A 56,032-nucleotide genomic window follows, 5' to 3' on the forward strand; every position below is an offset into this window, starting at 1 on the left:
GCTGCCTGAGCCTTCGTAAGAGTTTGAGTGTTTTTCAGGCCGCCGGGCGGTCACGGGCGGGTTTGTCTCCCGCGCAGAGCATCTTTCACGGTAACCCGATGAGGCCGACATGATCCGATCCAATGCCCGGTCCGTCGCCTAGCGCGACTCCGGCTTGAGTTCCGCCGAGTTCAACCCTCGAGCACGACGTCTTCGTAAAGATCGGCCACTGAGAGGCGCACCTCGAGACCGCCGCAGGTGAAGGTCAAGTCACCGTCGTCGATGATCTCGTGGCGCCAATCCCCTTCCTCCGTGCGCCGAAACCGTTCTACACGGCGGCTGTCCTGCGCCACCAGCAGATAGTCGCGCAGCGACGGCAGTGTCCGGTAGGCGATGAGCTTTTCGCGACGGTCGATGATCTCGGTCGAAGGCGAGAGCACCTCGACGATCAGACAGGGGGAGGTCTTGTAGAGCGACTCCCGGTCGTGCGGATCGCAGGTCAAGAGCACGTCGGGGTAATAGAATGCCTCGTGTGCCGCCACCCGCACCTTCATGTCGCTGATGAAGACGCCGCTGGGCTTGCCGCGGGTGGCTGCACGCAGGTGAAAGAACAGGTTTCCGGCAATGCGGTTATGTGACTCGCCGGCTCCCGCCATGGCGAAGACCTGACCGGCGACATACTCGTGGCGGATGTCGCTGGCCAGCTCGCCTTGGAGATAGTCGTCGAGACCGAGGTGAAGAAGCGCCGCGGGCTGGGTCATGAGGATAGTCCTGTGCCTGGGATGTGCTCGCTCACCGTCAGCTTACGCCGTCGCGCCCGCGACGTCTCGCAGCAAGGCCCCCTGCGTGGCTTCCGGGATGACCTTGGAGTCACCGCGGGCGACCTCGCGGCCGTTGTCGAGGACGAGGACGCCATCGACCCAGTCCAGCCCGGCGGGACGGTGGGTGATGAGCAGCACGGTGCGCCCGACCATAAGCCGGTCGAGCGCCTGCATGAGGCTGCGCTCGGTCTCGGCATCGAGGCCCTCGGTGGGCTCGTCCAGCAGCAGGATGGGGGCATCCTTGAGCAGGGCGCGGGCAACGGCAATGCGCCGGGCCTGTCCGCCGGAGAGACGCACGCCGGTCTCCCCGACCCAGGTGCCGTAGCCGTCGGGCAGCTCGCTGATGAAGTCGTGGATCTGGGCAACGCGGCAGGCGGCCTCGATGGCCTCCTGCGTAGCCTCTGGCGCGGCGATCTGCAGGTTCTCGCGGATGGTGGTGTCGAAGAGATAGGTCTGCTGACTGACCACCGCGATATGGCTGCGCAGGTCGTCGCCGCGGAAGGCGGTGATGGAGTGACCGCCGATACTGATGTCCCCGGCGTCCGGCTCCCAGAAGCGCAGCAGCAGATTGAAGAGCGTGCTCTTGCCCGAGCCGGTGGCGCCGACGACCGCGGCACGGGTGCCCTGCGGGACATCGAGATCGATATCGGCTACGGCGGGCGTCGACGCACCGGGATAGCTGAATCCGACACCCCTGAAGCGAATGTCGAAACGCTCCGGTCGGGGCGAGGGTGCAGTCGGCTCGACCACGGGCGGATCGGTATCGACGATGGCGAAGATCCGCCGCGCCGCGGCCAGTGTCCGGCCGAGGAGCTGGAATGCCTGGGGCAAGGGTGCGACGGCCTCGAAGCTCGCAAGCGTGAAGAGTGCGAGCATGGCCAACTGCGGCGGCATCAGGGTGCCGTCGTGCACCATGGGTATGCCCAACCAGAGCAGCACCCAGAGGCTCAGGCTCGCGCTCAGACCCACGGCGGCCTGGGTAACGCCGTGATCGCTGCTCAAGCGGGCCTGATCGGCGATCAGCCGCCGCCCCAGGGCTTCGACGCGTTGGGCCTGGCGCTCGTTGGCCCCGTAGATCGTCAGCTCGGCCATTCCTTGCACACCGTCGATGACGGCCGCACGCAGCTCGGCCTCGTCCTCGGCGAGGCGACGCCCCGGGGCCTGACCGCGCCCTTGCGACCAGACGGGCAAGGCAACGCCTGCGATCAGCAGAAAGGCCAGTCCGGAGAGCGCCAACAGCGGGTCGTGCAGCAGCAGGAAGACGAAGAAGAGCACCGCGCTGATGGCGGCGACCGCCACGGGCACCAGGACGCGGACGTAGAGGTTGTCCAGGGCGTCGATGTCGGCACGGATACGGCTCAGCAGGTCGCCGCTGTGATATTGCTGCAGACGCGCGGGGGCCAGCGGCTCGAGATGGCGGTAAAACCAGACCCGCAGCTCGGCGATCAGCCGGAAGGTGGCCTCGTGATTGACCAGGCGCTCGGTGTAACGGCCGGCGGTGCGCACGACGGCGCTGAGCCGAATGAGGGCGGCGGGCGCGAAGTAGTTGATGGCGACCCCGGCGACACCGGCCACCGCCATCGCCGTGATGAACCAGCCCGCCAAGGCCATGAGCGCGACGTTGGCGATCAAGGTCAGGAGGGCGATCAGGGTGCCGGCGATCATCCAGCCACGATAGGGCCGAAACAGGCTCCAGAGACGCAACAGCTCCTTCATCGGTCGTTCTCCCGCTCCGGATTCCAAACGTCGGCCTGCCCGGGGGCGGTCTGGCCGTAGGCCGCGATCATACGGGCGTAGATCCCGTTCGACGCGGAGAGCATCTCGTGTGTCCCGGACTCGGCCACCCGGCCCGAGGCGAGCACCAGGATGCGATCCGCCCGGCGCACGGTCGCGAGCCGATGGGCGACGACCAAGAGGGTGCGACCCTTGGCCAGCTCCTCGATGCCCTCCTGCACCAGACGCTCGCTCTCCGGGTCGAGGTTGGCGGTCGCCTCGTCCAGGATGACCAGCGGGGCGTCGCGCAGAAAGGCGCGAGCGAGTGCGATGCGCTGGATCTGACCGCCCGAGAGACCGGCGCCGCGCTCGCCGACCAGATTGTCGTAGCCGGCGGGCAACGCCTCGATAAAGTCGGCGGCACGTGCGCGACGGGCCGCCGCGCGGACCGATTCGATATCCGCATCCGGGCGGCCGAGCCGAATGTTGTCGCCGATCGTCCCCTGAAAGAGACGCGGCTGCTGCGGGACCCAGGCGAGGTGGCTGCGCCACTCCTCGAGATCGAGGTCGGCGAGCGCCTGATCGCCGATCAGGATCCGCCCCGAGGTCGGCGAGAGAAAGCCCAGCAGGAGGTTGATCACCGTGGTCTTGCCGGCCCCGCTGGTCCCGACCAGCGCGACACGGGCGCCTGCGGGGACCTCGAAGTCCATGCCGCACAGCGCGTCGCGGCCCGCTTCGTAGCTGAAATGCACGTCCTGAAAACGCAGACCGAAGGGGCGCGGGGCCTGCAGCGAGGCGTGGCCGGACGCGGCCCGATCGGGTGGGTTCGCATCCGGTGCGGATCGCGCCTCCGGCTCGGCATCCAGGACCCGGATCATCTGCTCGGCGGCAGCCGCGGCGGCCATGCGTGCGTGGTACTGAATCCCCATGTTGCGCAAGGGGGCGTAGAACTCGGGCGCCAACATCAGGATGAAGAGGCCCTGCAGATAGGTGATCTCGGGGAGCGCCATCAGCCAATCCGGCATCGGCATCACCAGCCCGTAAAGCCGAAAGCCGACGAACACCGCGATGATGGCGATGCCGATGGCGGCGAAGAACTCCAAGACGGCCGAGGAGAGAAAGGCGACCCGCAAGACCTGCATGGTGCTGCTGCGGTAGGCGTTGGAGATGCGCGCGACCTCGTCCGCCTCGCGACGGCTCGCCCCGAAGAGCTTGAGGGTCGTCAGGCCCTGGATGACGTCGAGGAAATGCGAGCTCATGCGTGCGAGCTCCTTCCACTGACGCTGATTCTTGGACTGAGCGCTCGATCCGATGAGGATCATGAAGAGCGGGATCAGGGGCGCGGTGACCAGCATGACCGCACCCGCGACCCAGTCCGCCGGAAAGACCACGACCAGGATCACCACGGGCAGGATCATCGTCAGCGTCATGGCCGGGAGAAAGCGGGCGTAATAACCCTCGAGGTCATCGATTCCCTTGGTGAGCATTTCGACCAAGGCGCCGCTGCGCTCGTTGGCCAGATAGCGCGGGCCGAGTCGTTGCAGGTGGCGAAAGACCTGATCGCGCAATCCGCTGCGCACCAAGGCAGCGGCTTGGAAGGCCGAGCGCTCACCCAGCCAGACGGTGAACCCGCGCACCAGGAAGAGAACCAGCAAGACCGCCATCAGGTGCCCGATCTCGGTCAGACCCGCCCCCTCGAAGATCACGGCATTCAGGATCAAGGCAAGCAACCAGGCTTGTGCGATGGCGAGCAGACCCTGCCCCACCCCGAGCCCGATGGTGCGCTTGAGCGCAGCACCGGCAAGCGGGCGATGAGACTTGAGCCAAGCGTTGACGGACATGATGCGAGCTGCCTGGAGGCGGGTCGGTCGACCCGAATCGGGGGAGGATAAGGAAGGGGATGCCGACAGGGCAACGAAAAAACTCACACGAGGCAGTTGCTCTCGTGCCGAGAAGCGCCGAACACATGGCTATGAACACGAGAAACGACGCGGATGAGGATCGACGCGCATTGAACGAATCGAACGATTCGGCCGCATTGACGACCGGCACCCGCCCTCGCTTGTGACGAACTTCATACTTGAGCACGGACGCTTGTTGTTTTCCCGGGAAACGTTCGCCGAGCTGGAGACCCGCTTGTGGCGTCCCAAATTCGACCGATACCTCACGCTGGAGCACCGTCAAGCGCTCCTTCACGACTTCAGTGCGGCAGCGGAATGGGTTGAGTTGGATCAGCATGACCACGACCGAATGCGTTTCAGTCGCGACCCGGACGACGACAAGCTCGTGTGGACAGCGCTTGTCGGAGATGCCGACTGGCTGATCAGCGGCGATGCCGATCTACTTGATCTGGCCACGGCTCAAGAGAAGGTTCGGATTCTTTCGCCGGCACAAGCCCGGGCGCTCATCCGCGAGCCCGATTGAGTCTTCGAGCGCACTACCGAGAGGGGACGTGCGGGGGCAAACGCCCCCGCCCACGCCTCACCCGCCCGAACGCTGCGGCACCTTCTCGATCTTGCTCGTGTCGTAGCCGAGCCCGCCGAGGAAGGCGACGATCTCGTCGTACTTGGCCTGCGGGATCTCGGGCGCGCGGGCCATGATCCAGACATAGTCGCGTTTGGCCCGGCCGATAACGGTGATGCTGTAATCGGGCTCCAGCCAGACGATGCGGAAGTCCGCCTTGAAGGGCCAGATGAACTGCATCCACCAGAGCGCGTTGGTGTCGGTATCGCGCACGAAACCCTTCGGGTTGTGCGTCTTCAAAGGCCCGTCGAACCCGTCCTTGTTGAAAGTGAAGGTGGTCGCGATGGTGCCGTCCGGATTGAGCGCGTAGGACTCGACGGCGTTGTAGGCGCCCTTCTCCACGAAGGTCGGGATATTGGCGATCACGTACCACTTGCCCATGAAGCGTTCGAGATCGACCTGTTTGACGGTATCCATGGGCGCGCCTCCTTCTTCGGTGCAGCCGCTCGCAAGGGCGAGCACGAGTGTGATGAGCAAAAGGGCCGAGAGTCTCTTCATGTCGGCGCCATCCGTTGGTAACGCAGCGTCTTGCCTTTGCCGGTATCGCTTTCGAGACCGATCCAGCCGTGTTTGTCCGAGTACCAGAGGGTGAGTTCGAGCTCGTCGGTGCTGAGCTTATAACGTGCAGCGGCGACCTCTTGGCTGCCGAAGCGGATGGATTCGGTCCCCTGCGGTTGCACCCGGACCGGCACCAGCTCGCCGGTCTGAGGGTTCAGAAGTCTGTCCTGCTTCAGGAAATCACGGTCCCAATAGGCGAAGGTCATGACGCAGCCGGGCAGACGCCGCGACTCGCCGTTCACCGACAGTGCGAGCGACTCCCCGCTGTCTTCGCCGCGCACACGGTAGTCCTTGCCGTTGTCGTCCGTGCTGGCGTCGATCGTCTGCAGACAGCCGTCGCGCCAGGTCTCCCGACTCTCGTGACGGTAGCTGTAGGCCGTGAAGATCCAGAAGTTGATGTCGAAGCTGGCGCGACTCGACACCTGCGCCTCCTCGCCGAGCGCGTGGATATCGAAGCTGTGCTCGCCGATCGGATCCTGATCGAGGAAGACCTTGAACCTCAGATTCGCCGACTCGGTGTTGGCGGAGGCCAAGGGTCCGGCGCCGACCATCAGAGCCACCGCCGCGACCGTCCACCAACGGCTTGCGAGCACCCGCATCTGCTCCCCGATCGCGCGTCGCGACCAGCGTTGTTTGATTTCCATCTGCATCTCTCCCGGTACCTAATCTCTCTAAAGATTCGAATCACTCCGCGCCCGCCGCGGCGGCCCCGGAAAAAAGGCGTTGGTTCGCGCGATATAGGCGCGGTAAGCCGGTCGGCGCTCGCCGATATCCTTCTCCAACAAGGCCACCCCGGACACGCGCAGCAGCAGGAAGGTCATCAGCACCGGCGAGACGATCGTCCACCAACCGCCGGCCGCGAGCGCAAACAGGAAGTAGCCCCACCAGATGCAGGCCTCGCCGAAATAGTTGGGATGACGGGTGTAGCGCCAAAGCCCTTGGTCCATGACCTTACCCTTGTTCTCGGGACGCGCTTTGAAGTCGGCGAGCTGTTGGTCGCCGACCGCCTCGAAGAAGAGCCCGACCAGCCAAAGCGAGAGCGCCGCGTAGTCCAGCCACCCGAGCGGGTTGGTACCGAGTGTCGCCGCAAGCAGCGGAAGCGCGATGACCCAGGCCAGAATCGCCTGCAGACTGAAGACGATATAGAGGCTCTTCCAGCGAAAACCCGGCTCGTTCTCCGCCCGGATCGCCTGGTAGCGCCGGTCCTCGCCGTGGCCCCAGTTGCGTTTGGTGATGAAGACGCTCAGGCGCACTGCCCAGAGCGTGACCAGGAAGAAGATCAGGTAGGCGCGCTCGCCCACCTCGGGCGCGCCCGACAAGAAGACCGCCGCCATCAGCAGGAAGAAGAGCGACCAGAGCGAGTCGACGATACTGACGTCGTTCAGCTTCAAGCTGACCAGCCAGGCACCGAGACCCATCCCGAGCGCGGCCCCCAAGCCGGCGAGATAGAGATCGAGATCAAACATGTGCACTATCCTCCGTGAGTGGGGCCAAAGCGGGGGCCTTCGGAAAACCCGCGCCGTCGAACCGCTGCGCCAGCCAGGCGCTCAGCGGCATCAGGAAGGACCAGCCGCCCGCAAGGACGGCCATCGCCACGACCACGTCCGGAAAGACAACGGCGCCGAGCTTGTACCCGCCGTAGAAGGCGAGCGGCCCGCCGATCGCGCCGAGCACGACCGCCAGGGTCCAACGTCCTTTCAGCCAGCTCAGTGCGACGTTCAGGGTCGTCGCGAACGCCACCCACATGGCGATGATCCAGACCGGGGCGAGCCAGGACAGCAGCATGCCGGACGGATACTCAAGGAACCCGAAGCGCACCAGGAATCCGTCCCAAACGGCACCGATGGCGCCGACGATCACCAAAAGCATCACCTCGCGACGCGGCGCGTCGGACATCCAAAGGTGCAAGGCAACGACCAGCGCGGCCACGCCGACCCCGAGCCAAGGCCATCCGTGCGCACCGCCCAGCACGCAGGCGAACCAGGCGATCTGGAAAGCGACGAGATTGACGACAAGTCTGAGCATTGATTCGGATGTCCCGCGGGTGACGACGTTGCGTTCGGGAACATGTTGTGTCGCTCGGTCCCGAGACAAGCGCCCGCAACGATTAAGCCCTCGCGTGCATCTTGTGAGAGATCACATGAGCGGTTTGCGCCGACGCGCTGACAGCGCAGCAGGAAAGGAGGTAATTTCGGCAGTTCCCCCCCGACACGGGACGCGCGCGCCTCTGGTATGATCGGCGGTCACGAATTCGACCTCCGATCACGACTCGCCACGGGAGAACCCAGATGACATTACGTCCCTTGAAACGCCTCGCCGCCTCCGCGCTTGCCGCCGTCCTGGTCGTCGGCTGTGCCGCAGATGGCTCCGGCCTAACCGAGACCGGCGCGGGCGCGGCGCTCGGCTCCGCCGGAGGCGCCGCCGCGGGTGCGATCATCGGCTCGTTCGGCGCCAATGCGGGACGCGGTGCCTTGATCGGCGCGGTCGGCGGGGCCCTGATCGGGACCGCCGTTGGCGCCTACATGGAAAACCAACGCAAGGACTTCGAAAAGGCGCTTGCCGATGAGATCGCCAGCGGCATGATCAGCGTGCAGAAGCTGCCGAATGATCAACTGCTGGTCCGGATGACGGGTGCGACCACCTTCGAGATCGATTCGGACCGCATCCAGCCCGGCTTCTACAGCACCATGGACAAGATCTCGGCCATCGTCAGCAAGTACGGCAAAACCGAGCTCTTGATCTCCGGCCATACCGACAGCACCGGCTCGGCGGAGCACAACCAGCTCCTCTCCCAGCGACGCGCCGGTGCCGTTCAGTACTATATGGAGTCCGACGGCGTCCTACCGCAGCGCATCATCGCAACCGGCTACGGCAAGAATCAGCCGATCGCCTCGAACGAGACCGAAGCAGGCCGGCAGCTCAACCGCCGGGTCGATATCACCATCGTGCCCATTACCGCCTGATCGGACCACCGAATCCGGCAGATCGCTCGACTGGCCGATCCCGGCAGGCCGATCGAGCGGCGCAACCCCGACCCACCGAGCAGGCAGGGTCGGGCGGGTGCTAAGCTTCATAGTTAGCCCCCCTGCGACGGAAGCAAGTTCACGGGCGCCGAGATCCGGCCCTGCGTCTCGCCCCCTCGCGCAACGTCTGAGGTGAACCGATCCTTCCTCGCGGTGCGGAGCACACCGACATGGCCGACAAACCGACGATCCTGATCGTCGATGACGCCCCGGAGAATCTGAGCGTCCTGAGCGGGTTGCTGTTGCCGGACTATGTGGTGCGAGTCGCCAACTCCGGCGCGCGCGCACTACAGGTCGCCGCGAGTGCGCCGATCCCGGACCTCATCCTGCTCGATGTCATGATGCCAGGCCTCGACGGATACGAGGTCATCAAGCGGCTCAAAGCCGACCCGACGACCCGTGACATCCCGGTCATATTCGTCACGGCACTGAGCGCGAACGAGGACGAGTACCGCGGCCTTGCGCTCGGCGCCGTGGACTACATCGGCAAGCCGTTGAAGCCCGCCATCGTCCTCGCGCGGGTCCGCACCCACCTCGAGCTGAAGCAGGCACGCGACAGATTGCGCGACGAGAACGCCCGACTCGAAGCCGAAGTCGTCCGTCGCAGCCATCAGCGCGAGCAGATCCTCCTGTCCGTCGGCGAAGGCATCTGCGGGACCGACGCGCACGGCCACATTGTTTTCATCAATCCCGCAGCTGCCGCCATGCTCGGTGATACGCGCGAGGCACTGATCGGTCGGGGTGCCCACGCAACCTTTCATCTCCCCCGATGCGACGCAGGTCCGGAGACCTCCGACGCCTGTCCGCTCTGCGCCTGCCTGTGCGGCGGACATGCGATCCACCGCCGCGAGGACCGTTTTCGGCACAAGGACGGCTCCCTCCTGGAAGTCGAGCTGACCTGCCAACCCATCCTCGAGGACGGCGCGCTGATCGGTGCGGTCACCACCTTTCGCGATATCGGCGAGCGCAAGCGCTATATCGCCGAGATCGAGCACAAATCCAACTTCGACGCGCTCACGGGTCTTCCAAACCGCAACCTGCTGACCGACCGGATCGCCCAAGGTGTCGCGCGCTGCCGCGAGTCCGGTGCGCTCCTCGCCGTCGTTCTGATCAATCTCGACCGGTTCAAGGCCGTCAACGACAGCCTGGGACACGCGGCGGGCGACAACCTGTTGCAGGAGGTGGCGCGACGCTTTGCCGCGGTGACGCCGGGCGACGTCACGCTGGCGCGCAGCGAGGGTGACGAGTTCGTCGTGGTGGCGGACAGCGAGGACGCCGAGGCGGTCACGCGGCTCGGGCAGGAGCTGCTCGGCGCGCTTTCCGGGCCCTGCCGTCTGGACGAGCGGCAGTTCTTCCTGAGCGCAAGCCTCGGGATGGCGCTCTATCCGCGGGATGGCGCCGACAGCGAGACGCTGCTTCACAACGCCGGCGCGGCGATGACCCGGGCCAAGCATGCCGGCGGCAATCTCATGAAGTTCTACGCCGTCGAGATGAACGCCCGCGCACTCGAGCGCCTGGACCTGGAAAACGGCCTGCGGCACGCCATCGAGCATGACGAGCTGGTGCTGCACTATCAGCCGCAAGTCAGCCTGAGCACGGGTGCCATCATCGGCGCCGAGGCATTGGTGCGCTGGCAGCACCCGCAGCGCGGACTCCTGCCCCCCGTCGATTTCATCCCGATTGCCGAGCAGAGCGACCTCATCCTGGCGCTCGGCGAGTGGGTGCTGCGCACCGCCTGTGCTCAAAACCGCGTTTGGCGGGAGTCCGGTTTGCCGCCGATCACCGTCGGCGTCAATCTCTCGGCACGACAATTCACCTCGCAGGACATCGCCGCGATGACGGGCCGCGTGCTCCGAGAGACCGGCCTGCCCGGAGATGCGCTCGAGCTCGAGCTCACCGAAACCATCTTGATGGCGGACACCGAAGCCTTCACACGCGCGACCGAGGGGCTCAAGGCATTGAGCATCAGCCTCTCGATCGACGACTTCGGGACCGGGTTTTCCTCGCTGGCCTATCTGCGGCGCTTCTCCATCGATCGTCTCAAGATCGACCAATCGTTCGTGCGCGGTCTCGTGGAAGATGCGAGCAGTGCGGCCATCGCGCGGGCGATCATCTCGTTGTCGCACAGCCTGAGTCTCTCGGTGATCGCCGAAGGTGTCGAGACGCGCGAGCAGCTCGCATTCCTCTACGCCTACGATTGCGACGAGATGCAAGGCTACCTCTTCAGCCGGCCGATTCCCGCGGAAGCATTCGAGGGACTGCTGCGCGAGGGCCGAGAGCTCGCCCTACCCGAGCCCGAGGAGACCGAGCCCTTCCGCGGCGAGGCGACGTTTGGGCGTCTCGGTCTACCGGGTCGGCAGTGATCTACCGAGCGCACGTGGGGCTCAACACGCATACGCGGAGCGGATCGCGATGAGTACCCCGACGCTGATCGAGTTCAGCTTCTCGCTGCTGCTCAACTCGGCCCTGTTGCTCGGGCTCGCGCAGGTCATCGATCTCGCTTTATCCAAAGGGCACATGGCCTGGATCAATCGTTCATCCGTCGGCATCGGCCTGCTCATCGGACTTATTTGCGTGCTGCTGATGAAGATCGGCGCCACACTGATGCCCGGGATCGTCTTCGACACACGCTCGGTCTTGCTCGCGATCAGCGGCCTGTTCATCGGACCTGTACCGACACTGATCGCCATGCTGACGGCGGCCCTCTACCGCGGAATGCTCGGTGGCCCGGCGGCCCTGACCGGCATCTCGGTCATTCTGGCCTCGGGGCTGATCGGTCTGATGTGGCGCCGCGCCTTGCCCGGCCCAATCGAGGACATCGGTTGGCACCGGCTCTACGCACTGGGGCTGGTCGTGCATGCCGTCATGCTGGCCCTCATGCTGACGCTGCCCTGGGAGACGGCCCGCGCGGTTCTCGCGACCATCAGCCTGCCGGTGATGATCATCCACCCGTTAATCACCTTGGCACTGGGTCTGCTGCTGATCGAGCGTTTACGCCGCCGCCACGACCTGGACGCCCTGCGCGCGAGCGAAGAGCGCAATCGCCGGATCGTCGAAAACGCCCCTGATCTCATCTTCATCAATCGCAACGATCGCATCCATTACATCAACCCGGCCGGGATTCGCCTGTTGGGTGTGCGGGACGCGGGCGAGCTCGTCGGTCGCTCGATCTATGATCTTTTCCGCCCCGACGATCATGCGGCCGTGCGGGCCCGTATCGCGATCCTGCGCTCCGCTCCCGGCGTGAGCGTGCCTGTAATGCAGGAGGCGCTGCTCGCTTTGGACGACTCGATCCTCCCTGCCGAAGTGAGCGCCGTCTCCTACGCCGTCAATGGATACACCGATATCCAGGTCACCTGCCACGACATCCGCGATCGCCTCGAGGCCATGCAGGCACTGCGGTCGCGCAACGCTCAGCTCGAGCGTTTCAACCGCGCCATGGTCGACCGCGAGCTGGCGATGATCGCGCTCAAGCGGCAGGTCGATCGGCTGTCGCGCGAGCTTGGCCGGGAGCCTGCTCATTCCCTGCGCCTTGCGGCGAGTGAGGCCGCACTCGAGACGGATCGCTCCGAAACGGCGCACGAGGACGTCTCCGACCGAGCAGAACAGCCCGAGGGGACGTCCCCGGCGTCGACACCGACCGATCGAGAGCATGATCGCTTAGCCGCGCTCAACCTGATGGAAGACGCTCAGCTTGCACGTGCCCAAGCGGAGGACGCGTTGGCCCGCTCGCGCGCCTCCGAGGCGCGCTTCCACGGGACCTTCGAGCAAGCGGCGGTCGGCATCGCCATGGTCGCCCCGGATGGACGCTGGCTGAGGGTGAACGAGCGGCTCTGTCATATTCTCGGCTACGGTGTCGAGGAGCTGCTCGGCCGCGCCTTCCAGGACATCACACACCCGGATGACCTGGAGATGGATCTCGACGCCGTCCATCGCGTCTTGGCCGACGAGATCGACCACTACGCCATGGAGAAGCGCTATATCCGCAAGGACGGCGACATCGTCTGGGCCAATCTGACCGTCTCGCTCGCGCGCAAACCCGACGGCACGCCCGATTACTTCATCTCGGTGATCGAGGACATCACCGATCGCAAGCGGATGAGCGACGAGCTCGACCAGCATCGCCATCACCTCCAGGAGCTGGTGGCGCGACGCACGGCCGAGCTCGAGGTGGCACGCCGTCAGGCGGAAACGGCCAACCAGGCCAAGAGCGCCTTCCTGGCGAATATGAGTCACGAGATCCGCACGCCCTTGAACGCCATCGTCGGCCTCACCTATCTGCTGCGCGCGCGGATCGCGGATGCCGAGCAACGGGATCGGCTGGAGAAGATCGTGGGTGCGTCCGGCCACCTGCTGCGCCTCATCAACGAGGTGTTGGACCTCTCGAAGATCGAGTCGGGCAAGATGATCCTCGAATCCGCCCCGTTCGATCTCGGCGCGCTGCTTCGGGATTCAGCGGCGCTGATGGCCGAGCGCGCGCGCGTGCGCGGGCTCGCGCTGGCGGTCGAGCAGGATCCGCTGCTCGAGCGCGAGCCGATCCTGATCGGGGATGCCACACGGCTGCGCCAGATCCTGCTCAACTATGTCGGCAACGCCATCAAGTTCACCGAGCAAGGGTTGATCCGGATGCGTGCACGCATCATCGAAACCGGCGAGGAGGACATCTTGCTGCGCCTCGAGGTCGAGGACAGCGGTATCGGCATTCCCGCCGAAGACCAGGAGCGCTTGTTTCGCGCCTTCGAGCAGCTCGACGCCTCCACGACCCGCCGCTACGGCGGCACCGGGCTGGGGTTGGCGATCAACCGACGTCTGGCCGAGTTGATGGGCGGTGCGGTCGGCGTCGAGAGCAGGCCCGGCGCGGGCAGCCTCTTCTGGGCGACCGCGCGTCTGCGTCGAGGCAATCTCGCCGGGTACGCCGCCGCACGCCTCGCCGAGCCGCGTGACGGCACGCACGGCCGCGCAGGCTTGCCGAACGGCGCACATCTGCTGCTGGTGGAAGACAACCCGATTAATCAGGAGGTCGCTTACGACCTCCTGACCGAATCCGGCATGCGGATCGATGTGGTCGACAACGGCGCGCAGGCGGTGGCGATGGTCGAGCAGACGGCCTACGACGCCATCCTGATGGACATGCATATGCCCGTGATGGACGGCCTCGAGGCGACCCGACGGATCCGCGGGCTCCCGGACCACCACGACACCCCGATCATCGCCATGACCGCGAGCGCGTTCGACGATGATCGACGCCGCTGTCTGGACGCCGGCATGAACGACTATATCGCCAAGCCGTTCGACCCCGAGGCCCTCTATGCACTGCTGCGGCAATGGATTATCCGGCCTGCGGCCGGGGTGCCCGAAACCGACACCGAGACAGTTGCAGAGACGCTCGGGATATCCCCGGCAGCAAGCTCCGCGCAGGCACCGCTCACATCGGATCGATCCGAGATCGATCCGCTCTTGGCCACGCTGGATCGACTGCTGTCGAACGATGACGCCGAAGTCAATCGCACCTTCGCCGATGCAGCGCCAACGCTGCGCCGGTCGCTCGGCGAGGAGATCGTGACCCTGGGGCGGATGATCGACTCCTACGACTATCCCGCCGCACTCAAGCGGTTGCGCGCGTTGCGGGCGCGATAGTAACCCGTCTCATACGCCCAGCCGCAGGTGCCGGGCACCGTACCTGCGGCGCGCGGGTGTAGATACTCTGTTCTGACGCAAGTCCGATTTGCCTCCTATCCATCAATTTTTTCTATCGTCATCGTTGTCTCGGCGGGACGGTCGTTGAGCAGGTGCCAACCCCGTCGGAATCACCTTCGATGATGGATAGGACGTGCTGCGGGGTGGGGCGCAGGCGGACTCCGTGTGGACGGCCACGCACGTGCGCTCGGGCCAACCGAGGAGCGTGCCGTGGCGCTCATGGCGCGGCCTCGCGGAGCAGGCCAAAGCGGCTGCCGTCGAACGCCTGGCGGTGTTTGAGCATGGCATGGATGGCATGCAGCAATTTGCGCATGACCGCGCAGACGGCCTGAATCTTCTTCAGGCCGCGCGCTTCGATGAGATGTCGGTAGTAGCTGTTGACGTGCGGTTCATGGCGCGCGGCGCTCAGCGCGGGCATGAACAGCGCCTTGCGCAGGTGGGCGTTGCCGGCCTTGCTCAGGCGCGGTGGTTTGTTCACGCTGGTGCCCGAGGTGCTGCGGCGCGGATCCAGTCCGGCCAGGGCGACCCATTGCTTGGCGCGCATGTCCTCGGGCAGCACCAGCAGCTCGCCCATGAGCTGGATGGCGCTGGCGGCGGCGATGCCGGGGATGCCGGTGAGCAGCCGGTAGACCTGCGCGAGCTGCGCGTCGGCGCCGATGTGCGCTTCGGCCCAGTCACGCAGGGCTTCGATTTGGGCGGTGTACTGGCGAATGCTCAGGCGCACGTCCTCGAGCACCACGGCCGGCGTGGTGGTGCTTTGCAGCAGGGCATGGAGTTGGTTCTTCGCCCGCGTGCGATCGGCCACCAGCGCCTCCAGGCGCCGTGCGCAGGCGCGCAGCTCCAAGGCCTCGGGCGCCGGGCGCCGCCACGGCTCGAACGGCATGCGCCGGGCGAACTGCGCCAGCACGCCGGCATCCACCGCATCGCTCTTGTTGCGCGTCAGCAGGGCCTCGGCAAAGCGCTTGGCGGCCTTGGGATTGAGCACCATCAGCGCCACGCCGGCCGTGTCGATGGCCAGCGCCAGGTCCAGGTGATAGCTGCCGGTCGCCTCCAGGCACACCCGCTCCACCCGCGCACTGTGCAAGGCCTTGATCAACGCGGCATGACCGCTTGGCGTGTTGGCAAACTCGCGGACCTTGCCGAGCGTCTCCTCGGTGCCGACGGCCAGCGCCAGGGTCTTGTGGGCCACATCGATTCCGGCTGTATTCATCTGTCTGTCTCTTCGGGTTGCAACGCGATACCATGATCCCCGGTTCCCCGACCCTGTACCCTCGCCTACCGACCTTGTGTATGCAGGCTCGCGGACATGTCCACGGCCTCGGATACTCTTCGGTATGGGCGAAGAGGGCGGGGAGCCCATCTACATGCAAGCTCTGAACATCCGAACACGATATCCAGGCTTCAGGGGCGAACGGCTTCCCGGGAACTCCGCATCAAATCCCTTTATCGCTTTCCTTGTCTATCCCTTCAGAACAGAACATACAAGGGGCGACTTAAGTCGCCCCTACCTGCATCGATGCTTTCCCGGAAATCACCTAAGCAGCGGCTGCAAGCGGCTCGTGCGAGAGACACTTCTTGGGACAGACCCGCGAGCAGGCCTGACAGCCGATGCAGTCGAGCGCATCCTTCAAATTCATGACCATGCCCGGCGCCTCGTCGAAATCGTCGTCGCCCTCGTCTTCAAGCTCCTCCAGGTCGAGATCCTCGCGATCGACCAGCTCGAAGACGTCACGCGGACAGACCTTGTAACAGCGACCGCAGCCGATGCAGTTGTTTTGGTTGATGCTCTCGATGAACGCGGGCGTCCATTCGATACCGCCGCGGGTAATCCCGGTAATGACACTCATGGGTATTTCTCCATGTTGAAAAGGGGTTTCGCTCAAGCACTCTCGGCCTGGGCCGCCTTAAGCGCAGCATTGGCCTGCGCCCAAGCAAGGCAGGCATCGTAAGTGGCCTGAGCGATTCCGGGGATCTCCTCGTAACCCGCGGGCAACCGGTCCTCGACCAGGTCATGCAGCTCACCGGCCCGCTCGGTGGCGATCCGTTTCGCCTTGCTCACGGCCTTCTCCAAGGCGCGAATCTCATCAGCCGTCATCCAGGCAACCCCCAAGGTCGAATAACTATTTATCAGTCACTTAAATCGCGCCCCGCCATGGTCATGGATAGCCAATAGGCCCAAGTCCCCGTGCAAAGGGCGCAGTTCACAGAGCGCGCGATTTAAAGGCCCGCGACCTTGGAATGCTCCCCGATCAGCTCGAGCGCGACCGACAACACCTTGTCGGCCTCGTCCTTCATCTTCGAAATGGTTGGGAAGCCGAATCGGTGCACGTCGCGCAGAGAGCGATCCAGCACGACCAGCTTGCCGACCGTAATGACGACGCGTCCGAACCCTTCGTGGCTCAGGTGGACCAGCGGCACGGCCATGAGTCCGCACTCGGACTCGATCATGGCGGAGATGGCGTTGTAGAAGGCCTTGATCCGTGCCACGACGATCTCGTCGGGATCGCCGACCAAAGGAATCGCCTGACGTTTTTCCTTGGTCAGGATAAAGGGCTCCAGGATCTCGGCGGTGGAGAGCTTGTCGAATTCGCCGTAGGGGTCGATCGCACGCATCTGGCGGTCCATCTCCACCACGAATTGCGACTGCATCAGGCCCTCGTCAGCGGCTATTCCGGTAGGTGTCTCGGTCATGGTGATTTCCTCTTCTCAGTAGTCGTCCGTCTTGGACGTATGGTTCATGCAGGTTGCGTTTCAGAAAAGCATGGGGATCCCGACCTCGGCCGAGGCCGCGCGGCGTACCAAGACCGGGCGATAGCGCTCCCGGGCGGATGGCCCGCCGGTCAAACGGCCGCTCACCCAGAATCCGATGCCGAGACCCGCGAGTCCCGTGAGGGCCACGCCACCCTCGCCTGCACCGAGATGCGTCGCCACGCCCGAGCCGGCGATCAGGAACAGCAGCGGAATCAGGTAGGCGACGAACGAGGCCCGCACCAGGGTCCCGTCCGGGATGCCGATCACGACCTGCTCGCCGACCCGCAACCCCTGCGCGTCGTCGATCCGCAGCCGGCTCCGAGGTGCGCCGAAGAGCTTGGCGACGACGGAGGTGCCGCAGCTGCCGGCGCTCCCGCAGCTCCCGCAGGCACTCTGCCGAACGGTTTCGACCCAGGCGACGCCCGGCTTCACGGCGACGACGGTGGCGGGTGTTTCGATCATTCGCTCCAGCCCTCCGCCTCCATCGCATCGAAGCGACGGTTACGACCGGGGGCCCGGACGGCGAGCGTGCGCGCGAGCCAGGCGCTCGGGCCGTCCCGCAGCTCGCCTTGCAGATCGCGGATCAAGCGGCTGACCAAGGTTCCCGAGCTGACCTTCATGGGCTGGATGCCTTTCGCGCGAAGCTGGCTCACTGCGGAGGCCCCGACCGCCTCGCAATAGACGACGTCGCAGCCCTCGAGCGCCGCGATCTTGGCGGCGAGCTTGTCCTCGTTCCCGTCCATCTCGAGCCGCGCGAACTGGATCGCCTCGAGCAGGTGATGCTCCCGCGAATCGATCGAATAGACGACGAACGACTCGGCCGCGCCGAAGTGCTGGTCGATCTGCTTCATGTCCGAGGAAGCGAAGGCCGCCTTGATGCGTGTCTCGGTCTCCATCGATGTCGCTTCGCCGCTCATGCTCAGGACCTTCAGTCGTCGTTCCATTCCCATCGGGGCTCCTTAAAGCGCTTCTCTGGTCGCGGCGCGTGTGTGGTTCATGGGCTGTTGTCCGGTTGCCAACGTCGCGGTCCATGAGGGCCGCGCTTTAAGGAAAATGAACAAAAACATATCCAATCCGTGCGGGTTCGGGCTTAGCTCGATGCGAAGCCTGTCAGTGTGGGCGCGGCATCTCACGCTCGCCCTCCGGGCGCTGTTTGAGCTTCGAGCGATAGGGATGGATCTCGCCGCGCTTCTCGCCGAGCAGCAGATTGGCCAGATCGAAGATGGCGTCGCGGGTGCCGCGATAACCGATCCAGGTCCGCTGAAAGCCGCCGACCCGGTCGTACTGCGGGAAGCCGGCGCGCAACATAGGGATGCCCAGTCGCTCCGCGGTGTGGACCGCATGCGAATTGCCGATCAGGATCTCGGCGTCGCGCTCGCGCGCGACGATCTCCAAGTCTTCCAGATCGCCGATCTTCACCTGCTCGGCGGCGACATCCTGCAAGGCAGGAGCATTGGCCGGGGCGACGGCGGCAACCACCTCGGCCCCGACGCTTGCGAGCATCCGGCTGAAGCCGACCAGCAGGTCTGCCTCCGCGGCGATCGCGAAGCGCGACATGCCCAACATGAAGTGGCAGTCGAGCAGAGCGTCCTGGAGCTGTGCCCGCTGGCGCTCGATCTTGGCCGGCACCTGGCGCTCGGCGATCCGCGAGAGCGTCATCACGAGGCCGTCGACGGCATCGATGTCCATCAGATGTGCGAAGCGATGATCCGGAACGCCGGTGCGCGCAGCCAAGGCGTCGGCCGCCGCGTCCATCGAGGCGCCGATTACCAGGGTCGCCGCGGCATCGCCGAGGGTCGCCAGATCGCTCACGCGGGTGCCGCCGATGGTCAAGGGGTTGTAGTCGGTCTCGGGCAGATGGCCGTCGAGCGAATCCGAGAGATCGGGGAGTACCAGCGGGGACAGGCCGAACGCCTCGATCAGATCCTTGAGGTGCTCGATGTCGCCGGGCGTCAAGTGCGAGCCGGGCAGGACATTGACCTGACGGTCGCGACGTCCCGGCCGGGTGCCGGCCTCGGCCCGGGTCGGAACGAGCGTCTCGATGATCGCCCGAGTCGCCTGCGCGTAGCCGGACTCCATACAACCGGTGAAGTCCGGTGTGGACACCGGCACGACCGCGGTGCCCGCGAACTGCGGCCAGGTCTCGCGAAAGACCCGCACCGCCATCTCGATATCCGCGCCCTGGGTCTCGACCAGACCTGTGGTCGGCAGCCCGATCAGATCCGGCGCACTCTTCTCGCAAAGGGTCTTCAGGCCCTCGACGACCTGCGCCTCGCTGCCCATGATGGCGCTGACCTGATCGATCGCCGTGGTCTGCAAGGGGATCGGCTCGCGAAAATGACGTACGAAGAAGATCTTGCCGAAGGCGGTGCAGCCTTGGGATCCGTGCATCATCGGGATGGCGCGGTTGAAACCGAGGAAGGCGAGTGCTGCGCCGACCGTGTTGCTGGCCTTCAGCGGGCTGACCGACAGGGCCTTGTTGCGTTTGATGATCTCAGGCATGGGACTGCACCTCGACAGGGGCGCTCTCGCTTGCGGCGAGCGATAGGGACTTCGCCGGTGCCGGATGGGTTTGCCCCTCGGTCACGGCCCAGGGCGCCGGACGCCGCACCGCATCCCAGATCGGACTCTCGACCGTCAGACAGAGCTGACGCGCCAGCTCGACCATGCCGACATAGCCGGCGTAGCCGAATTCGCGCTCCTGATTGATATCCAGGAAGGGGATACGGGCCTTGAGCGCCGTGTAGAGATTGCGTCCGCCCGCGATCAGGATGTCGACGCCGTTCTCTCGGACCCGATCGATCAGGCCGCGCGGGTTGCCGTCCTCGATCATGACCGCGTCCTCGCCCATCAGCGCACGGATGCGCGCCTTGTCCTCCTCCGTGGACTTGCGGGTGCCGGTCGCGACCACCGTCATCCCCAGATCCTGCAAGGCAGAGATGATCGACCAGGACTTGACCCCGCCGGTGTAGAGCAGGACCTTGCGACCCTGAAGACGCGTCCGATAGGGTTCGAGTGCGGCATGGATCTTGGCCTCCTCGCGGGCGATGAGCGCCTCGGTACGGCGGGTGAGATCCGGGTCGTCGATGATCCGCGCAAAATCACGCAGCGCCTGCGAGACATCCGCGACGCCGTAGAAACTGCCCTCGAACCAGGGGATTCCGTAGGTCTCTTTGAGCTTGCGCGCGACGTTGATCATGGCCTTGGAGCAGACCATCATGTTCACCTCCGCGCGGTGCATGGTCTGCACCTCGTGGAAGCGCGCATCCCCGGAGAGGCTGCAGAGCACGCGCATACCCAGCTCGTCGAGCAGCGGCAGGACGTTCCAGAGCTCGCCGGCGATGTTGTACTCGGCGACCAAGTTGACATCGTGGACCTTGAAGCCGTCGTGCTCGATCCCCGGCGGGACCGGGTCGGGCTCGCGGGTGCCGCAGACCTGCGTGACCATGGTCTCGCCGGCGATCCGGTTGCCGAGGTTCTTGGTGCCGTAGAAGCCGGCGGCATCGACCGACACCACGGGCGTGCCCCAGCGCTTCTGCGCCTCCCGACAGACCGCGCCGACATCGTCGCCGGTCAGGGCAGGCACGCAGGTGTTGTAGACGAAGACCGCCGCGGGCTTGTAGCTGTCGATGGCTTGCTTGATCCCGAGGAAGAGCCGCTTCTCGCTGCGACCCATGATGACGTCCTGCTCGGTCAGATCGGTCGTCATGCCGATCTTGTAGAGGCTCGGGCCGCTCGAGCGCGCCCCGCGGTTGTCCCAGGAGTTGCCCGCACAGGCGATAGAGCCATGCACGATGTGCGCGACATCCGCGATCGGCAAAAGCGCGATCTGAGCCCCGTCGAAGGAGCAGCCGCCCGCGGTCGCGCCGGGCTTGAGCTTGGCGCAGCCCGACTTTTCCTTCGCGTTGTGCGCACACGCCGGCTCGTCGAGCAGCGCGGCGATCTCTTTTTGTTTCATGAAGGCTCCGAAGGCGTTCGCTTTGGAGCTTCTTAAGCAGACCCTATGCCAATCGCTATAATCTTGTTTTGACGAGAGAAGACCAGGTGTCTGTCGGATTCACGACAAAGCGGATGTCTGTAAAGCCCCGCACTCGTTTGTGGTGATGTCACGGGCAAGGAGCCGCCACCGCAGGGTTGATGAGACGATGCGCCCCGCCGGCTCGCTTGCCTTCGGTATCGTTTTTTGATATCAAACCAAGCATGAACAGCTCGCAGCGCAAGACGCTGGTCGCAATCTTCAGTCATCCCGTCAACGGCAACTTGGAATGGCGCAAGATCGAATCCCTTTTCCTGGCGCTGGGAGCAACAAAGGATGAAGGTGCAGGCTCTGCCGTGACGTTCCTTCTGAACGACCAGCGGGCCGACTTCCACCGACCGCATCCGCAAAAGGAGGCTCTGAAATACCGCGTCAAAGCCGCACGCGAGTTTCTGGAAAACGCCGGGATCACACCATGAACGCCATGACCTACCGCGGCTATGCCGCCCGCATCGAGTACGATCCGGAGGACCGTATCTTTGTCGGTCGACTGGCCGGCATCAAGGATATCGCCGTGTTTCACGGCACCACGGTCGATGAGTTGGAAACCGCTTTCCATGAGACGGTCGACCACTATCTCGAAGTGAGCGAACGCACCGGCCGGCCGGCACAGAAGCCCTACTCTGGTCGCCTCTTGCTGCGGGTCGAGCCGGAGACGCACGCGGCAATGGCCGTCGCAGCCGAGCTCTCCGGTGCCAGCCTCAACCAATGGGCGGCCAAGGTGCTGAAGGACGCGGCTCGCACCTAAACCGCGTCTCCACAAAGGTCGGAAAAATCCTTGAGCCCGACACAAAATGAGAATGACGCATTTCGCTCTGGACGCGGTTTAATTCCATCAGAGCCCCTATCAGCCGGCGACAGGTTGATCAAAAGCCCTCCTCGGGCGCATCGGTCGCCATGGTCTCGGTCACGACCTGCCACTGCGCATCGAGACGCAGCCGGACCGAATCGAGGCCGGCCCCATTGCCCTTGATCAACCGCGTCCGCCCGCGCTCGATCAGGGCACGGATGTCCGTCTCATCCAGATCCCGGCCGTCGAAGGTCTTCCAGACCACGAAGTCGCAGCCCTCGCGGAACCGGTTGCAGCCGAAGCCGCGGCGGCCTTCGATGATCTTGCCTTGGCCGCATTTCGGACAGACGGGGGGTTGGTCGCGAATCGAATGGGTTGGCGCACGGCTGTCCTTCGCTAGCTCCGGTGTGACCGGGGCCGTCGGAGCGCCTCGACGGGATCGAGTGGCCTTGCGAGCCCCCTGCCCGTCCTCGACGGCCGCCTCCGCCGACCCGGTGTCGGTCGCCTCGGCCTCGAAATCGAAGACAACCTTGCCGGCCGCATCCAGCCGCAGACCGGCGCCGAAGGGTTTGCCTGCCTTCGAGGTGAAGCCCTCCATGTGCGGCAGCCGACCCTGCGCGATGAGTCGGCGCACCTGATCCTGCGTCAGCGCCAAACCGGCGACCGTCTTCCAGACGGTAAAGCCGCAGCCCTCGCGATAGCGGCTGCACCCGTAGGCGCGTGCGTTCTCCGTGACCTCGCCCTCGTGACAGATCGGACAGGCGCCGAGTCCGCCCGCTGCCGGCTCGCCCGATCCGCGCGAGGTTCCACGCGCGGCTCCGCTCCGGCTCGGCCGCCCGGCTTTGCGCGTGCCTCCAGTCTTCCCGGTCTTTGCACCCGTGCTCGCCGGACGTTCGGCGCGCTCGGCCGTCACCTGCTCCGCGGACATCGCCGGACCTTGGGCGATCTGGGGCACCAGGTCACGCAGGAAGCCGACGATGTCGCGATCGAAGACCTCTACCGGCAGCTCGCCATGCTCCACGTCCTTGAGGCGTTGCTCCCACTCGGCCGTCAGCTCCGGGCTGCGCAGTGCCGGTGCGACCAGACCGATGAGTGCAATCCCCTTCGGCGTTGCATGCAACTGCTTGCGTCGGCGCTCGACATAGCGGGTGCGGATCAGCTTCTCGATGATCTCGGCGCGCGTCGCCGGGGTGCCCAGACCGGATTGCTTCATGGCCGCGGCCAAGGCATCGTCCTCGATCTCGCGACCGGCGTTCTTCATGGCGGCCAAGAGGGTCGAATCGTCGTAGTGACGCGGCGGCTGGGTCTCCTTCTCCTGCACCTCCAGGCTGTCCACGGCCAGCGCCTGTCCCTGGACCAGCGGCGGCAGGACGCCTGCCTCGCCGGTCTCCTCGGCGGCATCGCCCTCGACCGGCGCCGCACCCGGAGCCGGCTCGCCCCGGGGCGGCGCACGTCCCGCGGCTTCTGCCCGTTTCCAGCCGGGATCGAGCACCAGCGCACCGCGCGCCAGAAAGGTCGCATCGCCGATCGCGATCTCCACCCGCGTCTCCTCGATGCGCTGATCCGGCAGAAAGACCGCCACGAAGCGCGTCGCCACAAGATCGTAGATCTTGCGCAACGGCGCCGGCAGATCCGGCGACGGCGCCTTGCCGGTCGGCAGGATGGCGTGATGGTCGGTCAGCTTGGTGCGGTCGACGTAGGCTTTGCTCAGCCGGTGACCGGATTGCAGCCGATCCAACGCCTCCGCGGCGAGCGGGTGCTGCAGGCCCTTCAGGATGCCCGGCAGCTCGGGCAGCATGTCCTCCGAGATGTGGCGGCTCTCGGTGCGCGGATAGCTGATGAGCTTGTGGGTCTCGTAGAGCGACTGGGCGTGCTCGAGCACCTGCGCGGCGGTGAAGCCGAAGCGCCGGTTGGCATCGCGTTGCAGATTGGTCAGGTCGTAGAGCGGCGGCGGTCGGACGGTACGGACCTTTTTCTCGACCTTGGTCACCGTGCCGGTGCGGTGGGGGCTCAGCTCGCGGTGAAGCCGCTCGGCCTCTTCCTTCTTCTCGATGCGCGTCTCGCCGTCGCGGATGTAGAGGGCGTCGAAGCGCGCTTGATTGAGCCTGGGATCCGATGTGCTCAGATGCGCGACCAGCTCGTAGAAGAATGCCTTAGTGAAGCTCGCGATCGCCTGATCACGAGCGACGATCATCGCCAGGGTCGGGGTCTGCACACGCCCGATGGTGCAGAGCACCCGGTTGTGCACCGTATAGGCCCGCGTGAGGTTCATGCCGATCAGCCAATCCGCCTGCGCACGCGCACGTGCCGCATCGGCCAGATGATCGTAGGCTTGGCCGGGACGCAGCGCCCGAAAGCCCTCGCGGATCGCCTCGTCGGTCAGGCTGGAGATCCAGAGTCGGTCGAACGGCTTTTTGCAGCGGGCGTGCTGATAGATGAGGCGAAAGATATGCTCGCCTTCGCGTCCGGCATCCGTCGCGCATACTAGACGCTCGGTGTCGGGTGCCGTGATAAGCGCCTTGACGAGCTTGAACTGGGCCGCGGTCTGCTTCGATGTCTTGAGCTTCCATGCTTCCGGAATCATCGGGAGCTGGCCTGCAGACCAACGCCCCGCCCAGTCGACACCCTGGACCTCGCCGTACTCGTCCGGCTCGGCGAAATGGATCAGGTGTCCGATCGCCCAGGTCACCCGATAGCCGTTGCCTTCGAGAAACCCCTCGCCTTTGCGTCGCGCACCCAACACCCGCGCGATATCGCGGGCGACGCTCGGCTTTTCCGCAACCACCACGATCGTCATCCCGATCTCCCTTCCGCCCGCCGAGCCGCCGCGTAGGTCGGATCAGCGCAGCGTAATCCGACAGCCGGGCTCGCCGCAAACCGCCGAACGTCGGCTTAAACCGCGCAGACTCTGCCGAGGCTGATCCAATCCAGAAACATCGCATAACGCGTCAGACGCGGTTTAGCCTACTTCTGCGTCAGCGCCACCACCCCGAGCAGCATGACGGCGGACCCGATCAGCTTGATGACGACATGCTGCTCGTTGAAGAACCAACGCCCGAGGACGACGGAAAAGACCCCCGCCGTGCGCTTCACGGCCATGGCGTAGGAGGCCAACGTCAGGCTGAGCGCGATCTGGTCGGCGATGCGCATGAGCGCGAACAGCGCACCGAGGACCAGCAGAGGCCGGATGCGACGGCGCGCCTGCGGCGTGAAGATCTGCCGATAGAAGCCCCGGTCGCGAAGGCTGAAGAGCACGAAGATGACCAGCGGGTTGACGAGCGCGACGATCACCGCGAACGACAGCGGATCGCTCAGTTGGATGCCGATCCGCCCGACCACGCTTGCGGCGGCGAAGCAGGCGGCGGCAATGAGCCCGAGCACGCTGCCCGGGTCCGTTACCAGTCGCTTGAAGGGGAGATACCAGCGCACCTCGTGATCGCCGAGACTCAGAATGTAGCCCCCGCCCACCAACAAGAGAACGCCGATCAGCCCGACCGACGCCGGTAAGGCGCCGGTGACGAGCCATTCAATCAGGATCGCGAACCCCGGCGTGAGCGTCATCAGGGGTCCGACCAGCGAGACCTCGGTCTTGTGTAGCGCCGCATTCAACGCCCATCCGCCGAAGGCCGACAAGATGCCTCCGCTGAGGACGGCCATGAGATAGGCCGGCTCATGGAAGGGAAAATCGCGATACCAGAGGATCAGCGGCAGGGTGATGACTAGGCTGCTGAGGTTGACATAGAAGGTCAGGACCTCGGTCGAGAAGTCGAGGCTGAGATGTTTGGTGACCGCAAGGCGAGACGCATGAAAAAACGCCGACGCCAGCGAGAAAAGGATCCAGAGGTGGGCGAAATCGGAGAAATCCATACACGGTCACGCCCAGCCGGTGCTCGGATCGACGAACCGCTTGAGCGGCCCGAAACGGATATCCGGATTGTCGCCCTGGAGGCGCTGATTGGACTCGGCGAACGCGCGCTGGAACCGGCCTCGACGATGCCAGCTCTCGACGCTCGAGCGACCCTCGCCGCGCAGAATCCGCACGCTGGGAACAGCGCCGAGCCCGAGCAGACCGGCCCCGCCGATGCCCGAGAAGAGCTTCGGCTGGATGGTCAGGTGCACGAGCGCGGCGTCTTCGAGCGTTGCACCTGGGCGGTTGCGCTCGGGTGCATGGAGGTTCAGTGCGTAGCAGGGCTGATTCAGCGTCATGAGATCCATGCGGTGGCGCGCATCGGTCCGCGCAAGGCGGCGGGCGGTCGACAGTGGAAGGTCTCGGAGCGCCAGGGACAGCTCGCGCAGACCGGACCGAATCCGGGCGGATACCGGCAGCGCGGCGAGACCGCGCCTGATGTCGGCAGGCGGGCGCAGCGCATGGCGATGCCAGGGCGACGGCGCTCGGCGCTGCCCGGTGAAGACCTCGAGCAGATCGGCCGCCAGCGACTCGAGGCGCAGATGCAGACGCCGGATGAGATCCTCGAACGCGGGATCTCCGAGCACCTGCCAGCCGGGCAGCTCGATCAGGCAGCCGAGCGGCCGGTCGCCGCGGATCGTCAGCCGCTCGTCGGGCATCGCCAGCCGGGCACCCGGGACCCCGAGGTCGAATCCGGCCAGCGACGCGTGTATCAGTTGCGCACCGAGGAAGGCGAGCGGGTCGATGGCTTGACGGCGCAGCCGGACATCGGCAACGGCGCCGAATCGCCCGGCGCGCTCCAACGGCTTCAACGTCTCGCCACTCCAGTAAAGGAGATGGAGATGAAACTGTTTGGCCGCCTGCACGCTCTCGCGATCGTGCGTGTTGGGGTCGCAGTTGAGCGCAAGATGCAGCTCGCCGTCGTCCAGATCGAAGCGGCGTATCACATCAGGGTCGGAGACGAAGTGCACGAAGGCGAGCCCGGTCCGCCAGAGGACGCCGCCTGTGACGGACTCGACCGCACAGGGCGTGGCCTTCGGAGGATCCGAGGTCTCCGAGACCATGAGGTCGAAGAGACTGTGCGGCGATGCCTTGTCGATCAGGGACAGCCGGTCGGCGTCGCAGAGGATTTCCTGAATCGTGCGGCGGGCGAAGCGTCGCTGCGGGTCGGGGTGCTCGACCTCGGTGCGGGTCAGGGCATAGTCGGCCGGCGGCCCCGGGATGTGCAGATGATCCCAGGCGACGCGCATCCGATCCAGACCGCGGGGATAGAGTGCCGCGAACCGGTCAGGCGGCATCCGTGCCATCCGCCGGGAGACGCCGCACAGGCATGTCCTTCTCGTCGCTCATGATCCGCTCTGCGGGCGCGCAGCTCCGGGCAAGGTGCGCAGGTCGCGCACCACGTCAGACGCCAGCAAGGCGGCGAGGCGGTTGAAGGCCCGCGCCATGTCGTCCGGGGTCTCGCGCTCGCCCTCGCTCTCGACGGCGATCTCGCGGCTGTAGCTGCGGTCCCAGAGCGAGCGGCGGTTATCGGCGCGCACCAGCACCAGGTTGAGCGTTCCGGCGACACGCGACGGTGCGGTGCTCGGGTCCGGGCTCGGCAGATGCTCGAAGCGCTCCACCTCGCCCCCGAGAAGATAATCCGCGGTGCCCCGGTCGGCCGGGATGAGCGTGAAGGCGAAGACCCGAGCCGCGCGCGCGGCTCGGACCAGGTTGCGCGAGAGTGCGCGAGGGACCGGGTCGGCCCAGAGCAGGTCGTTGTAGCGTTGTACGCGCAGCGGCTCGGCTTGGGTGCGGAAGACGATCTGCCGCCCGCCGAGAAAACCGCGCGCGGCCAGATCGTTGACGAGCAAGGTCGCCGGCAGCGGTGACCCGACGGGCGGCTCAAGCGGCTCGGGATCCAGCGAATAGAAGAGGTCGGGGCGCGCGGGCGCGGACGACCCGCAGCCGCTCACCGCAAGAATCAGCAGCAAGGCCGAGATCGCACCGATTGCCCGGCTAGGTCGTGTCACCGAAACCACGGTGCCTGTTCCTCCTGCTCGCGGCCTTTGATGATGATTGCGGGATCGCCGCGCAGATCGCGCGCGAGTGCCGACAGATTGCGGCTCGCGTCCTCTACATTGGTCAAGATGGGGATCAAGGCCGAGGAGAGCGACTGCAGTAGGAACTGGGTGTCGTCGAGCGAGCGCTGGATGGCCGGGCGGTTCTCGTTGACCAGACCCCGGATGTCCACCGCCAGATCGCCGTAATCGGCGACCGCGCTCCGGATGTCCTTGGTACTGCCGGTCATGTCGCCGGTGATGAGCGCAAGGCTTGCCGACATCTCCTCCACCGAGCCTAGGATGGCGCCGATCGCATCCGGATCGACCGCCGTGACGAGGTTTTCGGACAGCAGCCGGAGGTTCTCGAAGGCGCCCGCGAGCCGATCGCGATTCTCGCCTTGGTCCTCCCCGGTGCCGATCAGCAGCTCGATGGTCTTGACCTGGTCACGGATGCTCGCGAGCGTCGGGGCGATGCTCTCCTCGACCACCCGGCGCACCGTCTCGGTCAGGACGATGAGCCGTTCGTTCAAATCGGCATCGGGTGCCTTGGCCTCGATCACGGCACCGTCGGCATAGAGATCCGCGGAGCTGCCGGGGCGGATACTGATGGCCTCTCCCTTCAAGAGACCCAGCGGCGCCAACTGCGCCTGACTGCCCTGCGGGATCGGCCAGTTGTCGCGGATCCGCAGGGTCGCCCGGAAACACGGCAGGGTCGGCGAGCGCGCCGGCATGTCGGCAGACGGCGCCGGGCAATGGAGCCGATGGACATCGGCGCTCGGGAAGACGGGCTCGACCCGCTCGACCAGACCGATGACATAGCCTTCCTGAACGACCTGAAGCCCGGCATCGAGTCCGTCGGCGTCGGGGAAATAGGCCTGCAAACGGTAGGTCTTCCCGAACAGACCGGGTAGAACCAGGGTAAATGCCGCCACGGCAAAGGCGGCCATCGCAATGACGAAGATACCGGAAAACAGCAGATCGCGACGTTCTGCCCGCGCCCGACGTTTGCCCGGCGCGCCGATCTCGGGCGGGGAATAAAGCCGATCCAGCCGGCGATCCGCAGGAGCCGGGCGCTCGGTCATGGATGTCCCCACAGGGCTGCGCGAAGATCCAGACGGGTTGCGCCGGCGGACTCGAGCTCCTGCGGCGTGCCTTCGAACAGCAGCCGGCCGCGCTCCATCACGGCAACCCGATCGGCGGCGCCGGCCAAGGCATCCGGGACGTTGTCGGTGGCGATCAGGGTCAGCTTGCGGTTCTCCCTCAAGGTGCGCAGGACCCCCAGGGTCTCGCGGGCGACGGTCGGGTCGAGCCCGTCCGAAAGGCCGTCCCAGACCAGCAGCTTGGGCTGGTGAATCAGCGCACGAGCCAGCTCTACCCGTCTCTGTTGGCCCAAGGAGAGTCCACGCGGCATGTGATTCTCCAGTCCGTCCAGCCCCAGCAAGGTCATCACCAAACGCGCCGCCCGAGCCATGTCGTAACGGCTCATGGGGGCGTTGCGCAGGGGCAGGAGGAGGTTGTCGAGCACGCTGTAATCGGAGAGCAGCGAGCCGCGCTGCAGCACCGCCCCGATGTCGCCGCGCAGACGCACCATCGCGGCCTCGCCGAGCCGACTCAGATCCTGCCCCAGAACTTCGATTGTACCCGCCGAGGGCCGGTCCAGTCCCAAGATCAATCGGGTCAAAAGGCTCTTGCCGGCACCGTTCGGCCCGCAGATCAGCAACCAAGCGCCCTCGGACAGCGAGAGCCGGATGTCGTCGAGCGCCATACGCCCGCCGACATGCTGGTAAACCCCGTCGAGCACCAGTGCCGGAGTCATGGCGCCCACCGAGACCGCCGTCGCCGCGCAAGGTCATGGCCGGCGCCGCCGGCACACCGCACGATCTCGCTGCAGGCCGGAGGCTGGAGGCCGGAGGCTGGAGGCTGCTGCATCAGACGCGTAAGAACAAAATATATAGGAGGTCCATCACCAAGATCGCCGAGACCGCCCCGATCATGGTCCGCGTCGCGGCGCGCGAAATACCCTCCGGATTGCGCCCCGCGCCGGTGCCGTTGACGGTGGCGATGAGGGTGATCAAGAGCGCGAACAGCAAGGGCTTCACCAACGCCTCGACCAGGGCACCGACGCTGAGCGCTCGGATCAACGACTCGAAGAGCAACGCCGGGGAGATCCCGGCCATCGTCCACAACCAGGCGCCGGCCGCGGCGAAGGTCACCAAGGTTCCCCAAACCACGAAGGCGAAGCTCATGAGCAACATCGCGAGCAGAACCGGACCGGCGGTGAACTGGACAGGGTGGATGCCGCTTGCGAGGAGTCCGTCCATCTCGCCGGTCACCGTCAGCGTCGCCTGCCGGACCGCGAGCGCGACACCGGCCCGACCGGCCACCAGGATCCCCACCAGGATCGGCACCAGCTCCATGACGGTCGCGTAGGTCAGCGTCAAGACCACGAGCCCGGGCAGGTCCAGCTCCGTCAGGATCGACTCGATCTGGTGACCGAGGATCAAACCGAGTGAGGCAGTGACCAAGGTGATTGCCGGCAGAATGGAGAGCCCGGCCTGGCGCAGGGATGCGGCGAAGGCCGGCATGTCCAAACGTGCTCGGCCGAGCAGGATCTTCAAATAAAGGCCGAGACAGCTTGCAAGGGCGATAGCGGCGAAGCCGATCTCCTCGATCCAACCGGTCGGCCCGCTGAAGGGCCCCCTGTGTCTGTCCTCGACTCCCATCACGCCTGACCGCGTCCCCCGTGCAAATTCCCGGTTGATCTTAAACCGCCGGCGCCGCAGCGCTCCATCCGAGTTGAGCGCCCCCTAAGCGCCGGGCGCCTTCGGTTATACTCGCGACTTCATTTCGAACGCGCTTCTCGGACGGCGACACCATCATGCTGGATAAGAACTACGACCCCCAAACCCTCGAGAAAAACTGGTATCGCCTCTGGGAAGAGAAGGGCTATTTCATCCCGGCCGACCAGACCGGGAGCGCCCGGGACGAAGGCACGGGGGGCGGAGCCTATTGCATCATGATCCCGCCGCCGAACGTGACCGGCAGCCTCCACATGGGTCACGGGTTCAACAACACCATTATGGATACGATGGTGCGCTATCACCGCATGAAAGGCGATCGCACCCTCTGGCAACCGGGCACCGATCACGCCGGGATCGCGACCCAGATGGTGGTCGAGCGCCAACTGGAGGCTGCGGGCCAAACCCGGCATGACTTGGGTCGCGATGCATTCATCGAGCGCGTCTGGGAGTGGAAGCAGGAGTCCGGCGGCAACATCACACGCCAGCTGCGCCGTCTGGGCTCCTCGCTCGACTGGCAGCACGAGCGCTTCACCATGGACGAGGGCCTCTCCAACGCCGTGCGCGAGGTCTTCGTGCGTCTGTTCGAAGAAGGGCTCATCTATCGCGGCAAGCGTCTGGTCAACTGGGACCCGGCGCTGCACACGGCGGTCTCCGATCTCGAGGTCATCTCCGAGGAAGAGTCCGGCCACATGTGGGACATCCGCTACCCCTTGGCGCTGCCGCCCGGCGCCGCGGGACCGGCGCATCTGGTCGTCTCCACCACCCGCCCGGAGACCCTGCTCGGCGACTGTGCCGTGGCCGTCAACCCGGAAGACCCGCGCTACAAACACCTGATCGGTGAATTCGTCGAGCTGCCCTTGACCGGCCGGCGCATCCCCGTCATCGCCGACGAGCACGCAGATCCGGAGTTCGGGACCGGCTGCGTGAAGATCACGCCCGCGCACGACTTCAACGACCACCAGGTCTGGCTGCGTCATCGCGACGAGACCGCGATCGCCGATCAACCGCACGGCGGTCTGATCAACATCCTCACCCCGGATGCCGCGATCCGCGACAACCAGCCCGAGGAGGGCGCGCTGCTGCCCGCCGCCTACATCGGGCTCGACCGCTACGAGGCCCGCAAGCTCATCGTCGCCGATCTCGACTCGCTCGGCTTGCTCGCCGCGGTGAAGGAGCACCGGCTCCAACAGCCGCGCGGCGACCGCTCGGGCGCCGTCATCGAGCCCTATCTGACCGATCAGTGGTACGTGCGGGTCGCCCCGCTGGCGGAGCCCGCAATCGCCGCGGTCGAGGACGGGCGCATCCGCTTCGTCCCGGACAACTGGAAGAACACCTATTACGATTGGATGCGCAACATCCAGGACTGGTGCATCAGCCGCCAGATCTGGTGGGGGCACCGGATTCCGGCCTGGTACGACGTCGAGGGCAACGTCTATGTCGGCCGTTCGGAGGACGAGGTGCGCGAGAGCCACGGCTTCGGCCCCGAGGTCGTCCTGCTCCAGGACCCGGACGTGCTCGACACCTGGTTCAGCTCCGCACTCTGGCCCTTCAGCACGCTCGGCTGGCCCGAGCAGACCGATCGCCTCAACGCCTTCTATCCGACCGCGGTGCTGGTCACCGGGTTCGACATCATCTTCTTCTGGGTCGCCCGGATGATCATGATGGGGCTCAAGTTCATGGGCGACGTCCCCTTCAAGGACGTCTACATCCATGGCCTGGTGCGCGATGCCCACGGCGACAAGATGTCCAAGTCCAAGGGCAACGTGCTCGACCCCATCGACCTGATCGACGGGATCGGACTCGAGGCACTCGTCGAGAAGCGCACCAAGGGCATGATGCAGCCGCATCTGGCCGAGAAGATCGCCAAACAGACCCGCAAGGACTATCCCGACGGCATCCCCGGCTTCGGCACCGACGCGCTGCGCTTCACCTTCGCCGCGCTCGCCACCACCGGGCGCGACGTCAAATTCGACCTGGGTCGGATCGAGGGCTACCGCAACTTCTGCAACAAGCTGTGGAACGCCTCGCGCTACGTGCTGATGAACACGGAGGATCAGGACTGCGGCCAGGCCCCCGATCAATCGGGCGGCGCGCTGGAGCTATCAGCCGCCGACCGCTGGATCCGCGCCCGTCTCAACGCCACCACGGCCACGGTCACGGAGGCCATCGAGGGCTACCGCTTCGACCTCGCCGCCCAGGCGATCTACGACTTCACCTGGAACGCCTTCTGCGACTGGTATCTGGAGCTGTCAAAGCCGGTGCTGACCGGATCGAGCGCCACCGATGCCGCCAAGCGCGGCACCCGCCGTACCCTGGTCGAGACGCTGGAGACCCTGCTGCGCCTCGCCCACCCCATCATGCCCTTCATCACGGAGGAGATCTGGCAGAAGGTCGCGCCGTTGGCCGGAGTTCAAGGCGAGACCATCATGCTCGCACCCTACCCCGTCGCCGATGCAGGAGCCGACGACCCCGAGGCCGTCGCCGAGATCGAGTGGGTCCAGCAGGTCATCCTCGGGGTGCGTCGCATCAAGGGCGAGATGAACATCGCCCCCGGCAAACCACTGCCGGTCCTTGTCGCCAACGCCTCCGAGCAGGACAGGACCTGGCTCGCCGTCGCCCGACTCTACCTGGATTTCCTCGCCCGCATCGAATCCGTCACCCTGCTCGAGGACGAATCGACCGCCCCCGAGTCGGCGATCGCACTCGTCGGCAACATGAAGCTCCTCATCCCGATGGCCGGCCTGATCGACAAGGACGCCGAGCTCAAACGCCTCGACAAGGAGATCGGCCGCCTGACCGACGAGATCGCCCGCATCGGCCAGAAGCTCGCCAACCCGAGCTTCGTCGACAAGGCCCCGGCCGCCGTCGTCGACAAGGAGCGCGCACGACTCTCCGAGCAGTCGCAGGCGATCGGCAACCTGCAGGCGCAGCGGGAGAAGATTGCGGCGCTGTGATCGGCGCGCACTCCGACACATGATTGGCTCCGACGAGATCGAAGCTGCCGCACGACTCGCTCATCAGACGAGCCACCGAAACCTTAGCCGTCAGAGGCTCGTGACATCCGCTCCGCGGTGTCACGCATGCCCCGCGGCGCTCCGCGCCACGTGCCACTGTTGCCGAAATGAGGAACGAGGCGACGGTGCTACCGCCGCCAATCCAGCGAGCGAGTCCGCGGTTGCCGTTTGCCTCGAGGCTTCCCTTGAGCCCCTCTTCGGCGATGAGCCGACGCACCTCAAGTCAAGTCGACCGATGGAAGCGGAAAATCGAGTCTGCCGAACCGGCGACAAATCGAAATCCAGACCTACCGCTCGGCGCCTCGGCGAGAGCGACCGGTCTGGACGCACTGCGGACGCTGGCGCTCACGCTGCGGATAGGCTGGTTACGATCCAAAACGGTCCGTTAATGCACGACTCCGAGTGGCTGAAGACCATTGTGAAGTCGACGTTAGGACGCAGTCGTGCATCAAGCACAGATCAGATCAGAGGCTGCCTTGGGCCAATGCGTAGCGAGATGAAACCGAAAGGCACCCCATCCGGCAGCCTGGGTCGCGCGGATCGCCGCAGCCCGGGCGCATGCCGGCCCCGTCTTGCGCTCCAAGGTCTTTTTGCACTGCGCAAAAGTAGCTTTTAAGTTACACTGGTACCCATGATAGAGCTCTTTCGGTATCAGCGCGAGGACGGCCGCGAACCATTCACGGAATGGTTGGACGGCGTGCGCGATAGGGTGGCACAAGCACGGATTCGCGTTCGTTTGCGGCAAGTGCAGTCGGGTAACTTCGGCGACAGCGAGCCGGTCGGTGAAGGTGTCATCGAGTTGCGTGTGCATGTAGGTGCCGGACACCGCGTGTACTGTGGCCGCTACGGAGCATCGGTTGTCCTGCTCTTGTGCGGCGGAGACAAGAGTTCCCAGGTATCGGACATCAAGCGCGCCAAGACGCCGTGGTCAGAGTGGAAACGGAGACAAACATGAGTCAATTGAAAGGCGTGGTCTCACACCATGAGCGCGAGATCGCCGAACTGCGCGCCGACCGGGAACTGGCGGTCGCGTACCTGAAAGCAGCGATGGAGTCACTCGACGATCCCGACGAGCGAGCCGCCGGTCTCTTGGCGCTCCGCACCGTGGCGGAAGCCCATGGCGGCTTGGGGGCGGTGGCGGCCGAGGCCGGCATCAGCCGGGAGTCGTTGTACCGCTCCCTGTCACCCAAGGGCAACCCGACACTGAAAACGTTGCTTGCCGTGCTGAAAACAATGGGCATGCGGCTGTCGGTCGAACCGGAACACCAAGCTCATGCTTGATGCTCCGTTACTCCGGCAGCCGGGAGTCCCCCTGATCTGCCAGATTTTGCCCGTAAGGCAAGACGAACCGAACATGTCCGTCTGCTCACGACGCTGCGGCGGTCGCTCGCGGGATGAGCGCAGCTGACCGGATCGGATCTCCGGCTTATCCGGAGCATGCGCGCCAGCGTCCGCAAAGCGCGTCGTGCAGTCGCTAACCGGACTCATGCCGAGCGTCCGCTCTTGGCGCAAAAGTCGCGGGGCTGGCTCGCCCCGATGATCGGTGTAGGTCGGGTCCGGACCTTTCCGCCGCCTCTCGGCCGGTGTCGTAATGCAGAATAGAAGCCAGGAGCGGGAGTCGTGGGGAATCTTGGAGACTCGTAACGAGAGATTGTTGGAAACAACAATTGTTGTCGAGCTCACCTCGGCGAGCCGGGTCCTGCCCGAACGACGCTTTCGACGCGGTCGTCACAACTCCCCCGCCCGACTCTTATGCACCTGACGAATCTCGTCGTTGCGCCGCTCGATCTCGCGCCGAAACTCCCGCCGCAGGGCCGCGCTTTCGTAGCGACGACGTTCGTTGGGTGTTTCGATCCGCAGCGCGGGCACCTTCACGGGACGTCCTTGGTCGTCGACCGCCACCATCGTGAAATAGGATGTCATGGCGTGCCGGGTGGTCTTGTGGATGATGTCCTCGGCGATGACCCGGATCCCGACCTCCATCGAGGTGTTGCCGGTGTAATTGACCGAGGCCAGGCAGGTCACCAGCTCGCCGACGCGCAGGGGCTGGCGAAAGAACACCTGATCGACCGAGAGCGTGACCACGTAGTGATTGGAATAGCGCGCCGCGCAGGCATACGCGACCTGGTCGAGCAGCCGCAGGGTCGCCCCGCCGTGGACATGGCCCGAAAAATTGGCCATGTCGGGTGTCATCAGAAGGGTCATGGTCAAGGTCTTGTGCTGTTGTTCCATGTAAAACCCGCTTGGCGCTGGATGAATCCGCTAGTATCGTGAGCACCGCCGTCGGCAGCACGGCTCGAGCGCGGAGTTTGCGGCGTGTGACGTCCGGAGATGGCGCTTGCTGCGCAGGACAGCCGACGCAGACGCTCGAGGACAGGCCGCGCGGTCGACTTTAACACCGACGCGCTCGCCCGCGACTCCGACACACCATCCCAGCAGGATTCATCATGATGCGTGCCCCCGGACGCCTTTCGTTTGTGCCCTACATGGGTCTTTTTGCTCTGCTCATACCAGGCCTGTCGCTCGCAAGCGAGTCCGGGCAGTGGATCGACTTGACCGCGCATTCCGTCGGCTATGCGGCCCTGATCATCTTCGTCCTCGCCTACTTGCTTGTGATGGCCGAGGAGTTCCTGCACCTGCGCAAGTCCAAGCCGGTCATCATCGCTGCGGGGATCATCTGGGCGCTGATCGCCTACGTCTATTCGCAGAACGGCCTCACTCAGGAGGCCGAGACGGCGGTGCGGCACAACCTGCTCGAATACTCGGAGCTGATGCTCTTCCTGCTGGTGGCGATGACCTACATCAACGCCATGCAGGAGCGTCAGGTGTTCGATGCCTTGCGCTCATGGTTGATCCGTAAGGGCTTCGGTCTGCGTGCGCTCTTTTGGATGACGGGCGGACTGGCGTTCTGCATCTCGCCGGTGGCGGACAACCTGACCACGGCGCTCTTGATGTGCGCCGTTGTCATGGCTGTCGGCGGCGACAACACCCGTTTCGTGACCCTGGCCTGCATCAACATCGTGGTCGCAGCCAACGCGGGCGGAGCATTCAGCCCATTCGGCGACATCACGACGCTCATGGTCTGGCAGAAAGGCATCATCGATTTCTTCGGCTTCTTCGACCTCTTCATCCCGGCGCTGGTCAATTTTTTGGTGCCGGCGATCTTCATGCACCATGCCGTGCCCGACACCAAACCCGAAACGGCGTCGGCAAAACAGACTCGGCGGGTATCGTTCTCGTACCACGGAGCCGCCGACCTCGAATCCAAGACGGCGGCGGCGGTGGACATCCACATGCGGCGTGGCGCCAAGCGCATCATCCTGCTCTTCCTGCTGACGATCGCAACAGCGGTCGCGTTCCACAACTTCCTGCACCTACCGCCGGTCATCGGCATGCTGACCGGGCTCGGGTATCTTCAATTCTTCGGCTTTTATCTTCGGATGAGCCATCATGGCTGGCAGCAGCGCAATGTCGAGCGTGCGAATCTGATCGGCGACATCACGCCGTTCGACGTCTTCAACAAGGTCGCGCGCGCCGAATGGGACACCCTGCTGTTCTTCTACGGCGTCGTGCTCTGTGTCGGCGGGCTCGGGTTCATCGGCTATCTGGGTATGGCCTCGGAGGTCATGTATGAGCAATGGGGACCGATCCCGGCCAACGTCGCCATCGGGCTCCTGTCGGCGGTGGTCGACAACATCCCGGTCATGTTCGCGGTCCTCACCATGAATCCGGACATGGACCAGACGCAGTGGCTCCTGGTTACCCTGACGGCCGGTGTCGGCGGGTCGCTACTCTCGATCGGGTCGGCGGCCGGGGTCGCCCTCATGGGTCAAGCCCGCGGCGTCTATACCTTTTTTGCGCATCTGCGATGGACGCCCGAGATCGCCTTGGGTTATTTCGCGAGCATCGTCGTTCATTTGTGGCTCAATGGTTGACGGCTCGCTGCCGCGGCGAGCGCGCCGATGAGGCGATGGTGGAGAGGGCGTCATTCTGCCCTCTCGAGTCTTCTGATCGCACTGGCCGTGACCGGCGCTTGGGTCATCGAACGCTGGGGACCGGGTCTGATCCCGTTCGAATGGTCATTCGCCGGGTCGGGTCGCCTCTGCGCCTTGAATCAGGTGCTGGATGGAGATTCGCTCCGGCTGACCTGCGGCGGCACGTCCGTCGTGGTCCGTCTGTACTGTATCGACGCACCCGAGCAAGGCCAGAAGCCCTGGGGCAATCGGTCGCGGGCGCACCTCGAGCGCATCGCCACGGATCGGATCGAGATGCGGCCCATCGAGACCGACCGCTTCGGGCGTACGGTGGCGGAGGTGTACACCGCCGACGGCGAGCGACTCTCGCTGAACCTCGAGCAGGTCAAGCAGGGGCAGGCTGCGGTTTATCCTCGCTATTGCGAGGAGTCGCGTTTCTTCCGCGCGGAGCGTAAGGCCCGCGCCGCGGCGGTTGGAATCTGGGGAAAGCAGGGGAAGCACCAGACACCTTGGACCTTCCGACATCGGCATTGAGGCGCGCGCACGAGACGAACGGCGGCTCGAAGCCGGGATCTTGGGTCGGCGGATTTTTTCGTGAATCACCCCGATCAGGCCCTCAGCATCCGCCCCGTCCGCCCGTCGCGGATGCAGGAGGGTTGATCGGAGCCGACGCAGGCACCGGCGAGGATCATGTCCGGGGGCTGGTCGAGCGCCAAGCGTACCTGCATGGCCGTCCTGGCCGGTCGTCGGCTGGCTTGATTTGCACTGGTTGAGACGATGGCGCCGCCATAGGTGCGGCAAAGCGCGGCGGCGAGCGGATGTGCCGTGACCCGGACCGCAAGTGTGTCGAAGCGCCCCGTGAGCCAGCGGGGTGTCTCGGACCGCGCCGGCAGCAGCCACGTATTCGGGCCCGGCCAGCTTGCCCGAATCTCCGCCATCCGATCGGCAGCGAGCGGCAGGACGAAGGGTTCGAGCTGCATCGGATCCGCGGCGATCAGGATCAATCCCTTGGCGACATCACGGCGCTTCATGCTCAGAATCCTCGCCACTGCATCCCCGTTCCGTGGATCGCACCCCAAGCCGAACACGGCCTCGGTGGGATAGGCGACCACACCACCGCCCGCGATGATGCGGGCGGCACGCCGAACCCGCTGGCTCGGAAGAGAAGCCGAGGTCATCGGGGAACCAAGCGCGGCGCCGGGGATCCGACGAAGGCATCGGAGGCTCGCGCAGGGTCACGGACCAAGGGCGATCGTCGGCGCGCCTTGCCGGATCGCAACGAACCTCGCGGCCGGGAATGGGTATACTGTATCTGTCCCCGCCGACGGTAACCGATGCAGGAGCGGCCGGGCCACACGGGCGAATGCATCGGGACCAGCCTCGGAAATCCCGCGCCATCGGCGAAGCGCGGCACGCGCTCGATCCCTTTTTTCCTTATACACAACGGAGTTGACGTCATGACGCTGATTAAAAATGTTGGGAAGACCGATCGTAACATCCGCTTGGGCGCCGGCGGTGTGTTGGTGTTCTTGGGCATCGTCACCAATACCGTGCTGTTCTCGATCATCGGCCTGGTCGTGCTCGCGACCGGCGCAATCGGCACCTGCCCTGCGTACATGGCACTGAAGATGGACACCACCAAGAACGACAAGGCCTGATTTAGGCCGCAGTAACCGGCCGCCGGTCACGCGCCTTTTACGGGCGGTGACCGGCGGCAGGACTTAGGCCGGACGCTCGAAGAGATAGTGGCTCACATACCACTCCTGCCCCTTGCGATAACCGAACAGCTCCGCGCAGGCCATGAAGAAGAGCCGCCAGCGCATCCACCAGACCCCCGCTTGATCGCTGCCGTAGGTTTCTTCCAGGATCGGCCAGACGCGATCGCGTGCCGTATCCATCCGCTCCAGCCAGGCATTGAGCGTGCGCTCGTAATGCCGACCGTCCCAGCGCCAGCGCGTCACCAGCTTGAGATGCTCCTGAAAATGCAGCGGTAGATCGTCGCTCGGCATGATGCCGCCCGCGAAGAAGTAGTGACTCATCCAGTCGCTCGGCCCCACGTCCTCGAAGGGATAGGGATGCTCGCGATGGACGAAGATGTGCATCAGGAAGCGCCCGCCGGGCTTCAACCAGTCATGCACCCGCGCGTACAGCTTGCGATGATTGCGCATGTGCTCGAACATCTCCAGCGAGACGACTCGGTCGTACTGGCCGTCGGCCTGAAAATCGTTCATGTCGGCCGTGACGATTTCCAGGTTCTTCAGACCCCGTCGATCGCGCTGCGCCTCGATGAAGGCGCGCTGCCCGCTCGAGTTCGAGACCCCGGTGATCCGACAGCTCGGAAATCGCTCGGCAAGGTAGAGACTCAAGGCGCCCCAGCCGCATCCGAGCTCCAGCACCCGATCACCGTCCTGGATCCCGGCCCGCTCGGCCGTGATCGCCAAGGACGCCTCCTCTGCCTCCTCCAGCGACGTGATGCTGTCGGGCCAGTAACAGGAGCTGTATTTGCGACGCGGCCCCAGCACCAGATCGAAGAAGGCCGCCGGCAGCTCGTAGTGTTGCTCGTTCGCGCGCTCCGGCACGTCCGCGATCGGCGAAGCGTCCATCATGGCGATGAAGTCGCGCTTCTCGCGTATCGCCGCCTCGCAATCCTCCGTCGGCAAGGTCGCCAGGCGGCCACGCAGCAGCGCGCGAATGCCGCTGCGCGTCACGCTGTCGGGGACCTTACCTTGCTCGACCCAGCGGATCGCCGTTTCTGTTGCTCGGACCATCGTCGTTTCCTCGTTCGTCCCGTACTACCGCGTTGTACCGAGGTATTGGCGACGAGCCCCGAGGGCAACCCGGCCGGGCGCACAAATCCCGACGGACGGTCTGGCAGCTACCGCGGCGACATCTGCTCCAACGCAAGCTTCAAGGCAGACTCGCGATCCTCGACCCAACGATCCTCGCGCATCGCCCCGCGCAAACCCAGGTGCTCCAGACGCTCGCGCGGCTGGCCGTGAACACCGGCCATATAGACCGCTTGACCTTGGGAGAGAGCATCGCGCACCGTCGACTCCACCGCAACCGCGGTCGTCACCCCCATGTGCGGGACCTGACTCAGGTCGATGACGATCGCCTGTGCGCCTTCGAGCTTGGGACTCTGACGACTGATTGCGGCCGCGGCACCGAAGACCAGCGGACCGCTGAGGTAGAGAATCTTCACCCGACCGCGCCCCTGAGCCAGCAGCGATCGCTCCTCGCACGACAGACCGGCGCAGGGCGCCTCGTCGCGCTTGCGGCGGGCCGGCAGAACACACACGGACTCTTCCTGCACGTCGGCAAGACGCCGGATCGTCAGGACGTTGGCGACGAAGAGGCCGATCGCCACGGCCGTAATCAGATCGACGAACACCGTCATGACGATGACGCCGTAGGTGATCAAGGCACCCTTCATCGACACGCGATGAGCGCGGGCCAGAAAACCCCAGTCGATGATGTCGATACCCACCTTCACGGCGATGCCTGCAAGGACCGCCAAGGGGATGTTCGCGGTCAGTGCACCCGCCCAGACCACGACCACGGCCAGGATCGCCGCTCGGGTCAGACCCGAGAGTGCGCTCCGCCCGCCGGCCTGAATGTTCACGACCGTCCCCATGGTCGCCCCCGCCCCCGGAAGCCCGCCGAAGAGGCCCGATGCCAAGTTGCCGACGCCCTGCCCGAGCAGCTCCTTGTCCGAGTCGATCTGTTTGCGGGTCAAGCTGCCCGCGATCACGGCGGTCAGGAGGGCATCGACGGACCCGAGCATCGCCAAAACGACCGCATCGATCAGGATGGTCTGCCACTGGTCGATGGTGAACACCGGAAGCTGCAGCGAGGGCAGACCCGAGTGAATCTCCCCGATGCGACGAATGTCCTGATCGCCTAGCCACCAGACGGCAATCAAGGTGCCCACGACCAGCGCCACCAGCTGAGGCGGCAGGATGCGCTTGATGCGCGCCGGCATCAGAAACAGGATCGCGAGGGTCAGACCCGCCAGGATCGCCTCCTGCGGATCGATTGCACGGATCATCTCGGGCAGGGCCTGCAGGGTCCCGATGACCCCGCCACCCGGCGCCGCCTGACCGATCAGTCCCGGCAGCTGCAGGATGATCAGGATGATCCCGATCCCCGACATGAATCCGGAGATCACCGTGAAGGGCATCATGGTGACATAGCGCCCGAGCTTCATCGCACCGAACGCCATCTGGAACAGGCCCGCGAGCATGACGACCGTAAAGGCCATCGCCATGCCCTGCTCCGGATTGGCCGCGATCAGAGAGGCGATGACCGCTGTGAAGACCACGGTCATCGGGCCGGTCGGCTCGGAAATGAGCGTCGGCGTGCCCCCGAACAGCGCCGCGAACAGCCCGACCAGGACGGCGCCGTAGAGACCGGCCTCGGCACCGGCGCCCGATGCGACGCCGAAAGCGAGTGCCATCGGAAGTGCGACGACGGCGGCGGTCACGCCGCCGAAGAGGTCCCCGCGTAGATTGTCGAAACGGATCTCGTTGAGAACGCGCATGTAATGGCTCCGATACGGTGTACTGATCCTCAGTATCCGGACCGATGCGCTTCAACAATAATCGAAGTTTCTTAGGTCTTGCATCTGCTTTCGTCTATGAGTGAGGCCCGCAGGGTGCGTCAAGGGCAACGCGACTCAGGCGGCTTTGTACATAGACTATCGTCGATGCGATTAATAGAAATTATCGACTTTTTCCTATGTCGCCGCTTCGGTAAGGTTCACGCCAGAGTTCGAAACGGCCTCCGCAGGCGAGGCGGACAAGGCACAGACCACAGGAGCTGACCATGAGCGTGAAGACCTACGATGCCGGTGTAAAAGAATACCGGGCCATGTATTGGACACCGGACTATGTCCCCCTCGACACCGACCTCTTGGCCTGTTTCAAATGCACCGGCCAGCCCGGTGTGCCGCGCGAAGAGGTCGCCGCCGCCGTGGCTGCGGAGTCCTCGACCGGGACCTGGAGTACGGTGTGGTCGGAGCTCCTGACCGACCTCGAATTCTATAAGGGCCGCGCCTATCGCATCGAAGACGTGCCCGGCGACAAGGAGTCGTTCTACGCCTTCATCGCCTACCCGATCGATCTGTTCGAGGAAGGCTCGGTCGTCAACGTGCTCACCTCGCTCGTCGGCAACGTGTTCGGATTCAAGGCGCTGCGTCATCTGCGCCTGGAAGACATCCGTTTCCCGATCGCCTATGTGAAGACCTGCATGGGTCCGCCGAGCGGCATCCAGGTCGAGCGCGACAAGCTCAACAAGTACGGGCGTCCGCTCCTGGGCGCAACCATCAAGCCGAAACTCGGTCTTTCGGCCAAGAACTACGGTCGCGCCGTCTATGAATGCTTGCGCGGCGGTCTGGACCTGACCAAGGACGACGAGAACGTCAACTCCCAGCCGTTCATGCGCTGGCAGAACCGCTTCGAGTTCGTCGCCGAGGCCGTGTCCGCGGCGCAGGCCGAGACCGGCGAGCGCAAGGGTCACTATCTGAACGTGACCGCCGCCGACCCCGAGCAGATGTACGAGCGCGCCGAGTTCGCCAAGGAGCTCGGCCAGCCGATCATCATGCACGACTTCCTGACCGGCGGCTTCACGGCCAACACGGGTCTGGCCAAGTGGTGCCGCAAGAACGGCATGCTGCTGCACATCCATCGCGCCATGCACGCGGTCATCGACCGTCATCCCAAGCACGGGATCCACTTCCGCGTGCTGGCCAAGTGCCTGCGTCTGTCGGGCGGCGACCATCTGCACACGGGTACGGTCGTGGGCAAGCTCGAAGGCGATCGCGGCTCCACGCTCGGTTTCGTGGATCTGTTGCGCGAATCCTTCATCCCCGAAGACCGAGCCCGCGGCATCTTCTTCGACCAGGATTGGGGCTCCATGCCCGGCGTCTTCGCGGTCGCCTCCGGCGGCATCCACGTCTGGCACATGCCGGCACTGGTCACCATCTTCGGCGACGACTCGGTCCTGCAGTTCGGCGGCGGTACCCAAGGTCACCCCTGGGGCAACGCGGCCGGTGCGGCAGCCAACCGGGTGGCGCTCGAAGCCTGCGTGAAGGCCCGCAACGAGGGTCGCGAGCTCGAGAAGGAGGCACGCGAGATCATGACCGGCGCGGCCAAGCACAGCCCGGAACTGGCGATCGCGATGGAGACCTGGAAAGAGATCAAGTTCGAGTTCGACACGGTCGACAAGCTCGACGTGGGTTGAGGAGAAGCCTCCTACCGCCAGCGGCCAGCCCCCTGCCTCCAGCCCCCAGCCTCCTGCTCGGGATGACTGGGACCGTAATCCGAGTCCGCCCGGCGAGGGCCGCAAAAGCGGTTTTCGGCGGTGCAAGAGCCGGCTGACGGCAGGAGGCAGGAGGCTGGAAGCTCTGACACTCGAACCCAACGCATTCGCACAACGAGGACCGAAACCATGCCGTTCCAAAGCACCACGGGCGACTACCAAACCAAGCGCACCCTGGAGACCTTCGGGTTTCTGCCCCCGATGACCCAGGAGGAGATCTTCGATCAGATCGCCTACATCATCGCGCAGGGTTGGACGCCCGGTATCGAGCATATCCATCCCAGCAAGGCCATGAACCACTACTGGACCATGTGGAAACTGCCCTTCTTCGGCGTATCCGATCTGGCCCAGGTGGTGAGCGAGCTCGAAGCGTGTCATCGCTCCTATCCGGATCACCATGTCCGCGTGACCGGCTACGACAACTACACCCAGAGTCAAGGCTCCTGCTTCGTGGTGTTCGAGGGTCGCGGCTGATCGCAAGTCCGACGGCAGTCTAGGTCCGGCGGTGCCTCCGTGTGCCGCCGAGCCGAAAGGTGCCGAGCACCCGAGATCCAGTGTTTCAACACCGAGCGGGCGGCGCGATCGCCGAGCCGGTGATGCAAACGGCGACAGGGCTCTGTCCCGCTGCGGCAATCACCGCTCATGCGCTCCACGTCCAAGGGAACGACCATGCCCAGCAAAGCGAATCTGAGATCGAGCGGCCGCGAGGCGGCCCTGGCACGTCGCCGTGCCGTGTCCACTCAGGGCAAGCGAACCAGCGTAGCCCCCGGGGCGGCCGAGCGCAGCCGCACGCCCGAGGTGGCTTCGGTGCGTCGCCCGACGGCATCGCAGGAGCAGGCTGCTCCGGCTGCCGCGGCGGAATCGGTGTCGAGCACAGGGTGGGGCGGCGTCGCATCGGCACCTTCCATGTCCAGGGTCGTCTCGTCTGCTCGGCGGGTTCAGGCTCCGGCATCTGCAGCCGGCACCAGCCGCGCGGAGGCCAAGGCTCGGCGCGAGGCACTGTCCAAGGCCGGCAAGCGGGCGGATCGCAGGGCGGATCGCACCCGCGTCCCCGCATCGAAAGCGCCCTCGCCGAACGCATCGGCCAAGGTCGCTCGCAACGACGGTTCGGACTGCGGTTGCGGCTGCGGCGGTCACCCGGAGACGACGGACAAGCGCGGCTCCATGGCAGATGCGGCGCGTCTGTCGTCGGATCGTCGGGGCGCATCGTCTCTCGGCACTGCGAGCAATCCGTCGACCAACGGAACGCGACGCAGCGCCAAGCGCGTCACTGCCGTCAAACCCACGGGACGCATGCTCGCACTCGCACGACGCTCCGCCACGTCCGGGCGCGGCAAGGCCGCGGTCAATATCCCAGCGACCACGGCGAGTCTCGCGCGACAGGCAAACCCGCAGCTGTCCGGGCGCGATCTGGCCCAGACCGTTCGCGCCCATCGCAGTGCCGCAGGCTCGGCCGGGACACGCAAGGTACAAGCGACGGGCAGGGTCAGACCGGGGCGCGAGCGTCTGGTCGGCGGGGCGGAGGATCAGCCCTGGAAGGTCGGTCTGAGCGAGACCGCACAAGGTCAATTCGTGACCGGCACCCGGGTCGGTCGCAGTCGCTCGGTCACGGGCGACGAGCCGAGCGTGTGTCGCGAGGTCACTGGCACCGAATACATGGGTGCGGAGATCTTCCGCGAGTTCTGCAAGACCGAGCCGCCCAAAACGACACCGAAGGTCCACGTCACCACGACCAGTCACGGCAACGCCGTGACCGGCAACGAGGTGGGGCGCTCGACGAAGGTGACGGGCGACGAGCCCGGGACCTGCAAGACCGTGACCGGTACCGAGTATCTATCGTCCGAGCAGGCCAGCGCGTTCTGCGGTGTTCAGTTGACTCCGAACCCGCGTCAGACCGGGCGCACCCAGACCACCGGCGGTCGTGCCGTCTCGGGGGTTCTGCCGGGCCTCTCGCCCAAGGTCACGGGCAACGAGCACGGCGCGGGGATCCAGCCGACCGGCAGCCAGTACATGTCCTCGGCCAACGGCGACCTGCCCGATCTGAAAAAGGCGCCGCCGAAGGTCAACCTGACGCAGACGCTCGGCGGCGGCTCCGTGACCGGCACCCGAGTCGGGCGCAGTGCGAAGTTGACCGGCGACGAGCCCGGCAGCTGTCGGCTGGTGACCGGCGACGAGTATGTCGGCGCCGAGCAGTACAAGGAGTTCTGCGGCATCCAGCCGGCCCCGATGGAGGCACCGAAGGTCGGGCTGTCCTCGACGCCGAAAGGGCTGATGGTCTCCGGCACCCAGACCGGTCGCTCGGGTCGGGTCACGGGTGACGAGCCCGGCACCTGCAAGGTCGTCACAGGCACGCCCTATGCGGGACTGGAGCAGACGGCGACCTACTGCGCCCCGGAGCAGCAGCGCCTGATCGCCGAGCGGATGCGCCCGATGGCTGCGGCGATGGGGGCGCGGATGACCGGCACCCAGCCGGGGATCGGCGGGGTCATGACAGGTGCCTCCAGGGGTGCTTGCGAAGAGATCAGCGGGACGCCCTATGTCGGCGGAGACCAGTACGAAGAGACCTGCGGAAGTGCTGCACGCCCCGGCGACAGTGACTTCCCCCAGCTGCTGCCTCAACCGATCGAGGCCGCGCCCTGGCAGAGCTTCAGCGTCGAGTCGCCGGCACGGCAGGCGTTTCAGGCGAGCCAAGGAAGCGGCGTGACGGGCACCCTCTACGAACAGGAGGGGAGGATTACCGGCCCTTTCGGGATGGGCACGGGCAAAATCACGGGCACTGAGCAGTTTCGCTTCGACCGTGGCCCGTCCGTGCCGGTAAATCTGTTGCAGATGGCGCCCGCCGAGACGACAGGAGTCGATGCGTCACCCGCAGCGGTCCGCTCCCGTGTGACGGGCGAGGGCCAAGCCGCCGGGACCAAGATCACAGGAGACGATTGGGAACGCGGCGAGCGTGTCACCGGGACCGAGGGTCCGTCCGCACGGCGCCGCAACCCGACCCGCCCGGGTCCGATGGCCGCGATGGCTGCCGTCAAGCCTAAGCGAAACGAGGAGCTTCCTGCGCCGGTGAGTCGTGTGACCGGGGCCAGCGGCAACACGGATCGCGGTTCGCTCATCACCTACTCGGGTGGAGCGAGGGGCTAAGCCCTTGCACGAGCAACCGACCCGAGGGATCGGGTCTGCACGACCGAACCGAGCTCAAGTCAACACCGGAATCTGACGAGACAACGAGGTCATGTCGAAACAACGCCGTCCAGCCCGAGCGAGCCTGATCTGGGCCTCCGCATCCGCGACCGCCGCGCCGGCCTACCAGCCGCGCGTTCAAGGCGAGTCCGTACCGGGCGCGTCGACGGCGATTGCGGAGCCGGCAACGCAGGAGCCGACAACACGGGGTTTGGCCAAGCCGGGACCGACCGAGCGGACCGCGACGGCACGTGCGCCCCGGATGCGTCCGCGGCCCCCGGCCCAGGTAGCCGGTGCCGCTAAGCGCTCGGCACGCCAGACCACGCGGGCCGTCGGTGCGGAGACAATGCGTGGGCGCGTTCCGGGTCCAAACGGGCTCCATCCGCTCACGGATCTCGACGGCAACGCACGGCTGCAGTGCTACGAGGACCGGGTCAAGGCGGCGTTCGATCGAATCGTACCCGTGCTCAAGCAGATCTCGGCGCTCCAGCACGAGTCCGATTTCGAGCAGCACGCGCAGTCGATCGCCCGGGCAGAGCTGGGATTCGATCTGCCCGAGCACATGCTGGCGGATGCGTGGGTGACCCAGCTCGATCTGCGGCGTCTGTTCGCCTGGTGCGTCTTCGAGACCTACCGTCGGATGGCGGACGACTTCTTCGCGAACGACCCGCTCGGCGGGCGCGAGGTCCATGCCTTCGACCGCTTTATCCAGGACTGCGGCTTCCATCAGCTGGATGTGACGCCCTGTGCGGACGGACGACTGGCCCATGCGATCAGCTACGTGCTGCGTCTGCCCTTCGGCGCGGTGCGGCGCAAGCCCTACGCCGGCGGACTGTTCGATGTCGAGAACACGGTCTCCAAGTGGGGCGAGGTCGAGCTCGGGCGGTTCCGCGAAGGCGTGCCGAACACCGCGGATGCGCCGACCCGTTATCTGAAGACGGTGATCTATCACTACAGCTCGGTCGATCCGCACCATCAGGGCTGCGCGGCCCACGGATCGAACGATGCGGCGGCGGCGCAGGCCGCGCTGGACCGACTCCTGGCCTTCCGCCAATCGGTCGAGAACGGTTTCTGCTGCGGTGCCTCGGTGGCGCTGCTTCTGATCGGGATGGATACGGACACGGACGCCATCCGGGCGCATGTGCCCGACGGCGAGGGCCGTATGGATCTGACGCAATCGGTCGATGCGATCAAGGTCTACGCGATCACCCGAGACTTGGAGCCGACCGCAGCGCGTGCGCGGGTCGCCGAGCTGGTCAAGGCACACGCCCCGGCAACCGCCGATCCGGGCATGCTCCGACTGGTCGCACGGCTGATCGAGAACAACCTCTCGCAGATCGACTATGTGCGACAGGTGCACGGCGGACGCTACGCGGATGCGGGTCACGCCGAGCGTTTCGTGGGTGTGGGCATCGGGTTCGAGGAGATCCAGCTGCGCAACCTGACCTACTTCGCCTATTTGTACACGGTCGAGGAAGGGGCGGCGGATCTGGACGTGGGGCGCAAGATCTTCGGCGGGCTCAATGTCTCACGCGGTCTGCCGATCCCGATCGTCATCCGATTCGATTATCACGGCGGGGTGCCGGGTGCGCGCGAGCGCGCGGCGACACGCTGTCGACGGCTCGATGCCGCGCTCGCCGACCGCTTCGCCGATCTCGACGACCGGGGTCTGCTGCACCGCCTGCTCGTCGTGCGCGACAGCGACGCGGGCACCGGCATCGAGGTCGTCGGGAGCTCGCTGGACGCGCAGATGTCGGGAGGACACTGATGAAGATCTGTCAGGTGGAGCGCCCCTTGGTCTCGACCAACCGGATCCCGGGGTTCGAGCACAAGCACCTCTTGGTGGTGCGCGACGGGAGCACACAACAGGTCGCGGTCGATGCGGTCGGCTGCGTGCCGGGAGACTGGGTGATCTGTGTCGGCAGCTCCGCGGCACGCGAGGCGGCCGGCAGCAAGGAGTATCCGAGCGATCTGACCATCGTCGGCATTATCGATCATTGGCCGCCCGAAACGGGTGCCGGGTCGCGAGGTGCAGGCTGATGGAGATCAGGCAGGTCATCGGCTCGCTGGTCTGCACGCACCGGATCACCGGGCTCGGACATTGGGATCTGCGGCTCCTGCAGGACACGAAAGGCAAGCACTACGTCGCCACCGACCCGGTGGACGCCCGACCCGGCGACTGGGTCTTCGTGGTCAGCGGATCAGCCGCCCGGTATGCGATGGGAGACGCCGGGATCCTCACCGACCTGACGATCGGCGGGATCATCGATCGCTGGGAGGAGGAGCGAGCAGCGGCGGTCGAACCGACCGCCCTCGCCACTGCCCGAGCGGCGTGAGGGTATGAATCCGGTCGGGATGCCCGGCGTAGTCGGCCTCGACGAAGAGTTTTGAATCTGGATTGAAGATGATCGGGCAGCATCGCCCGCGGCGACTTGGTACACAGAGGAGATAGAAACGATGGCAAACGAAAAATTCGGAATCGCGCTCGGCATGATCGAGACCCGCGGACTGGTCCCCGCCATCGAAGCGGCGGATGCCATGACCAAGGCCGCCGAGGTGCGCCTGATCGGGCGCGAGTTCGTCGGCGGCGGTTACGTGACCGTCCTGGTGCGCGGCGAAACGGGTGCGGTCAACGCCGCCGTGCGTGCCGGCGCCGACGCCTGCGAGCGCGTCGGCGACGGCCTGGTGGCGGCGCACATCATCGCCCGCCCGCACCGCGAGGTCGAGCCGATCCTCCCCGTCGGCGGCCCGGCCGTCGACTAATCAAAGGTCAGCAAGACGCGAAGACCAAACAGCCGGTGGCTGATAGCTAACAGCTAATAGCTGATAGCCACCGGCCAAAAGCAAATCGCGACACACTTCATCAACGATCAACACGACACTTAACGATTGGAGAGCACAGATGGCCAGTGAAAGCTACGGGATTGCATTGGGGATGATCGAGACGCGCGGCCTGGTGCCCGCCATCGAAGCGGCGGACGCCATGACCAAGGCCGCCGAGGTGCGCCTGATCGGGCGCGAGTTCGTGGGCGGCGGTTACGTGACCGTGCTGGTGCGCGGCGAGACGGGCGCGGTCAACGCCGCGGTGCGTGCCGGTGCCGATGCCTGCGAGCGGGTCGGCGACGGTCTGGTGGCTGCGCACATCATTGCTCGCCCGCACCGCGAGGTCGAGCCGATCCTGAACCGGACCCTGCCGGCAGCGGCCGACTGATCGAGAGGCGTCGAGCCATTGGCCGCTCGATACGGGCGGCAAGGGTGTTGAAGCATGAGACACGCACGCATTCATCCTCGTACCCTTGGCTATCTCGGTCGTGCCTTGAGCTTGGAGCTGTCAGCTGTCCAGCAGTACATGACCCAGGCCTCGCTCGCGGAGGCTTGGGGCTTGCCGGAGGCCGCAAGGCGTCTGCGCGAGGAAACGGTCGAAGAGATGCAGCATGCCGAGCGCATCATCCAACGCATGTTGGCGCTGGGCGTGGCACCGAACGGCTCGCACCTGCGTCCGGCCGGCGTCTCGCGCAATCTGGTCGATCTGTTGCTTCAGGACTCGGTGCTCGAAGGCGAGATCGTCGCACTCTATCGCGAGGCGGTGATCTTCTGTCGACGCGTCGGGGATCGGGAGAACGGCGACTTCTTCGAGGCACTCCTGAACGAGGAGTCCGCCCACGCCCGCGAGATCGATGACTGGCTGGCCTCGCTTGGTGTCCCGCGCTATCGTGACCCCTCGGAACGCGCCTACTTTTAAGGGATCCCCGTCATGAATCAAGGCTGGAACGAACGTCAGCGGCCCGTTCGTCTCGAACGGCGTTTGGAGTTTGCCGAATACGAGGCCACCCGCGACTTTCTGGATCGGGCGGCGAGCCTCTCGGAGCGTCTCGCGATCTATCCGGACATGAGCTTCGGGCGGACCTACGTGAACATCACCTTACATGCCGAGGACGACGCGACCGAAGTGGGAGAGGCGCTTCGGCAATTCGCCCGCGAGATCGATGCGCTGCTCAAAACCGAGAAGACCCTCGATGAGTAATCAAGACCCCAAAGAGACCGCGCCCGGAGTCGCCCCCGAAGCCACAAAGGCGCCGACCGATCCGCCAGCGACCTCGGCCGCGCCGCGCACGACCTCCACCAAGCCGAAAGCGGCCTCTCGACCCACCGCGGCCGGCTCGACAACCGCTCCGAGGACCGAGAAGGCCAAGATCGCGCTCCGTCCCGCGGGGGTCGCAGACCGGCAGCGCGCATCGGTTAAAACCACGGCAATACCAAGCGCTGCGCAACGGTCCCGGCGTGTTTGGCCGGACTGAACGCCTATCGGACCATCGCGCGTGAGCAAGGCGACAGGATGACCGCAGCGAACCTAGCCCAGAAGGCCTCTCCCCAAAAAGCCTCGCCCCAGAGCGAGGCGACGGGTCGCTTCGTGCGACACGCCACCTTGCGTCAGCTTCAACTCCTCGAGGCCATCGTGCGCCTGGGTAGCTTCACGCGCGCCGCCGAGGAGATGTTCCTGACCCAGCCCACCGTCTCGATGCAGATCAAGAAGCTGACCGACACGGTCGGCACCCCGCTGTTCCTGCATGTCGGTCGCAACGTCGAGCCGACCGATGCCGGCCGCGAGGTCTACACCGCGTGCCGCACCATCCTAAGCACACTCACGGACCTCGAGATCAAGCTCGCCGATCTCAAAGGACTCAAAAGCGGGCGCTTTCGTCTCGGGGTCATCACGACGGCCAAATACTTCGCCCCCGAGATCCTGGGCGCCTTCTGCGAGCAATTCCCGGGTATCGACGTCTCGTTGAAGGTCACCAACCGCACCCGGATCATCGAGCGGATGGACGCGAACGACGACGACCTCTACATCTTCGGCGAGCCCGGCGGCGCGGGCCTGGACGTCGAGGCCACCTATCTAGCCCCCAACCCCTTGATCGTCCTCGCGCGCAGCGACCATCCCCTGGCCCGCGAGACCGGCATCACGATGGAGCGGCTGGCGCAGGAGCGGTTTCTGCTGCGCGAGCCGGGCTCGGGCATCCGCGACTCGGTGGTGCGCCGCTTCGCCGAACGAGGTTTGCGCCCGAACGTGCGCATGGAACTCGGCAGCAACGAGGCGATCAAGCACGCCATCATCGCCGGTCTGGGCATCTCCGCACTCTCGTTGCACACACTCACGCTCGACGGGGGGGCCGGGCGTCTCGTCATGTTGGACGTCGAGGGCTTCCCGATCGAGCGGACCTGGTATCTGGTCCACCCCAAGTCCCGCGAGCTCTCGACCATCGCCAAGGCATTCCTCGCCTTCTCCGTCGACCGCGAGCCCGAGATCCGCGCCTCGCTCGATCGCACCTACGAGACCCTGCGGAACCCGCCGGCACCCCAACTGCATGCGGGTCACGATTCCGAACCGTCCGGTCGATAGACGACCAGACGCGGCCCCAAGCGCGCCTTCAGCGCAGGATCGATCCCCTCGCGGGTCACCCAGAGATAGGCACTCGCCTCGCCCGCCCGGTCCCAAGAGCCGACCGGGTCCAGATTGTCCGGGAGCGGTCGATCCGACGGCCACCACTCGCGTCCGCACGCCTCCTCGATGACGACCACGCGCTCGCCGTTGACGACGGCCGCCGCGGCATGCGTCAGGGCCTCGCGATCCGCCTCGACCCGCCAACCCAGCTCACGCCCCAGGAGATCGACCGCGATCGTCCCCTGGACATCGGACGACGTGGTGAGCACGGCCTTCGCCCCGAGCAGAGCGGCGATCCGTTGCGCGCTCGCATTGGCACCGCCGAGGTGCCCGGACAGGATAGGGATGACGAAGCGCCCGGCCTCGTCGATCACCAGCACGGCCGGATCGCGCGTCTTGTCCACCAGCAGGGGCGCGATGAGCCGCACGACGATACCGGCCGAGGCGATGAAGACAAGCTCCGCGCGGTCGACGAAGAGCCGAGACATGCGCGCGGAAACCGGTTTGTCGATCGATTCGACGCGTACGGCATCGTTCGGCTCGAGCGCCGCACGGAACCGCTCCGGAACATGCACCTCGACCGCCCCGGAAACGACCCCGGACGCCGCCATCCGAGACGCAAGACGCCCCGCCAGCACGGTGCCGCCCCGGGTCAACGCGAGAATCGCCGTACCGCTCCGATGCAACGCAGATCTCCTTGCCGGTGGAGTTCGAAGGCGTCGGTCCGCGACCACGACAGCGCCTATCTCAGCCGACGCGGTTTAACCTAAAAGGAGTAGTTGAACCGCAAAGGATCCGACAGAGCGTTTCGCCCCGGGCATCCTGAAACCATGCCCCCTCCCCGCTCGGCAGGCTGACGCTGTAGGCCCCCGCAAGCGCCGAGCGGGGCAGCGCGACCCGCCAGCCCGAGCCTTCGATCCCGATGCTGTCCGGATCGGCCTGGACCCGAGCATCCGCGAGACTCAGCTCGACCGAACCGCCACCCGGCGATCGCATGCACAACGTCGGATTCCGCCAGCCGAGTGCCTCGTCCAACAGTGCTTCCGGCACTTGCTGAGCGACGACACGCCAAGGCGCGATCGGCGCCTCGGACAAGGCATCCAGGATCTGGCTCGGGCTCGCATCAAGCGCCCGACAGGCCGCATCGACGCCCTCGCTCAACGCGGTCTCGACCAAGGCACGGCGCCAACCCTCGAGTCCGCTCGACAGCGAGACTCGTGCCGTCTCGCCGGGACGCGCCGCCCCGTCGGCCAACCGATACTTGAGCCCGTAACCCCGCGGCGTGACCATGAGCCCCGCACGCACGAAGGTGCTCGAGTTGCCGATGATGAGGTTGGTCAACATGCTGACCTCGCCTTCGGCAATCTCGGCCAAGGTGGTCAGCCGCACGTCCTGGCGTTGGCGATAAGCGGCACGCACGACGGCGACCGGCGTCTGCGGATCGCGATGGCGCAGAAACAGATCACGCGCCTCTCGGAGCTGATCGGGCCGGCGACTGCTCTTGGGGTTGTAGAGCGCGGTGACGAAATCGGCCCGCGCCGCAGCCTCCAGACGCCGGGCGATCACCGGCCAAGGGGTCAGCATGTCCGAGAGCGAGATGGCGCAAAAGTCATGCGTCAATGGCGCGCCGACCAAAGAGGCACAGGAAGAAGCCGCGGTCACGCCGGGCACCACCTCGACCGCGATCCCGGTGTCCGGCGTCCACCCCTGCTCGAACAACAGCTCGAAGAGCGGGCCGGCCATCCCGAACACACCCACGTCGCCGGAGGAGACCAGCGCGACGGTCTGCCCCGCCTGCGCCAGCGCCACGGCCTCGCCGCAGCGGTCCAGCTCCTCGGCCATCTCGCGCACGATGACCTGCTTGTCCTTCACCAAGTCGGCGATGAGCCGGACATAGGTCCGATAGCCGACGACCACGTCCGATGCCGCGATGGCCGCGCGTGCACGACACGTCATCTCGGCGATGTCGCCGGGACCCAAGCCCACCAGGTAGATCTTTCCGTTACTCATCGAGACCTCGGCCGGTTTGACGGGGGCGCGGCGACCCTGCAATGTCGAAGGGGCCCGGGAGCCGCTGAAGGCAGGCAGGTCATGTCCCCGGGTCTCGCGGCCCGTAGACCCGATCCATGGCCTCGTCGATGCACTCCCACATCTCGTTTTGATGGAGCCAAACGGAGTCGGCGTTCCTGAGGATAAACTCATCCACAGGCAGGCCGTCGATCGTCGGCGGACGCGGGACACGCTTCTGCTTGCCGTTCATGAACACAATCATGGTCGCTTCACGTCGTCGTTTCTTCGCCGCCTTCTCGGCCGGGGTGAGCTTGCGCTTCGGTTTGGCCATCGGATGCGGTGGATTGCTTCGACAGGGTGCGGCATTTTATCCGATCACGGATCCGCGTACCCGCCGCACGACACTGCTCAGATCGAGGCGACATGGAGCCGATCGGCCCGCATCGCCGCGATCCGAGCCGCGTTCGACGGCACCGGGAAGAACTGGACACGCGTGCCGGTCTTCTCTTCCATGTGCTTCGGGAAGCCCTCACGGACCCTCGCATAGACCGCCGGATCCTCGGCAGGCGTGTGGGCGATGTGACCGTTCTTTGACGGCGCAGACGATCACGTGGACAACCGACAAGCGGCGAGCGTGGGGCCGCAGCGAGCGGTCAGGCGGTATCCGCAGCCTCGGTCTGCACAAACACCACGTCCTCGTACAAGGCATCGAGCGGACATTCAAAGCCGATCGACTGCAGGACCAGCCGCCCGTTCTCCGGCACCGGATCGAGCAGCCAACCCTCCGGACGGCGGCGGAACACCTCGCAGGAACGGCTGCGGGAATCGACCAAGACGTATTCCTCCAACGACTCCAGCCGCCGGTAATCGCCGAACTTGGCACCGCGGTCGTAGCCCTCGGTGGACTCGGACAAGACCTCGATGATCACGCGTGCATGGCGTTTGGCCAAGGGCTCGGCCGCGTCCCTGGTATCGCAGGTCACGAAGACGTCCGGGCAGAAGAAGGCGGACGCCGGCGCGACGCGCAGCTTCATGTCGGCGATATAGACCCGGCACGGACTGCCGCGCACATGCGCGCGCAGCAACGCGAAGACGTTGCCGGCAATGGTCGCGTGCTCCTCGGTGGCACCGGCCATCGCGAAGACCTCGCCGGCGACGTACTCATGGCGAACCGGCGCGACAGCCTCGCCCGCGAGATACTCCTCGACGCTGATGGACCCTGCTTCGGCAAGATCAGGCATGGACCGGCTCCGCAGTTGTTCGGCGATCCAAGAGTATAGACGCCGTGGATCGGGGTACCGCAAGTGCGGTGGAGCTATGGTCTGTCCCTGAGGTATCCCGGATTCCGTATTGGGCTTTTCGATCCGAGAAGGCGACCGCAGTTAGTGAATACCGAAGAACCCAGTGAGAAACGACCATGCCGACCCGACTTTTTCTGGTTCGCCACGGTGC

General features: G+C 65.5%; 55 protein-coding genes (1 of these 55 cut by a window edge). 24 read left to right on the top strand and 31 right to left on the bottom strand.

Going from position 1 to position 56,032, the window contains the following annotated elements:
* Window positions 1–170 precede the first annotated feature (170 nt).
* The 3 genes from BLV04_RS18850 to cydD are packed head-to-tail and all read right to left on the bottom strand — an operon-like array spanning window position 171 to window position 4,354.
* Entirely contained in the window at window positions 171–740 is a 570-nt protein-coding gene (locus BLV04_RS18850; protein ID WP_093035953.1) for a Uma2 family endonuclease, read from the bottom strand.
* 42 nt (window positions 741–782) lie between these two features.
* Window positions 783–2,516 carry a thiol reductant ABC exporter subunit CydC gene (cydC, locus tag BLV04_RS18855; protein ID WP_093035956.1) on the bottom strand — a complete coding sequence of 578 codons (1,734 nt, stop codon included), beginning with the start codon at window positions 2,514–2,516 and terminating at the stop codon, window positions 783–785.
* Window positions 2,513–4,354, bottom strand: a complete 1,842-nt coding sequence (gene cydD / locus BLV04_RS18860) for a thiol reductant ABC exporter subunit CydD (RefSeq protein ID WP_093035959.1) — start codon at window positions 4,352–4,354, stop codon at window positions 2,513–2,515. Before cydD ends, cydC begins: the two co-directional genes overlap by 4 nt.
* A 223-nt stretch (window positions 4,355–4,577) precedes the next feature.
* Here cydD and BLV04_RS18865 point away from each other — a divergent pair, with 223 nt between their 5' ends.
* Window positions 4,578–4,937 carry a putative toxin-antitoxin system toxin component, PIN family gene (locus BLV04_RS18865; RefSeq protein WP_245731948.1) on the top strand — a complete coding sequence of 120 codons (360 nt, stop codon included), beginning with the start codon at window positions 4,578–4,580 and terminating at the stop codon, window positions 4,935–4,937.
* Window positions 4,938–4,994: 57 nt separating this feature from the next.
* Here the strand turns inward: BLV04_RS18865 and BLV04_RS18870 are convergent, their stop codons facing one another.
* From BLV04_RS18870 to BLV04_RS18885, 4 genes are read right to left on the bottom strand one after another with little or no spacing between them, the layout of a single operon-like run.
* Window positions 4,995–5,534, bottom strand: a complete 540-nt coding sequence (locus BLV04_RS18870) for a lipocalin family protein (protein WP_093035965.1) — start codon at window positions 5,532–5,534, stop codon at window positions 4,995–4,997.
* Entirely contained in the window at window positions 5,531–6,238 is a 708-nt protein-coding gene (locus BLV04_RS18875; RefSeq protein ID WP_093035968.1) for a DUF6134 family protein, read from the bottom strand. The genes BLV04_RS18870 and BLV04_RS18875 overlap by 4 nt, the downstream gene beginning before the upstream one ends.
* Before the next feature lie 27 nt (window positions 6,239–6,265).
* Entirely contained in the window at window positions 6,266–7,060 is a 795-nt protein-coding gene (locus tag BLV04_RS18880; RefSeq protein ID WP_093035971.1) for a DUF1295 domain-containing protein, read from the bottom strand.
* Window positions 7,053–7,619 carry a DUF2878 domain-containing protein gene (locus BLV04_RS18885; protein ID WP_093035974.1) on the bottom strand — a complete coding sequence of 189 codons (567 nt, stop codon included), beginning with the start codon at window positions 7,617–7,619 and terminating at the stop codon, window positions 7,053–7,055. Before BLV04_RS18885 ends, BLV04_RS18880 begins: the two co-directional genes overlap by 8 nt.
* 263 nt (window positions 7,620–7,882) lie before the next feature.
* On the opposite strand from BLV04_RS18885, the gene BLV04_RS18890 reads away from it, so the two are divergent.
* The 3 genes from BLV04_RS18890 (at window position 7,883) to BLV04_RS18900 (ending at window position 14,254) form a co-directional block, all read left to right on the top strand.
* Window positions 7,883–8,557 carry a YiaD family glycine zipper/OmpA-like lipoprotein gene (locus BLV04_RS18890; RefSeq protein ID WP_093035977.1) on the top strand — a complete coding sequence of 225 codons (675 nt, stop codon included), beginning with the start codon at window positions 7,883–7,885 and terminating at the stop codon, window positions 8,555–8,557.
* 230 nt (window positions 8,558–8,787) lie between these two features.
* Window positions 8,788–10,980 carry an EAL domain-containing response regulator gene (locus tag BLV04_RS18895; protein ID WP_093035980.1) on the top strand — a complete coding sequence of 731 codons (2,193 nt, stop codon included), beginning with the start codon at window positions 8,788–8,790 and terminating at the stop codon, window positions 10,978–10,980.
* Between the two features lie 49 nt (window positions 10,981–11,029).
* The gene (locus tag BLV04_RS18900) at window positions 11,030–14,254 is read left to right on the top strand and encodes a PAS domain S-box protein (RefSeq protein ID WP_139191965.1); all 3,225 of its coding nucleotides are present in this window, start codon (window positions 11,030–11,032) and stop codon (window positions 14,252–14,254) included.
* A gap of 277 nt (window positions 14,255–14,531) precedes the next feature.
* Here the strand turns inward: BLV04_RS18900 and BLV04_RS18905 are convergent, their stop codons facing one another.
* The 8 genes from BLV04_RS18905 to nifE form a co-directional block, all read right to left on the bottom strand.
* Window positions 14,532–15,524 (bottom strand): IS110 family RNA-guided transposase, encoded by a 993-nt coding sequence (locus BLV04_RS18905; RefSeq protein WP_093035986.1) that lies wholly within the window; start codon window positions 15,522–15,524, stop codon window positions 14,532–14,534.
* A gap of 325 nt (window positions 15,525–15,849) precedes the next feature.
* A complete protein-coding gene (gene fdxB, locus BLV04_RS18910) occupies window positions 15,850–16,161 on the bottom strand; it encodes a ferredoxin III, nif-specific (protein WP_093035989.1) in 312 nt (103 codons plus the stop codon).
* A 32-nt stretch (window positions 16,162–16,193) separates the two neighbouring features.
* Window positions 16,194–16,409, bottom strand: a complete 216-nt coding sequence (locus BLV04_RS18915; RefSeq protein ID WP_093035992.1) for a CCE_0567 family metalloprotein — start codon at window positions 16,407–16,409, stop codon at window positions 16,194–16,196.
* A gap of 122 nt (window positions 16,410–16,531) precedes the next feature.
* A complete protein-coding gene (locus BLV04_RS18920; protein WP_093035995.1) occupies window positions 16,532–17,005 on the bottom strand; it encodes a NifX-associated nitrogen fixation protein in 474 nt (157 codons plus the stop codon).
* Between the two features lie 60 nt (window positions 17,006–17,065).
* Window positions 17,066–17,527, bottom strand: coding sequence for a SoxR reducing system RseC family protein (locus BLV04_RS18925; RefSeq protein ID WP_093035998.1), 462 nt, complete (start codon window positions 17,525–17,527; stop codon window positions 17,066–17,068).
* Complete coding sequence (locus BLV04_RS18930) at window positions 17,524–18,015, bottom strand: NifB/NifX family molybdenum-iron cluster-binding protein (protein ID WP_093036000.1); 492 nt, start codon at window positions 18,013–18,015, stop codon at window positions 17,524–17,526. Before BLV04_RS18930 ends, BLV04_RS18925 begins: the two co-directional genes overlap by 4 nt.
* A 160-nt stretch (window positions 18,016–18,175) precedes the next feature.
* Window positions 18,176–19,567: a nitrogenase iron-molybdenum cofactor biosynthesis protein NifN gene (gene nifN / locus BLV04_RS18935; protein WP_093036003.1), complete on the bottom strand. Its 1,392-nt coding sequence runs from the start codon at window positions 19,565–19,567 to the stop codon at window positions 18,176–18,178.
* Window positions 19,560–21,023, bottom strand: coding sequence for a nitrogenase iron-molybdenum cofactor biosynthesis protein NifE (gene nifE / locus BLV04_RS18940; protein WP_093036006.1), 1,464 nt, complete (start codon window positions 21,021–21,023; stop codon window positions 19,560–19,562). Before nifE ends, nifN begins: the two co-directional genes overlap by 8 nt.
* 242 nt (window positions 21,024–21,265) lie before the next feature.
* On the opposite strand from nifE, the gene BLV04_RS18945 reads away from it, so the two are divergent.
* Together BLV04_RS18945 and BLV04_RS18950 are read left to right on the top strand one after the other, a co-directional pair.
* Window positions 21,266–21,520: a type II toxin-antitoxin system HicA family toxin gene (locus tag BLV04_RS18945; RefSeq protein WP_093036010.1), complete on the top strand. Its 255-nt coding sequence runs from the start codon at window positions 21,266–21,268 to the stop codon at window positions 21,518–21,520.
* Window positions 21,517–21,849: a type II toxin-antitoxin system HicB family antitoxin gene (locus tag BLV04_RS18950; RefSeq protein ID WP_093036013.1), complete on the top strand. Its 333-nt coding sequence runs from the start codon at window positions 21,517–21,519 to the stop codon at window positions 21,847–21,849. Before BLV04_RS18945 ends, BLV04_RS18950 begins: the two co-directional genes overlap by 4 nt.
* A 118-nt stretch (window positions 21,850–21,967) precedes the next feature.
* Here the strand turns inward: BLV04_RS18950 and BLV04_RS18955 are convergent, their stop codons facing one another.
* The 7 genes from BLV04_RS18955 to BLV04_RS18985 all read right to left on the bottom strand — a co-directional run bounded on the left by BLV04_RS18955 (window position 21,968) and on the right by BLV04_RS18985 (window position 30,563).
* A complete protein-coding gene (locus tag BLV04_RS18955) occupies window positions 21,968–24,688 on the bottom strand; it encodes a type IA DNA topoisomerase (RefSeq protein ID WP_093036016.1) in 2,721 nt (906 codons plus the stop codon).
* A 167-nt stretch (window positions 24,689–24,855) separates the two neighbouring features.
* Window positions 24,856–25,758: a DMT family transporter gene (locus BLV04_RS18960; protein WP_093036019.1), complete on the bottom strand. Its 903-nt coding sequence runs from the start codon at window positions 25,756–25,758 to the stop codon at window positions 24,856–24,858.
* A gap of 6 nt (window positions 25,759–25,764) precedes the next feature.
* Window positions 25,765–27,096: a hypothetical protein gene (locus BLV04_RS18965; RefSeq protein WP_093036154.1), complete on the bottom strand. Its 1,332-nt coding sequence runs from the start codon at window positions 27,094–27,096 to the stop codon at window positions 25,765–25,767.
* A 48-nt stretch (window positions 27,097–27,144) separates the two neighbouring features.
* The gene (locus BLV04_RS18970) at window positions 27,145–27,810 is read right to left on the bottom strand and encodes an ABC-type transport auxiliary lipoprotein family protein (protein WP_245731949.1); all 666 of its coding nucleotides are present in this window, start codon (window positions 27,808–27,810) and stop codon (window positions 27,145–27,147) included.
* Window positions 27,807–28,922 (bottom strand): MlaD family protein, encoded by a 1,116-nt coding sequence (locus tag BLV04_RS18975; protein ID WP_093036026.1) that lies wholly within the window; start codon window positions 28,920–28,922, stop codon window positions 27,807–27,809. The genes BLV04_RS18970 and BLV04_RS18975 overlap by 4 nt, the downstream gene beginning before the upstream one ends.
* Complete coding sequence (locus BLV04_RS18980; RefSeq protein WP_093036029.1) at window positions 28,919–29,656, bottom strand: ABC transporter ATP-binding protein; 738 nt, start codon at window positions 29,654–29,656, stop codon at window positions 28,919–28,921. The genes BLV04_RS18975 and BLV04_RS18980 overlap by 4 nt, the downstream gene beginning before the upstream one ends.
* Window positions 29,657–29,768: 112 nt before the next feature.
* A complete protein-coding gene (locus BLV04_RS18985; protein ID WP_093036032.1) occupies window positions 29,769–30,563 on the bottom strand; it encodes an MlaE family ABC transporter permease in 795 nt (264 codons plus the stop codon).
* A 155-nt stretch (window positions 30,564–30,718) separates the two neighbouring features.
* Here BLV04_RS18985 and BLV04_RS18990 point away from each other — a divergent pair, with 155 nt between their 5' ends.
* From BLV04_RS18990 to BLV04_RS19000, 3 genes are all read left to right on the top strand, one after another.
* Entirely contained in the window at window positions 30,719–33,595 is a 2,877-nt protein-coding gene (locus tag BLV04_RS18990) for a valine--tRNA ligase (protein WP_093036035.1), read from the top strand.
* A gap of 691 nt (window positions 33,596–34,286) precedes the next feature.
* Entirely contained in the window at window positions 34,287–34,610 is a 324-nt protein-coding gene (locus BLV04_RS18995) for a type II toxin-antitoxin system RelE/ParE family toxin (RefSeq protein ID WP_175534702.1), read from the top strand.
* Window positions 34,607–34,936, top strand: coding sequence for an addiction module antidote protein (locus tag BLV04_RS19000; protein WP_093036041.1), 330 nt, complete (start codon window positions 34,607–34,609; stop codon window positions 34,934–34,936). Before BLV04_RS18995 ends, BLV04_RS19000 begins: the two co-directional genes overlap by 4 nt.
* Before the next feature lie 447 nt (window positions 34,937–35,383).
* Here the strand turns inward: BLV04_RS19000 and BLV04_RS19005 are convergent, their stop codons facing one another.
* Window positions 35,384–35,887: an acyl-CoA thioesterase gene (locus BLV04_RS19005; RefSeq protein ID WP_093036043.1), complete on the bottom strand. Its 504-nt coding sequence runs from the start codon at window positions 35,885–35,887 to the stop codon at window positions 35,384–35,386.
* A gap of 215 nt (window positions 35,888–36,102) precedes the next feature.
* On the opposite strand from BLV04_RS19005, the gene nhaD reads away from it, so the two are divergent.
* Window positions 36,103–37,590: a sodium:proton antiporter NhaD gene (gene nhaD, locus BLV04_RS19010; protein ID WP_175534703.1), complete on the top strand. Its 1,488-nt coding sequence runs from the start codon at window positions 36,103–36,105 to the stop codon at window positions 37,588–37,590.
* Window positions 37,591–37,617: 27 nt separating this feature from the next.
* Window positions 37,618–38,163 carry a thermonuclease family protein gene (locus BLV04_RS19015; RefSeq protein ID WP_093036046.1) on the top strand — a complete coding sequence of 182 codons (546 nt, stop codon included), beginning with the start codon at window positions 37,618–37,620 and terminating at the stop codon, window positions 38,161–38,163.
* Window positions 38,164–38,237: 74 nt separating this feature from the next.
* On the opposite strand, the gene tsaC is transcribed toward BLV04_RS19015, so the two are convergent.
* The gene (gene tsaC, locus BLV04_RS19020; RefSeq protein ID WP_093036049.1) at window positions 38,238–38,807 is read right to left on the bottom strand and encodes an L-threonylcarbamoyladenylate synthase type 1 TsaC; all 570 of its coding nucleotides are present in this window, start codon (window positions 38,805–38,807) and stop codon (window positions 38,238–38,240) included.
* A gap of 279 nt (window positions 38,808–39,086) precedes the next feature.
* Between tsaC and BLV04_RS19025 the strand changes: the two genes are divergently transcribed.
* A complete protein-coding gene (locus tag BLV04_RS19025; protein ID WP_093036052.1) occupies window positions 39,087–39,287 on the top strand; it encodes a YgaP family membrane protein in 201 nt (66 codons plus the stop codon).
* Window positions 39,288–39,350: 63 nt separating this feature from the next.
* On the opposite strand, the gene BLV04_RS19030 is transcribed toward BLV04_RS19025, so the two are convergent.
* Window positions 39,351–40,397: an SAM-dependent methyltransferase gene (locus BLV04_RS19030; protein WP_093036055.1), complete on the bottom strand. Its 1,047-nt coding sequence runs from the start codon at window positions 40,395–40,397 to the stop codon at window positions 39,351–39,353.
* A 107-nt stretch (window positions 40,398–40,504) separates the two neighbouring features.
* On the bottom strand, window positions 40,505–42,169 hold the full coding sequence (locus BLV04_RS19035; RefSeq protein WP_093036058.1) for a SulP family inorganic anion transporter: 1,665 nt from the start codon (window positions 42,167–42,169) through the stop codon (window positions 40,505–40,507).
* 284 nt (window positions 42,170–42,453) lie between these two features.
* On the opposite strand from BLV04_RS19035, the gene BLV04_RS19040 reads away from it, so the two are divergent.
* The 11 genes from BLV04_RS19040 to BLV04_RS19090 all read left to right on the top strand — a co-directional run bounded on the left by BLV04_RS19040 (window position 42,454) and on the right by BLV04_RS19090 (window position 52,528).
* Complete coding sequence (locus BLV04_RS19040; RefSeq protein ID WP_093036061.1) at window positions 42,454–43,869, top strand: form I ribulose bisphosphate carboxylase large subunit; 1,416 nt, start codon at window positions 42,454–42,456, stop codon at window positions 43,867–43,869.
* 207 nt (window positions 43,870–44,076) lie between these two features.
* A complete protein-coding gene (locus tag BLV04_RS19045) occupies window positions 44,077–44,421 on the top strand; it encodes a ribulose bisphosphate carboxylase small subunit (RefSeq protein WP_093036064.1) in 345 nt (114 codons plus the stop codon).
* Between the two features lie 195 nt (window positions 44,422–44,616).
* Window positions 44,617–47,088 carry an alpha-carboxysome scaffolding protein CsoS2 gene (locus tag BLV04_RS19050; protein ID WP_175534704.1) on the top strand — a complete coding sequence of 824 codons (2,472 nt, stop codon included), beginning with the start codon at window positions 44,617–44,619 and terminating at the stop codon, window positions 47,086–47,088.
* Between the two features lie 91 nt (window positions 47,089–47,179).
* The gene (locus tag BLV04_RS19055; RefSeq protein WP_245731950.1) at window positions 47,180–48,895 is read left to right on the top strand and encodes a carboxysome shell carbonic anhydrase; all 1,716 of its coding nucleotides are present in this window, start codon (window positions 47,180–47,182) and stop codon (window positions 48,893–48,895) included.
* A complete protein-coding gene (gene csoS4, locus BLV04_RS19060; RefSeq protein WP_093036067.1) occupies window positions 48,895–49,167 on the top strand; it encodes an alpha-carboxysome shell vertex protein CsoS4 in 273 nt (90 codons plus the stop codon). The genes BLV04_RS19055 and csoS4 overlap by 1 nt, the downstream gene beginning before the upstream one ends.
* The gene (locus BLV04_RS19065; RefSeq protein ID WP_093036071.1) at window positions 49,167–49,463 is read left to right on the top strand and encodes a carboxysome peptide B; all 297 of its coding nucleotides are present in this window, start codon (window positions 49,167–49,169) and stop codon (window positions 49,461–49,463) included. The genes csoS4 and BLV04_RS19065 overlap by 1 nt, the downstream gene beginning before the upstream one ends.
* Before the next feature lie 121 nt (window positions 49,464–49,584).
* Window positions 49,585–49,890, top strand: a complete 306-nt coding sequence (gene csoS1 / locus BLV04_RS19070) for an alpha-carboxysome major shell protein CsoS1 (protein ID WP_093036074.1) — start codon at window positions 49,585–49,587, stop codon at window positions 49,888–49,890.
* Between the two features lie 139 nt (window positions 49,891–50,029).
* Complete coding sequence (csoS1, locus tag BLV04_RS19075) at window positions 50,030–50,338, top strand: alpha-carboxysome major shell protein CsoS1 (RefSeq protein WP_093036077.1); 309 nt, start codon at window positions 50,030–50,032, stop codon at window positions 50,336–50,338.
* Between the two features lie 54 nt (window positions 50,339–50,392).
* Window positions 50,393–50,869: a ferritin-like domain-containing protein gene (locus tag BLV04_RS19080; protein WP_093036080.1), complete on the top strand. Its 477-nt coding sequence runs from the start codon at window positions 50,393–50,395 to the stop codon at window positions 50,867–50,869.
* Window positions 50,870–50,881: 12 nt separating this feature from the next.
* Window positions 50,882–51,151, top strand: a complete 270-nt coding sequence (locus BLV04_RS19085) for a 4a-hydroxytetrahydrobiopterin dehydratase (RefSeq protein WP_093036083.1) — start codon at window positions 50,882–50,884, stop codon at window positions 51,149–51,151.
* A 312-nt stretch (window positions 51,152–51,463) separates the two neighbouring features.
* On the top strand, window positions 51,464–52,528 hold the full coding sequence (locus BLV04_RS19090; RefSeq protein WP_093036166.1) for a LysR family transcriptional regulator: 1,065 nt from the start codon (window positions 51,464–51,466) through the stop codon (window positions 52,526–52,528).
* Here the strand turns inward: BLV04_RS19090 and BLV04_RS19095 are convergent.
* The 5 genes from BLV04_RS19095 to BLV04_RS19110 all read right to left on the bottom strand — a co-directional run bounded on the left by BLV04_RS19095 (window position 52,501) and on the right by BLV04_RS19110 (window position 55,821).
* Window positions 52,501–53,256 carry a cobalamin biosynthesis central domain-containing protein gene (locus tag BLV04_RS19095; protein WP_093036086.1) on the bottom strand — a complete coding sequence of 252 codons (756 nt, stop codon included), beginning with the start codon at window positions 53,254–53,256 and terminating at the stop codon, window positions 52,501–52,503. The genes BLV04_RS19090 and BLV04_RS19095 overlap by 28 nt on opposite strands.
* 61 nt (window positions 53,257–53,317) lie before the next feature.
* Window positions 53,318–54,580 (bottom strand): precorrin-3B C(17)-methyltransferase, encoded by a 1,263-nt coding sequence (cobJ, locus tag BLV04_RS19100; RefSeq protein WP_093036089.1) that lies wholly within the window; start codon window positions 54,578–54,580, stop codon window positions 53,318–53,320.
* Window positions 54,581–54,659: 79 nt separating this feature from the next.
* On the bottom strand, window positions 54,660–54,911 hold the full coding sequence (locus BLV04_RS19105) for a hypothetical protein (protein WP_093036092.1): 252 nt from the start codon (window positions 54,909–54,911) through the stop codon (window positions 54,660–54,662).
* Window positions 54,912–54,988: 77 nt separating this feature from the next.
* On the bottom strand, window positions 54,989–55,159 hold the full coding sequence (locus tag BLV04_RS24515) for a PhnD/SsuA/transferrin family substrate-binding protein (protein WP_175534706.1): 171 nt from the start codon (window positions 55,157–55,159) through the stop codon (window positions 54,989–54,991).
* Between the two features lie 74 nt (window positions 55,160–55,233).
* Window positions 55,234–55,821, bottom strand: coding sequence for a Uma2 family endonuclease (locus BLV04_RS19110; protein WP_093036094.1), 588 nt, complete (start codon window positions 55,819–55,821; stop codon window positions 55,234–55,236).
* A 176-nt stretch (window positions 55,822–55,997) separates the two neighbouring features.
* Between BLV04_RS19110 and BLV04_RS19115 the strand changes: the two genes are divergently transcribed.
* Window positions 55,998–56,032: the 5' portion of a histidine phosphatase family protein gene (locus BLV04_RS19115; RefSeq protein WP_093036098.1), read on the top strand. The gene runs 643 nt beyond the window's last position; only the first 35 of its 678 coding nucleotides appear in the window; it begins with the start codon at window positions 55,998–56,000; its stop codon lies off the right edge, out of view.

Origin of the sequence: Thiocapsa roseopersicina (genome assembly GCF_900106925.1) — a bacterium.
In the GTDB taxonomy this organism is placed as follows: domain Bacteria; phylum Pseudomonadota; class Gammaproteobacteria; order Chromatiales; family Chromatiaceae; genus Thiocapsa; species Thiocapsa roseopersicina.

Coding starts and splice junctions, on each gene's coding strand:
- BLV04_RS18880 (WP_093035971.1), bottom strand. CDS start 7,060: ATGTTTGATCTCGATCTCTATCTCGCCGGCTTGGGGGCCGCGCTCGGG.
- BLV04_RS18850 (WP_093035953.1), bottom strand. CDS start 740: ATGACCCAGCCCGCGGCGCTTCTTCACCTCGGTCTCGACGACTATCTC.
- BLV04_RS18870 (WP_093035965.1), bottom strand. CDS start 5,534: ATGAAGAGACTCTCGGCCCTTTTGCTCATCACACTCGTGCTCGCCCTT.
- BLV04_RS19025 (WP_093036052.1), top strand. CDS start 39,087: ATGACGCTGATTAAAAATGTTGGGAAGACCGATCGTAACATCCGCTTG.
- BLV04_RS18990 (WP_093036035.1), top strand. CDS start 30,719: ATGCTGGATAAGAACTACGACCCCCAAACCCTCGAGAAAAACTGGTAT.
- BLV04_RS19035 (WP_093036058.1), bottom strand. CDS start 42,169: ATGCGCGTTCTCAACGAGATCCGTTTCGACAATCTACGCGGGGACCTC.
- BLV04_RS19105 (WP_093036092.1), bottom strand. CDS start 54,911: ATGGCCAAACCGAAGCGCAAGCTCACCCCGGCCGAGAAGGCGGCGAAG.
- BLV04_RS19065 (WP_093036071.1), top strand. CDS start 49,167: ATGGAGATCAGGCAGGTCATCGGCTCGCTGGTCTGCACGCACCGGATC.
- BLV04_RS18945 (WP_093036010.1), top strand. CDS start 21,266: ATGAACAGCTCGCAGCGCAAGACGCTGGTCGCAATCTTCAGTCATCCC.
- fdxB (WP_093035989.1), bottom strand. CDS start 16,161: ATGAGTGTCATTACCGGGATTACCCGCGGCGGTATCGAATGGACGCCC.
- BLV04_RS19055 (WP_245731950.1), top strand. CDS start 47,180: ATGTCGAAACAACGCCGTCCAGCCCGAGCGAGCCTGATCTGGGCCTCC.
- csoS1 (WP_093036077.1), top strand. CDS start 50,030: ATGGCCAGTGAAAGCTACGGGATTGCATTGGGGATGATCGAGACGCGC.
- cobJ (WP_093036089.1), bottom strand. CDS start 54,580: ATGAGTAACGGAAAGATCTACCTGGTGGGCTTGGGTCCCGGCGACATC.
- BLV04_RS18920 (WP_093035995.1), bottom strand. CDS start 17,005: ATGACCGAGACACCTACCGGAATAGCCGCTGACGAGGGCCTGATGCAG.
- BLV04_RS19005 (WP_093036043.1), bottom strand. CDS start 35,887: ATGGAACAACAGCACAAGACCTTGACCATGACCCTTCTGATGACACCC.
- nifE (WP_093036006.1), bottom strand. CDS start 21,023: ATGAAACAAAAAGAGATCGCCGCGCTGCTCGACGAGCCGGCGTGTGCG.
- BLV04_RS18900 (WP_139191965.1), top strand. CDS start 11,030: ATGAGTACCCCGACGCTGATCGAGTTCAGCTTCTCGCTGCTGCTCAAC.
- nhaD (WP_175534703.1), top strand. CDS start 36,103: ATGATGCGTGCCCCCGGACGCCTTTCGTTTGTGCCCTACATGGGTCTT.
- tsaC (WP_093036049.1), bottom strand. CDS start 38,807: ATGACCTCGGCTTCTCTTCCGAGCCAGCGGGTTCGGCGTGCCGCCCGC.
- BLV04_RS19045 (WP_093036064.1), top strand. CDS start 44,077: ATGCCGTTCCAAAGCACCACGGGCGACTACCAAACCAAGCGCACCCTG.
- BLV04_RS18965 (WP_093036154.1), bottom strand. CDS start 27,096: ATGCCGCCTGACCGGTTCGCGGCACTCTATCCCCGCGGTCTGGATCGG.
- BLV04_RS18915 (WP_093035992.1), bottom strand. CDS start 16,409: ATGACGGCTGATGAGATTCGCGCCTTGGAGAAGGCCGTGAGCAAGGCG.
- BLV04_RS18895 (WP_093035980.1), top strand. CDS start 8,788: ATGGCCGACAAACCGACGATCCTGATCGTCGATGACGCCCCGGAGAAT.
- BLV04_RS18995 (WP_175534702.1), top strand. CDS start 34,287: ATGATAGAGCTCTTTCGGTATCAGCGCGAGGACGGCCGCGAACCATTC.
- BLV04_RS18905 (WP_093035986.1), bottom strand. CDS start 15,524: ATGAATACAGCCGGAATCGATGTGGCCCACAAGACCCTGGCGCTGGCC.
- BLV04_RS18950 (WP_093036013.1), top strand. CDS start 21,517: ATGAACGCCATGACCTACCGCGGCTATGCCGCCCGCATCGAGTACGAT.
- BLV04_RS19080 (WP_093036080.1), top strand. CDS start 50,393: ATGAGACACGCACGCATTCATCCTCGTACCCTTGGCTATCTCGGTCGT.
- nifN (WP_093036003.1), bottom strand. CDS start 19,567: ATGCCTGAGATCATCAAACGCAACAAGGCCCTGTCGGTCAGCCCGCTG.
- BLV04_RS18875 (WP_093035968.1), bottom strand. CDS start 6,238: ATGGAAATCAAACAACGCTGGTCGCGACGCGCGATCGGGGAGCAGATG.
- BLV04_RS18975 (WP_093036026.1), bottom strand. CDS start 28,922: ATGACCGAGCGCCCGGCTCCTGCGGATCGCCGGCTGGATCGGCTTTAT.
- BLV04_RS18980 (WP_093036029.1), bottom strand. CDS start 29,656: ATGACTCCGGCACTGGTGCTCGACGGGGTTTACCAGCATGTCGGCGGG.
- cydD (WP_093035959.1), bottom strand. CDS start 4,354: ATGTCCGTCAACGCTTGGCTCAAGTCTCATCGCCCGCTTGCCGGTGCT.
- csoS1 (WP_093036074.1), top strand. CDS start 49,585: ATGGCAAACGAAAAATTCGGAATCGCGCTCGGCATGATCGAGACCCGC.
- BLV04_RS19110 (WP_093036094.1), bottom strand. CDS start 55,821: ATGCCTGATCTTGCCGAAGCAGGGTCCATCAGCGTCGAGGAGTATCTC.
- BLV04_RS18925 (WP_093035998.1), bottom strand. CDS start 17,527: ATGATCGAAACACCCGCCACCGTCGTCGCCGTGAAGCCGGGCGTCGCC.
- BLV04_RS19015 (WP_093036046.1), top strand. CDS start 37,618: ATGAGGCGATGGTGGAGAGGGCGTCATTCTGCCCTCTCGAGTCTTCTG.
- BLV04_RS19050 (WP_175534704.1), top strand. CDS start 44,617: ATGCCCAGCAAAGCGAATCTGAGATCGAGCGGCCGCGAGGCGGCCCTG.
- BLV04_RS19090 (WP_093036166.1), top strand. CDS start 51,464: ATGACCGCAGCGAACCTAGCCCAGAAGGCCTCTCCCCAAAAAGCCTCG.
- cydC (WP_093035956.1), bottom strand. CDS start 2,516: ATGAAGGAGCTGTTGCGTCTCTGGAGCCTGTTTCGGCCCTATCGTGGC.
- BLV04_RS18960 (WP_093036019.1), bottom strand. CDS start 25,758: ATGGATTTCTCCGATTTCGCCCACCTCTGGATCCTTTTCTCGCTGGCG.
- BLV04_RS18930 (WP_093036000.1), bottom strand. CDS start 18,015: ATGGGAATGGAACGACGACTGAAGGTCCTGAGCATGAGCGGCGAAGCG.
- BLV04_RS19030 (WP_093036055.1), bottom strand. CDS start 40,397: ATGGTCCGAGCAACAGAAACGGCGATCCGCTGGGTCGAGCAAGGTAAG.
- BLV04_RS19040 (WP_093036061.1), top strand. CDS start 42,454: ATGAGCGTGAAGACCTACGATGCCGGTGTAAAAGAATACCGGGCCATG.
- BLV04_RS18955 (WP_093036016.1), bottom strand. CDS start 24,688: ATGACGATCGTGGTGGTTGCGGAAAAGCCGAGCGTCGCCCGCGATATC.
- csoS4 (WP_093036067.1), top strand. CDS start 48,895: ATGAAGATCTGTCAGGTGGAGCGCCCCTTGGTCTCGACCAACCGGATC.
- BLV04_RS19000 (WP_093036041.1), top strand. CDS start 34,607: ATGAGTCAATTGAAAGGCGTGGTCTCACACCATGAGCGCGAGATCGCC.
- BLV04_RS18985 (WP_093036032.1), bottom strand. CDS start 30,563: ATGGGAGTCGAGGACAGACACAGGGGGCCCTTCAGCGGGCCGACCGGT.
- BLV04_RS18885 (WP_093035974.1), bottom strand. CDS start 7,619: ATGCTCAGACTTGTCGTCAATCTCGTCGCTTTCCAGATCGCCTGGTTC.
- BLV04_RS18890 (WP_093035977.1), top strand. CDS start 7,883: ATGACATTACGTCCCTTGAAACGCCTCGCCGCCTCCGCGCTTGCCGCC.
- BLV04_RS19085 (WP_093036083.1), top strand. CDS start 50,882: ATGAATCAAGGCTGGAACGAACGTCAGCGGCCCGTTCGTCTCGAACGG.